This is a genomic window from Streptomyces sp. NPDC007088, assembly GCF_042869355.1.
Taxonomy (GTDB): Bacteria; Actinomycetota; Actinomycetes; order Streptomycetales; family Streptomycetaceae; genus Streptomyces.
In genome coordinates, this window is sequence record NZ_JBIAFO010000018.1 from 34,109 (window position 1) to 90,860 (window position 56,752).

Annotated in this window: 45 protein-coding genes and 1 pseudogene; 13 read left to right on the forward strand and 33 right to left on the reverse strand. The window is 74.5% G+C overall.

Features of this window, described 5'->3' with window-relative positions:
• Positions 1–107 precede the first annotated feature (107 nt).
• From pcrA to ACFYMP_RS24900, 4 genes are all read right to left on the reverse strand, one after another.
• Positions 108–2,591 carry a DNA helicase PcrA gene (pcrA, locus tag ACFYMP_RS24885; protein ID WP_388861621.1) on the reverse strand — a complete coding sequence of 828 codons (2,484 nt, stop codon included), beginning with the start codon at positions 2,589–2,591 and terminating at the stop codon, positions 108–110.
• A 366-nt stretch (positions 2,592–2,957) separates the two neighbouring features.
• Positions 2,958–3,311 carry a hypothetical protein gene (locus tag ACFYMP_RS24890; protein WP_388861623.1) on the reverse strand — a complete coding sequence of 118 codons (354 nt, stop codon included), beginning with the start codon at positions 3,309–3,311 and terminating at the stop codon, positions 2,958–2,960.
• 187 nt (positions 3,312–3,498) lie between these two features.
• Positions 3,499–4,230, reverse strand: a complete 732-nt coding sequence (locus ACFYMP_RS24895; RefSeq protein WP_388861625.1) for a LuxR C-terminal-related transcriptional regulator — start codon at positions 4,228–4,230, stop codon at positions 3,499–3,501.
• Positions 4,223–5,539: a PspC domain-containing protein gene (locus ACFYMP_RS24900; protein WP_388861627.1), complete on the reverse strand. Its 1,317-nt coding sequence runs from the start codon at positions 5,537–5,539 to the stop codon at positions 4,223–4,225. The genes ACFYMP_RS24895 and ACFYMP_RS24900 overlap by 8 nt, the downstream gene beginning before the upstream one ends.
• Before the next feature lie 311 nt (positions 5,540–5,850).
• Here ACFYMP_RS24900 and ACFYMP_RS24905 point away from each other — a divergent pair, with 311 nt between their 5' ends.
• Together ACFYMP_RS24905 and ACFYMP_RS24910 are read left to right on the forward strand one after the other, a co-directional pair.
• Positions 5,851–7,191, forward strand: a complete 1,341-nt coding sequence (locus ACFYMP_RS24905) for a PspC domain-containing protein (RefSeq protein WP_388861629.1) — start codon at positions 5,851–5,853, stop codon at positions 7,189–7,191.
• Positions 7,181–7,465 carry a hypothetical protein gene (locus ACFYMP_RS24910; protein WP_388861631.1) on the forward strand — a complete coding sequence of 95 codons (285 nt, stop codon included), beginning with the start codon at positions 7,181–7,183 and terminating at the stop codon, positions 7,463–7,465. The genes ACFYMP_RS24905 and ACFYMP_RS24910 overlap by 11 nt, the downstream gene beginning before the upstream one ends.
• A 21-nt stretch (positions 7,466–7,486) precedes the next feature.
• On the opposite strand, the gene ACFYMP_RS24915 is transcribed toward ACFYMP_RS24910, so the two are convergent.
• Both ACFYMP_RS24915 and ACFYMP_RS24920 read right to left on the reverse strand, forming a co-directional pair.
• Positions 7,487–8,044 (reverse strand): DoxX family protein, encoded by a 558-nt coding sequence (locus ACFYMP_RS24915; RefSeq protein ID WP_388861633.1) that lies wholly within the window; start codon positions 8,042–8,044, stop codon positions 7,487–7,489.
• Between the two features lie 165 nt (positions 8,045–8,209).
• Positions 8,210–9,538: a hypothetical protein gene (locus ACFYMP_RS24920; protein ID WP_388861635.1), complete on the reverse strand. Its 1,329-nt coding sequence runs from the start codon at positions 9,536–9,538 to the stop codon at positions 8,210–8,212.
• Between the two features lie 206 nt (positions 9,539–9,744).
• Between ACFYMP_RS24920 and ACFYMP_RS24925 the strand changes: the two genes are divergently transcribed.
• Positions 9,745–10,302, forward strand: coding sequence for a pyridoxamine 5'-phosphate oxidase family protein (locus ACFYMP_RS24925; RefSeq protein ID WP_388861637.1), 558 nt, complete (start codon positions 9,745–9,747; stop codon positions 10,300–10,302).
• A gap of 381 nt (positions 10,303–10,683) precedes the next feature.
• Here the strand turns inward: ACFYMP_RS24925 and guaA are convergent, their stop codons facing one another.
• Positions 10,684–12,276, reverse strand: coding sequence for a glutamine-hydrolyzing GMP synthase (gene guaA / locus ACFYMP_RS24930; protein ID WP_388861639.1), 1,593 nt, complete (start codon positions 12,274–12,276; stop codon positions 10,684–10,686).
• Positions 12,277–12,772: 496 nt separating this feature from the next.
• Between guaA and ACFYMP_RS24935 the strand changes: the two genes are divergently transcribed.
• Both ACFYMP_RS24935 and ACFYMP_RS24940 read left to right on the forward strand, forming a co-directional pair.
• On the forward strand, positions 12,773–13,117 hold the full coding sequence (locus tag ACFYMP_RS24935) for a chorismate mutase (RefSeq protein ID WP_388861641.1): 345 nt from the start codon (positions 12,773–12,775) through the stop codon (positions 13,115–13,117).
• An 839-nt stretch (positions 13,118–13,956) separates the two neighbouring features.
• Positions 13,957–14,997, forward strand: coding sequence for a hypothetical protein (locus ACFYMP_RS24940; RefSeq protein ID WP_388861643.1), 1,041 nt, complete (start codon positions 13,957–13,959; stop codon positions 14,995–14,997).
• A gap of 135 nt (positions 14,998–15,132) precedes the next feature.
• Here the strand turns inward: ACFYMP_RS24940 and ACFYMP_RS24945 are convergent, their stop codons facing one another.
• The 6 genes from ACFYMP_RS24945 to ACFYMP_RS24970 all read right to left on the reverse strand — a co-directional run bounded on the left by ACFYMP_RS24945 (position 15,133) and on the right by ACFYMP_RS24970 (position 27,802).
• Entirely contained in the window at positions 15,133–16,980 is a 1,848-nt protein-coding gene (locus ACFYMP_RS24945) for a GMC oxidoreductase (RefSeq protein ID WP_388861645.1), read from the reverse strand.
• 52 nt (positions 16,981–17,032) lie between these two features.
• The gene (locus tag ACFYMP_RS24950) at positions 17,033–18,649 is read right to left on the reverse strand and encodes a succinic semialdehyde dehydrogenase (protein ID WP_388861647.1); all 1,617 of its coding nucleotides are present in this window, start codon (positions 18,647–18,649) and stop codon (positions 17,033–17,035) included.
• A 306-nt stretch (positions 18,650–18,955) separates the two neighbouring features.
• Positions 18,956–20,647, reverse strand: coding sequence for a serine/threonine-protein kinase (locus ACFYMP_RS24955; RefSeq protein WP_388861649.1), 1,692 nt, complete (start codon positions 20,645–20,647; stop codon positions 18,956–18,958).
• Between the two features lie 125 nt (positions 20,648–20,772).
• The gene (locus ACFYMP_RS24960) at positions 20,773–23,694 is read right to left on the reverse strand and encodes a protein kinase (RefSeq protein WP_388861651.1); all 2,922 of its coding nucleotides are present in this window, start codon (positions 23,692–23,694) and stop codon (positions 20,773–20,775) included.
• A 202-nt stretch (positions 23,695–23,896) separates the two neighbouring features.
• Positions 23,897–25,828, reverse strand: a complete 1,932-nt coding sequence (locus ACFYMP_RS24965; RefSeq protein WP_388861653.1) for a serine/threonine-protein kinase — start codon at positions 25,826–25,828, stop codon at positions 23,897–23,899.
• A 264-nt stretch (positions 25,829–26,092) separates the two neighbouring features.
• Complete coding sequence (locus ACFYMP_RS24970; protein ID WP_388861655.1) at positions 26,093–27,802, reverse strand: glycerol-3-phosphate dehydrogenase/oxidase; 1,710 nt, start codon at positions 27,800–27,802, stop codon at positions 26,093–26,095.
• A 288-nt stretch (positions 27,803–28,090) separates the two neighbouring features.
• On the opposite strand from ACFYMP_RS24970, the gene ACFYMP_RS24975 reads away from it, so the two are divergent.
• Together ACFYMP_RS24975 and ACFYMP_RS24980 are read left to right on the forward strand one after the other, a co-directional pair.
• Positions 28,091–29,359, forward strand: a complete 1,269-nt coding sequence (locus ACFYMP_RS24975) for a nucleotide sugar dehydrogenase (protein ID WP_388861657.1) — start codon at positions 28,091–28,093, stop codon at positions 29,357–29,359.
• Between the two features lie 153 nt (positions 29,360–29,512).
• Positions 29,513–30,169, forward strand: coding sequence for a hypothetical protein (locus ACFYMP_RS24980; RefSeq protein WP_388861659.1), 657 nt, complete (start codon positions 29,513–29,515; stop codon positions 30,167–30,169).
• Positions 30,170–30,252: 83 nt separating this feature from the next.
• Here the strand turns inward: ACFYMP_RS24980 and ACFYMP_RS24985 are convergent, their stop codons facing one another.
• From ACFYMP_RS24985 to ACFYMP_RS25000, 4 genes are all read right to left on the reverse strand, one after another.
• Positions 30,253–31,380, reverse strand: coding sequence for a GuaB3 family IMP dehydrogenase-related protein (locus ACFYMP_RS24985; protein WP_388861661.1), 1,128 nt, complete (start codon positions 31,378–31,380; stop codon positions 30,253–30,255).
• A 118-nt stretch (positions 31,381–31,498) separates the two neighbouring features.
• Positions 31,499–33,001 carry an IMP dehydrogenase gene (gene guaB / locus ACFYMP_RS24990; protein WP_388861663.1) on the reverse strand — a complete coding sequence of 501 codons (1,503 nt, stop codon included), beginning with the start codon at positions 32,999–33,001 and terminating at the stop codon, positions 31,499–31,501.
• A gap of 137 nt (positions 33,002–33,138) precedes the next feature.
• The gene (locus tag ACFYMP_RS24995) at positions 33,139–33,714 is read right to left on the reverse strand and encodes a sigma-70 family RNA polymerase sigma factor (protein WP_388861665.1); all 576 of its coding nucleotides are present in this window, start codon (positions 33,712–33,714) and stop codon (positions 33,139–33,141) included.
• A 392-nt stretch (positions 33,715–34,106) separates the two neighbouring features.
• The gene (locus ACFYMP_RS25000) at positions 34,107–34,718 is read right to left on the reverse strand and encodes a response regulator transcription factor (RefSeq protein WP_003948568.1); all 612 of its coding nucleotides are present in this window, start codon (positions 34,716–34,718) and stop codon (positions 34,107–34,109) included.
• Positions 34,719–35,161: 443 nt separating this feature from the next.
• Between ACFYMP_RS25000 and ACFYMP_RS25005 the strand changes: the two are divergent.
• A pseudogene (locus tag ACFYMP_RS25005) lies at positions 35,162–35,482 on the forward strand (WhiB family transcriptional regulator); the annotation flags it as partial.
• Between the two features lie 397 nt (positions 35,483–35,879).
• Here ACFYMP_RS25005 and ACFYMP_RS25010 read toward each other — a convergent pair.
• A complete protein-coding gene (locus tag ACFYMP_RS25010) occupies positions 35,880–36,785 on the reverse strand; it encodes a LysR family transcriptional regulator (RefSeq protein ID WP_388861667.1) in 906 nt (301 codons plus the stop codon).
• A 112-nt stretch (positions 36,786–36,897) separates the two neighbouring features.
• On the opposite strand from ACFYMP_RS25010, the gene ACFYMP_RS25015 reads away from it, so the two are divergent.
• Together ACFYMP_RS25015 and ACFYMP_RS25020 are read left to right on the forward strand one after the other, a co-directional pair.
• Positions 36,898–37,587, forward strand: a complete 690-nt coding sequence (locus ACFYMP_RS25015) for an MOSC domain-containing protein (RefSeq protein ID WP_388861669.1) — start codon at positions 36,898–36,900, stop codon at positions 37,585–37,587.
• 28 nt (positions 37,588–37,615) lie between these two features.
• The gene (locus tag ACFYMP_RS25020; protein ID WP_388861671.1) at positions 37,616–38,389 is read left to right on the forward strand and encodes an SDR family NAD(P)-dependent oxidoreductase; all 774 of its coding nucleotides are present in this window, start codon (positions 37,616–37,618) and stop codon (positions 38,387–38,389) included.
• A gap of 379 nt (positions 38,390–38,768) precedes the next feature.
• Here the strand turns inward: ACFYMP_RS25020 and groL are convergent, their stop codons facing one another.
• From groL to ACFYMP_RS25035, 3 genes are all read right to left on the reverse strand, one after another.
• Complete coding sequence (gene groL, locus ACFYMP_RS25025; RefSeq protein WP_388861673.1) at positions 38,769–40,394, reverse strand: chaperonin GroEL; 1,626 nt, start codon at positions 40,392–40,394, stop codon at positions 38,769–38,771.
• Positions 40,395–40,516: 122 nt separating this feature from the next.
• Positions 40,517–40,825: a co-chaperone GroES gene (gene groES, locus ACFYMP_RS25030; protein ID WP_003948573.1), complete on the reverse strand. Its 309-nt coding sequence runs from the start codon at positions 40,823–40,825 to the stop codon at positions 40,517–40,519.
• A 327-nt stretch (positions 40,826–41,152) separates the two neighbouring features.
• Complete coding sequence (locus ACFYMP_RS25035; protein WP_388861675.1) at positions 41,153–42,160, reverse strand: polysaccharide deacetylase family protein; 1,008 nt, start codon at positions 42,158–42,160, stop codon at positions 41,153–41,155.
• Positions 42,161–42,266: 106 nt separating this feature from the next.
• Between ACFYMP_RS25035 and ACFYMP_RS25040 the strand changes: the two genes are divergently transcribed.
• Together ACFYMP_RS25040 and ACFYMP_RS25045 are read left to right on the forward strand one after the other, a co-directional pair.
• Positions 42,267–42,692, forward strand: coding sequence for a DUF6234 family protein (locus ACFYMP_RS25040; protein ID WP_388861677.1), 426 nt, complete (start codon positions 42,267–42,269; stop codon positions 42,690–42,692).
• Between the two features lie 73 nt (positions 42,693–42,765).
• Positions 42,766–43,959, forward strand: coding sequence for an SAM-dependent methyltransferase (locus ACFYMP_RS25045; protein ID WP_388861679.1), 1,194 nt, complete (start codon positions 42,766–42,768; stop codon positions 43,957–43,959).
• 199 nt (positions 43,960–44,158) lie between these two features.
• On the opposite strand, the gene ACFYMP_RS25050 is transcribed toward ACFYMP_RS25045, so the two are convergent.
• The 4 genes from ACFYMP_RS25050 to tsaB all read right to left on the reverse strand — a co-directional run bounded on the left by ACFYMP_RS25050 (position 44,159) and on the right by tsaB (position 46,920).
• A complete protein-coding gene (locus tag ACFYMP_RS25050; RefSeq protein WP_388861816.1) occupies positions 44,159–44,431 on the reverse strand; it encodes a hypothetical protein in 273 nt (90 codons plus the stop codon).
• Between the two features lie 17 nt (positions 44,432–44,448).
• Entirely contained in the window at positions 44,449–45,621 is a 1,173-nt protein-coding gene (tsaD, locus tag ACFYMP_RS25055) for a tRNA (adenosine(37)-N6)-threonylcarbamoyltransferase complex transferase subunit TsaD (protein ID WP_388861681.1), read from the reverse strand.
• Complete coding sequence (rimI, locus tag ACFYMP_RS25060) at positions 45,614–46,189, reverse strand: ribosomal protein S18-alanine N-acetyltransferase (RefSeq protein WP_388861818.1); 576 nt, start codon at positions 46,187–46,189, stop codon at positions 45,614–45,616. The genes tsaD and rimI overlap by 8 nt, the downstream gene beginning before the upstream one ends.
• A gap of 62 nt (positions 46,190–46,251) precedes the next feature.
• A complete protein-coding gene (gene tsaB, locus ACFYMP_RS25065; RefSeq protein WP_388861683.1) occupies positions 46,252–46,920 on the reverse strand; it encodes a tRNA (adenosine(37)-N6)-threonylcarbamoyltransferase complex dimerization subunit type 1 TsaB in 669 nt (222 codons plus the stop codon).
• 190 nt (positions 46,921–47,110) lie between these two features.
• Here tsaB and ACFYMP_RS25070 point away from each other — a divergent pair, with 190 nt between their 5' ends.
• On the forward strand, positions 47,111–47,692 hold the full coding sequence (locus tag ACFYMP_RS25070) for a L,D-transpeptidase (RefSeq protein ID WP_388861685.1): 582 nt from the start codon (positions 47,111–47,113) through the stop codon (positions 47,690–47,692).
• A 232-nt stretch (positions 47,693–47,924) separates the two neighbouring features.
• On the opposite strand, the gene ACFYMP_RS25075 is transcribed toward ACFYMP_RS25070, so the two are convergent.
• The 8 genes from ACFYMP_RS25075 to ACFYMP_RS25110 form a co-directional block, all read right to left on the reverse strand.
• Complete coding sequence (locus ACFYMP_RS25075; RefSeq protein ID WP_388861687.1) at positions 47,925–48,137, reverse strand: hypothetical protein; 213 nt, start codon at positions 48,135–48,137, stop codon at positions 47,925–47,927.
• A 186-nt stretch (positions 48,138–48,323) separates the two neighbouring features.
• Positions 48,324–48,956: a tRNA (adenosine(37)-N6)-threonylcarbamoyltransferase complex ATPase subunit type 1 TsaE gene (gene tsaE / locus ACFYMP_RS25080; RefSeq protein ID WP_388861689.1), complete on the reverse strand. Its 633-nt coding sequence runs from the start codon at positions 48,954–48,956 to the stop codon at positions 48,324–48,326.
• A complete protein-coding gene (locus tag ACFYMP_RS25085) occupies positions 48,928–50,133 on the reverse strand; it encodes an alpha/beta fold hydrolase (RefSeq protein ID WP_388861820.1) in 1,206 nt (401 codons plus the stop codon). Before ACFYMP_RS25085 ends, tsaE begins: the two co-directional genes overlap by 29 nt.
• A 214-nt stretch (positions 50,134–50,347) precedes the next feature.
• Positions 50,348–51,484 carry an alanine racemase gene (gene alr / locus ACFYMP_RS25090; RefSeq protein WP_388861691.1) on the reverse strand — a complete coding sequence of 379 codons (1,137 nt, stop codon included), beginning with the start codon at positions 51,482–51,484 and terminating at the stop codon, positions 50,348–50,350.
• Between the two features lie 68 nt (positions 51,485–51,552).
• Positions 51,553–52,014, reverse strand: coding sequence for an NUDIX domain-containing protein (locus ACFYMP_RS25095; RefSeq protein WP_388861693.1), 462 nt, complete (start codon positions 52,012–52,014; stop codon positions 51,553–51,555).
• Positions 52,015–52,111: 97 nt separating this feature from the next.
• Positions 52,112–53,608 (reverse strand): NAD(P)H-hydrate dehydratase, encoded by a 1,497-nt coding sequence (locus tag ACFYMP_RS25100; protein WP_388861695.1) that lies wholly within the window; start codon positions 53,606–53,608, stop codon positions 52,112–52,114.
• A gap of 238 nt (positions 53,609–53,846) precedes the next feature.
• Positions 53,847–55,679, reverse strand: coding sequence for an asparagine synthase (glutamine-hydrolyzing) (asnB, locus tag ACFYMP_RS25105; protein WP_388861697.1), 1,833 nt, complete (start codon positions 55,677–55,679; stop codon positions 53,847–53,849).
• A 221-nt stretch (positions 55,680–55,900) separates the two neighbouring features.
• Entirely contained in the window at positions 55,901–56,602 is a 702-nt protein-coding gene (locus ACFYMP_RS25110) for a type III effector protein (protein WP_388861699.1), read from the reverse strand.
• Positions 56,603–56,752 lie beyond the last annotated feature (150 nt).

A 56,752-nucleotide genomic window follows, 5' to 3' on the forward strand; every position in this document is an offset into this window, starting at 1 on the left:
GGGGCGGCGGGGGGGGGGGGGGGGGGGGCGGCCCCCCCCCCGCCGCCCCGCCCCCGCCCCCCCGGGGGGGCGCCCCCCCGGGACCGGACCCGCGGGACCGCTCGCCCCTAGAGCTTCTCGACCGGCGCGTACCGCAGCAGCAGCCGCTTCGGCTTGGGCTCGCCGAAGTCGACGGTGGCCTCCGCGTTGGACCCGGTGCCCTTGACCCCGACGACCGTGCCGAGGCCGAACTGGTCGTGGGTGACGCGGTCACCGATCGCGAGCGCCACGACCGGCTTCTCCTCCGCGCGCCGCGTAGCGAAGGCCGGCGCCCCCCGCTTGGCGCGCGAGGAGGACAGGGAGGCCGCGATCCCGGAGGCCGGGCCGGTGGCGGCGGGCGCGCCCGCCGATCCCGTGCGCTTCCACTCCAGGTGCTCGGCGGGGATCTCCTCCAGGAACCGCGAGGGCGGGTTGTACTGCGGCTGGCCCCAGGCGCTGCGCAGCGCGGACCGCGTCAGGTAGAGCCGCTCGCGGGCCCGGGTGATGCCGACGTAGGCGAGCCGCCGCTCCTCCTCCAGCTCCTTCGGCTGGCCGAGCGCCCGCATGTGGGGGAAGACGCCGTCCTCCATGCCGGTCAGGAAGACGACGGGGAACTCCAGGCCCTTCGCCGTGTGCAGGGTCATCAGCGTGATGACGCCCGATCCGTCCTCGTCCTCGTCGGGGATCTGGTCGGAGTCGGCGACCAGCGCGACCTGCTCCAGGAACTCGGCGAGCGTGCCGGGCCCCTCCTCCTCGGTCCGGTCCTGCTCGAACTCCAGGGCCACGGCGGCGAGTTCCTGAAGGTTCTCGATGCGGGGCTCGTCCTGGACGTCGGTGGACGCCTGGAGTTCCGCCAGGTAGCCCGTACGCTCCAGGACCGCTTCGAGCACGACGGCCGGGCCCGCGCCGGACTCGACGACGGTGCGCAGCTCCTCCATCAGCGTGTTGAACCGCTTCACGGCGTTCGCCGAGCGGGCCGCCATCCCGTACGCCTCGTCCACGCGGCGCAGCGCCTGCGGGAAGGTGATCTTCTCGCGCTGCGCGAGGGCGTCGATCATCGCCTCGGAGCGGTCGCCGATCCCGCGCTTGGGCACGTTGAGGATGCGGCGCAGCGGGACGCTGTCCTCGGGGTTGGCGAGCACCCGCAGGTAGGCGAGGACGTCGCGGACCTCGCGACGCTCGTAGAAGCGGACCCCGCCCACGATCTTGTAGGGCAGGCCGACGCGGATGAAGATGTCCTCCAGGACACGGGACTGGGCGTTGGTCCGGTAGAAGACGGCGACGTCCCCGGCCCTCGCCTGCCCCTCGTCGGTGAGGCGGTCGATCTCGTCGGCGACGAACTGCGCCTCGTCGTGCTCGGTGTCGGCGACGTACCCGAGGATCTTCGTGCCGGTGCCCGCCTCGGTCCACAGGTTCTTCGGGCGGCGGTTCTCGTTGCGTTCGATGACCGCGTTGGCGGCGGACAGGATGGTCTGCGTGGAGCGGTAGTTCTGCTCCAGCAGGATGGTGCGCGCCTGCGGGTAGTCCTCCTCGAACTGGAGGATGTTGCGGATCGTGGCGCCGCGGAAGGCGTAGATCGACTGGTCGGCGTCGCCCACGACGCACAGCTCGGCCGGGTCGTCGCCCTCCCCGCCGGAGGGGCCGACCAGCTCCTTGACCAGGGTGTACTGGGCGTGGTTGGTGTCCTGGTACTCGTCGACGAGGACGTGCCGGAAGCGGCGGCGGTAGTGCTCGGCGACGTCGGGGAACGCCTGGAGCAGGTGGACGGTCGTCATGATGATGTCGTCGAAGTCCAGCGCGTTGGCCTCGCGCAGCCGCGCCTGGTACATCGTGTACGCCTCGGCGAGCGTCTTCTCGAAGCCTCCCCCGGACTCCGTCCGGGAGGCGCCCCCGGCCACCCTCCCCGCGAACTCCTCGGCGTCGACCAGTTCGTTCTTCAGGTTCGAGATCTGCGCGGTGAAGGACTTCGGCGGGTACCGCTTCGGGTCGAGGTCGAGGTCGCGGCAGACGAGCGCCATGAGCCGCTTGGAGTCGGTCGCGTCGTAGATCGAGAAAGACGAGGTGAACCCGAGCTTCTTCGACTCGCGGCGCAGGATGCGCACGCAGGCGCTGTGGAAGGTGGAGACCCACATCGCGTTGGCGCGGGGCCCGACGAGCTGCTCGACGCGCTCCTTCATCTCCCCGGCGGCCTTGTTGGTGAAGGTGATCGCGAGGATCTGCCCGGGGTGGACCCCGCGCCTGCCGAGCAGGTACGCGATGCGGTGGGTGAGCACGCGGGTCTTGCCCGAGCCGGCGCCGGCCACGATGAGCAGCGGGGAGCCGCTGTGCTCGACGGCGGCGCTCTGCTGCGGGTTCAGCCCCTCCAGCAGCGCCGCGGGGTCGATGACCGGGCGCGGCGCGCCGTCCCGGTAGTACGCGTCCCTGGGCGGCGGCGCGTCGAACCTCCCGTCGAACAGGTCGGCCGGGGCGCTGTCGTCCGGGCCGCTGTCCTCGGGCGGGGGCGGGGGCTCCTCCTCCGCGTGCGCCGTGGAGGCCATGTCCGCCAGGAAACTGTCGTCAAAGAGGCTGCTCATCGCCGTCCGAGTCTAGGCGGCCGCACCGACAACCGGGCCCCGGCCGGGAACTTCGTGCCCCCGCGAGGGCCGGGCCGGGGGGTGCGCGCCCCTTTCCGCCCTGGTCACGGCCGCGCGCCGGGCGGATCGAAGGCGGTCCCGCCCACCGGCCCGCCCCGTCCGCCGACCTGCCCGGCGGGCTTCCCGGCCCCAGCGGCGCACCCCGTACGGGCGCCCCGCCGCGGCCGCCTTCGCGTCAGCGCACCGGTCGACCGCGTGGACGAGCCACGCGTGTACGAGCCACCACGTGGCCGAGCCGGCCCGCCGCGTGGTGGGCCCGGCCCGGCCGGGCGGCACGGCCCCGGCCCCGGCCCCGGCCCCGGCGGATCAGGTCCACAGCACCGCGATGAAGATGTTCACCACGGTGAGCGCGCCCACGGCCGCGAACAGCGGCTTCTCCGCCTTCTCCTCGTCCCGCTTCACGTAGACGAGCCCGAGGACCACGATCAGCACGGCCAGCTTGACGCCGATCTTGAAGGTGTTGACGTGCTGGTCGTCGGCCTGGTTGAGGCCCACCAGGACGACGCCGGTGACGAGCATCGTGAGCGCGCCGTGCAGCATCGCCGGGGTGAAACGCGCCGTGCCCGCGCCCATCGCCTTCATCTGGGTGAGGAAGCCGCCGAGCAGCGCGGCGATCCCGATGATGTGCAGGCCGACGAAGGCATTGATGAGGACATCCATGGGCAGTGAGACTATTCCGGCCCCTCGCCCCCGCCGGAGGCCGCCCCCACCCCCTCGCGCCCCTCCTCAGGAGCCCCCGTCGCCCCGCGCCCTCCCTCAGAAGGCCCCCCCGCCCTCCCGCCGGAGGTCCCGTCCCCTCGCGCCTCCCGCCGTACCCGGCCCGGGAGATCGCCGGGGGCCGCCTCCCTCAGACCAGCCGGCGTGCCGTGGCCCAGCGGGTCAGCTCGTGCCGGTTGGAGAGCTGGAGCTTGCGCAGGACGGCCGAGACGTGCGATTCCACCGTCTTCACCGAGATGAACAGCTCCTTGGCGATCTCCTTGTAGGAGTAGCCCCGGGCGATGAGCCGCAGCACCTCGCGCTCGCGCTGGGTGAGCCGGTCGAGGTCCTCGTCCAGCGGCACCGCCTCGGAGGAGGAGAACGCGTCGAGCACGAATCCGGCGAGCCGCGGGGAGAAGACCGCGTCCCCCTCCTGCACCCGGAAGACCGAGTCGACCAGATCGGTACCGGTGATCGTCTTGGTCACGTAGCCGCGGGCGCCGCCCCGGATCACCCCTATGACGTCCTCGGCCGCGTCGGACACCGACAGGGCCAGGAAGCGGACCGGGTTCACCGGGTCCGAGACGAGGGCCGCACAGCGCTTCAGCACCGTCACGCCCCCGCCGCCCGGCAGGTGCACGTCCAGCAGGACCACCTCCGGCCGGGTCTCCTGGATCACGGCGACCGCCTGGTCCACGTCCGCGGCCTCTCCCACGACCTCGACGCCGGTGCTCTCGGTCCTGCCGATCTCCGCCCGCACCCCGGTACGGAACATCCGGTGGTCGTCCACCAGCACGATCCGCACCCTGCGTCCCGCACCGGCCCCGCCGTCCGCCGCCTCGCCCGTGGGGCCGTCCGTCGCCGTGCCCGTCGGCTCACTCATCGTGTGTCCTCTCCATCTCCAGCTCGACCACGGTCCCGCCGCCCGGGGCGGAACGCAGCACGGCCTTGCCCCCGTTGCGTCTCATCCGGCCGATGATCGACTCCCTGACCCCCATGCGGTCCCCGGGCACCGCCTCCGGGTCGAAACCCGGACCGCGGTCCCGGACGGAGACGAACACATGGCCGTCCTCGACCTCGGCGAACACCTGCACCGCCCCGCCCCCACCACCGTACTTGGCGGCGTTCACCATGGCTTCCCGCGCGGCCTGCATCATCGCCGTCAGCGGCTCGTCCAGCGGGCAGTCCCCCACGACGACCACTTCGAGCGGCACCCCGTGCTTGTCCTCGATCTCCGCCGCCGCCTCGCGCACCGCCTCCGCCAGCTCGGCCGGCTCCTCGTCGGCGTCCTTCCCCGTGCCCTCCGGTCTGTACAGCCACTGCCGCAGATCGCGTTCCTGCGCGCGGGCCAGTCGCCGCACCTCCCCGGGCCGGTCCGCGTTGCGCTGGATCAGCGTCAGCGTGTGCAGCACCGAGTCGTGGACGTGCGCGGCGACCTCGGCCCGCTCCTGCGCCCTGATCCGCATGAGCCGCTCCTCGGAGAGGTCCTGCGTCATGCGGATCAGGTACGGGCCGGCCAGCAGCACGATGCCGACGAACACGGCCAGCGCCGCCTGGAGCACCGAGCCCAGGTGCTGGGCCGAGCCCTGGAGTACGAAGATGACGCAGGCGCCCGTCCCGACGAGCAGGACCCCGGCCGCGGCCCGCAGGACGTCGAGCGTGCGCCGTCTGCCGCCGACCTCGACCCAGCGGGCGCGCCGCGCGTTGTCGGCCTGCCGCCAGACCAGCGCCACCCCCGCGCCCACGAGCAGCGCGGGGATGAGGTAGCCGCGCGCGGTGCCGCCCATGTCGACGCTGTCCACGAACACGACGGCGAGGATCACCAGCGCGAACAGGGCGACGATCTGCCCGCGCCGGTCCTCCTTCCTGGAGAAGCGTCCGCCCCACGACCGGAAGGGGTGACGCGGTGACCAGCCGGCCCGGTACGGTCCCGCCCCGGGCCGCGGCGCGGCCGTCGAGCCGACCCCGCCCACGCCGATCGGGACGAAGAACCAGAAGGCCGCGTAGAGGAGCGCGCCGAGGCCGTTCGCGAGGAACAGGCCGAGGAAGACGAGCCGCACCCAGATCACGGGCAGGGCGAGATGGCCGGCGAGGCCCCGCGCCACTCCCCCCAGCCAGCGGCCCTCGCCGCTGCGATAGAGCCTGCGCGGCGGCCGGTCCGGCGCGTTGGGTGCGGCTGCGGCTTCCGACATGGTCCGATCCTCACACGCGCGCCCGGCGCCCGGCATCAGGGTTCTCCCCGACGACGACCCTGATCTCCCGGGGCCGGTCCCCGAGCGGCCGTGGACCTCCGCCCCGGGGACGCCCGACGGCGCGACGCGCCCGTACGGCTCGGCCGCGACGCACTCGTACGGCTCGGCCGCGACGCGCTCGTACGGCTCGGCCCCCTCGCGGCCCATACGCGTCGCGAGGTGGCCGAGCCGCCCCGGCGGATCTCAATCTCAGGGTCGCGCCAGGGTCATCCCCTATTCGCACGGCGGCCGCGGACCGTCACCATGGAGGCATGACCGACCACCGGACCGGCCCCCCGTCTCCTCCGCGGGCCGGGGGCTCGGGCGATACCGAGCCACCCCTGCGCGGGTTCCGCCGCGACAAGCGGCACAAGGTGCTGGGCGGCATCTGCGCGGGCCTCGCGCGGCGCTGCGATCTCGATCCGGTGATCTTCCGCATCGTGCTGGTCGTGCTCTCGGTGACGGCCGGGGCGGGGCTCGTCTTCTACGGGCTGGTGTGGCTCCTCGTGCCGTACGAGGGCGAGGAGGAGAGCGACGGGCGCAGGCTGCTGACCGGGCGGGTGGACGGTCCCGCGCTCACGGCGGTGCTGTGCGCGCTGGTCGGCTGCGGGCTCTTCGTGTCGATGCTGAACAACGGGGACCTCCTCTTCTTCGCGGGCGTCCTCGGTCTGCTCACGGCGGGCGCGGGGCACTGGTCGCGGCAGCGCGGCGCGGGGGTCCAGGACCCGGCGGCGGCCCAGGCCGTCGCGGACGCCCCGCCCGAGACCCGGGCGCCTCCGGTGACGGACGCGCCCTCGTGGTGGCGTGCCCCCTCTGCCAAGGGGGGCGTCCGGGACGGCGGGACCCCGGCCTACCTGTGGGGCCCGGACGCCGAAAGCGGGGAGCCCGGCACCGGCTTCCCGCCCCCCGGCCCGCACGAGCGGTTCGCCGGGCCCGCGGCGGGCCGGTCCGGGGGCGCGGACGGGGAGGGCGGGGAGCGGCGGCGGCCGCCCCGGATCGGCGGCCTCGTCCTCCTCCTGGCCCTGGTGGCGGGCGCCCTCGGCACGGGGGTGGGCTGGGCGGGCCGGCCGCTGGGCACGAGCCTCGTGGTGGGGCTCTCCCTCGCCCTCGCGGTGTTCGGCCTCGGGATCGTGGTGAGCGCCTTCCTCGGCCGGCTGAGCGCCGGCTCGATCCTGCTGGCGCTCCTGACGACGGGGCTGCTCGTCGGCGCCTCCGCCCTGCCGAAGGACATCAGTGGCGACTGGGTGCGCGGCGAGTGGCGGCCCACGACCGTGGCCGGGGTGCGTCCGGTGTACCGCATCGGCTCCGGTACGGGCCGGCTCGATCTGCGCGAGCTGCCGCTCGGCGAGGACACGGTCGTACGTACCCGGGTGGAGGCCGGGGCGGGCCGGATGGAGGTCCTGGTGCCGCCGGGCACCCGCGTCAAGCTGGACGTGGACATCGGGCTCGGCGACATCCGCCTCCCCGGGGAGCGCGCGGACCAGTTCGAGCTGACCCCCGGCGAGGAGCGCCACGTGACCCTGCCGCCCCGCCCGGGGGCCGCGCGGAGCGGCACCCTGGTCCTGCGGATGCACGTCGGCGCGGGACAGGCGGTGGTGAACCGTGCGCCATGAGGTCCAGCCGGGGCGGCTGTTCCTCGGCCTCACCTTCGTCGCCGTCGCCCTCGTCTACGCGGGGGACGCGGGCGGGGTCTGGGAGAGCCCGTGGTGGCTGGGCGCCCCCGTCCTCGCGGTGGGCGTGCTCCTCGCCGTCGGCGCGGTGTCCGTCACCTACGCGGTGCGCGGCAGGACACCGCGCCGGACGCGGGGACGGGGCCGGTTCCCGCGGGAGGGCGAAGGGACCGGCCCGGGGGCGGACGGGGCCCGCGAGCCGGCGGACGAGGGCTGACCCGCTCCGGCCCGGCGGGGCTCAGCGGCCCCAGGTGCCCAGGCCGGTGCCGGTTCCGGTGCCGCCTCGCGGCCGCCCGCCGCCCGCCCGCCACGCGTCGACCGAGAGGTACGGCGCTCCCGCCAGGATCAGGGGGAGCCAGGCCATGAGGTAGACGAGGTCGTTGCCGTAGTAGTACGGGCTCGCGGACCAGCTGACCGTGAGCCAGAGGCTCAGGGAGATGAGCGCCCCGCCGGCGGCGGCCACCCGCGCGTACACCCCGAAGAAGGTCCCGAGCCCGACAAGGAGTTCACCGATGGCGACGGCGTACCCGAAACCGGCCGGGCTCTTCAGCGCGAGGTCCACGAGCGCGGGGACGCCCGCGTTGTCCCGGACCCCCCGCATGAGGTCGCCGAGGGAGCCGGCCCCGGAGGAGGAGAGGAAGGCGCCGTCGGTCAGCTTGTCGAGTCCGGCGTAGACGAAGGTCACGCCGAGGAAGACCCGGAGCGGGAGGAGGGCGTACCGGCCGAGGGAGTCACGGCGTCGGCCGCCGCCGTACCCGCCGCCGGAGTAGGAGTCCAGGGACGCTCTGCGGTTCATCGGAGGGCCGCCGCCTTTCGGGAGAGCTGGTTGAGCCGTCAACATTCCGGCTCTCCCGACCCTACGCAGACGAGCGCCGGACGGCCCACCCCGGGCGGCCTCGGGCCACAGGAACCGCGGGGCCCGCGCACGCGGCCGTCCGCCCTGGTGTCCTGACTCAGCACGCTAGTCGGCGACGTCCATCCCGCAGCGGTTGCTCTCGACCCCGGCGGCCGTGACGACCTGGACGTCGACCCGGCCCGCCTCGACCTCGGCCGGGATGGGCACGGTGAGCACCGTGTCCGAGGGGTTGGAGAAGCCGCCGGGGACCGGCACGAGCGGTACGTGGACCTGGACGGAACCGATGCGTACGGCCATGCGGGACAGCCCCTGCGGGGTCTCGGCCCCCGGCGGGAGGAAGCCGGCGCCGCGGATCTCGATGTCGTCGCCCGTGCGGATGGGCGCGTCGAGGTCCCCGGCCTCGCGGGCCCGGAGGACGGAGTGGATGACGGGCCGGCCGCCCCCGGTGATCTTCCCGGCGAGGTACGTGGCGGCGGAGACGAGGGCGAGGACGGCGAGGCCCCAGGGCAGGTCGGGCAGTTGTCCGGGCCGCCGGGCGAGCCGCACGGCGCAGAAGACGACGGCGACCCCGTGCAGGAGGACGTACTGCGCGTCGGTGAAGCTGCCGCGGCCCGAGTCGTCGGTGAGCAGGTCGGCGGCGCGCGGCCGGTCCGCGCGCACCTTCTGGAGGTGGCGGCCGCGCACCCGCACCCCCACGACGTGGTGGACGAGGACGGCGACGGCGCAGGTGACGGCCAGGACGGTCACCAGGCCCGCCGCGCGGCCGAGTTCGAGGCCGTCGATCAGTTCCTGGCGCCGCCGGTGCCCGGAGGCCCCGGCGAGTTCCCCGGCGAGGACGAGGACGGAGTAGACGCACAGCAGGAGCCAGACGGCGGCGACGGCCCGGGAGGTGGACAGCCGCTGGTCCTCGCCGATGACCGGGGCGAGCGGTCCGCCGCGCGCGCGGTGCAGGTGGGCGGCGGCCGTCAGCAGGCCCGCGAGGAGGACGGCTGCGGCCAGCGCGGCGGTACGGGCCGTGGTCCAGCCCGCGCCCAGGGCGGTCAGGGCCTCGACGAGCAGCAGGAGGGCGACGCCTCCCCACAGGACGTACAGGGTGCGGGGCCACAGGCGGTGCAGCCAGGCGGCGCCCTCGGCGCGGCCGCGTTCGGCGAGGAGCCGCGCGGACTGGGTCAGTTCGTCGGAGACCCACTGCCGGGAGGCCCCGGCCGAGTGGGCGACGGCGGCGGGCAGCCCGCGCCCCGAGGCGAGTCGCTCCCGCAGGTCGAGGAAGGCGGCCACCGCTCGCCGGTGGCCCTCGCTCGCCCCGAGGGGGCAGTCCCCGCAGACGCACCCGCTCGCGTGGAGCTCTTGTCCCGTGTCCTCCCGCACCGCCACGACCGGATGCCGTCCTTCCACGTGTCCCCCGTGGCGCACCCACGGTCTACTCCTGCGCATACGAACTTCGTTGTGATGCAAGCGAATTGTGCCTCACCCGGACCCCGGAGCGGGAACGGGACGAAGGAGGACCAGGGAGAAGAGGGGGCCGGCGTACGGAGGTTGACGCGGGTGGCGCGGGCGGCCGTCCGGGGCGGCGTACGGGACACGCGATCCCGCCGCGAAAGGTGACAGAAGATGTCGGGTTTCCCGGAAAGACTGCGGTCATGGACATCGAGCAGGGGCCCCAGCGGGGGCGGCACGGACAGCGGAAGGACCGGGTTGACGGGGGGACGGAGGGCGGCGACGCGGCGGCGGGGGTCTCCTGGGCCGGGTTCGCGGCGGCGCGGCCGGAGCTGGCGCGGACGGTGGAGGAGCGGTTCGGGCGGTTCACGCACCACACGCTCGCGACCCTGCGCCGGGACGGTTCGCCCAGGACCAGCGGGATCGAGGTGACCTTCCGGCGCGGGCAGCTGTGGCTCGGGATGATGCCCGGCTCGCTCAAGGGGCGGGACCTGCTGCGCGACCCCCGGTTCGCGCTCCAGGCCAACAACGGACCCGGGCAGGAGATGGGCGGCGGAGACGTCCGGATCTCGGGCCGCGCGGTGCGGGTCGGGGACCCGGCGGCGCTCAGGGCCTTCGTCGAGGACGTGAAGCCGCCCGAGCCCTTCGAGCTGTACCGGGCGGAGCTGACGGAGGTGGTGCGCACCTGGGTGGAGGACCCGGAGATCGTGCTCGACGCGTGGACCCCGGACCGGCCGCTGAGGCTGTTCAGGCGCCGCTGACGAGGAGGCCGGGGCCCGGGTGCGGGAGGTGGCCGGGACACGGGAAGCCGGCCGCGCCGGGCCCGGTCGACGGACCGGGCCACCCGGCGACCGGAGAACCCGACGACCGGAGAACCCGGCGACCGGACCACCCGACGGCCGGGGAACCCGCCCGGGAGGCCAGGCCAGGCCCGGGGCGGGCGGGCGCGTGCGGGGCCTCCCGCCGGAGTGAGACGGGCCGCCCCGGCCGGGCGTCCCACCGCCCAGGACGGGGCCCGGGAGCGGCAGAGGACAGACGACGGACGCCGGTGCCGCCACCGCCCCTCACGGGGGCGGTACGGCACCGGCGTCCCTACGTCGGCGGTGTCACCGGAGGCCGGCGGGCCCGTCAGGCCCCGGTGGTCACTCCCACTCGATGGTCCCCGGCGGCTTGCTGGTGACGTCGAGGACGACGCGGTTGACGTCCTTGACCTCGTTGGTGATGCGGGTGGAGATCCGCTCCAGCGTCTCGTAGGGCAGCCGCGACCAGTCGGCGGTCATGGCGTCCTCGGAGGAGACGGGGCGCAGCACGATCGGGTGGCCGTAGGTGCGGCCGTCGCCCTGGACGCCGACGCTGCGGACGTCGGCGAGCAGCACCACCGGGCACTGCCAGATCTCGCGGTCCAGACCGGCCGCCGACAGCTCCTCGCGGGCGATGGCGTCGGCCTCGCGCAGCAGGTCGAGGCGCTCGCGGGTGACCTCGCCGACGATGCGGATGCCGAGGCCGGGGCCGGGGAAGGGCTGGCGCTGGACGATCTCGTCCGGCAGGCCCAGTTCCTGGCCGACGGCGCGCACCTCGTCCTTGAACAGCTTGCGCAGCGGCTCGATCAGCTGGAACTCGATGTCGTCGGGCAGCCCGCCGACGTTGTGGTGCGACTTGATGTTGGCGGTGCCGGTGCCGCCGCCGGACTCCACGACGTCCGGGTAGAGGGTGCCCTGCACGAGGAAGGCGACCTCCTCGCCGTCGGCGGCGCCCTCGGCGACGATCTCGGCCTGGGCCTGCTCGAAGACCCGGATGAACTCGCGTCCGATGATCTTCCGCTTCTGCTCGGGGTCGCTGACCCCGGCGAGCGCGTCGAGGAAGCGGTCGGCGGCGTCCACGACCTTGAGCTGGACGCCGGTCGCGGCGACGAAGTCCTTCTCGACCTGCTCGGTCTCGCCCTTGCGCATGAGGCCGTGGTCCACGTACACGCAGGTCAGCTGGGAGCCGATGGCCTGCTGCACGAGGGCGGCGGCCACGGCGGAGTCCACCCCGCCGGACAGTCCGCAGATGGCGCGCTTGGTGCCGACCTGGGCGCGGATCTGCTCGATCTGCTCCTCCACGACGTTGGTCGTGGTCCAGTTCGGCTCGATACCGGCGCCCCGGTACAGGAAGTGTTCGAGGACCTGCTGGCCGTGCGTGGAGTGCAGCACCTCGGGGTGGTACTGGACGCCGTACAGCTTCTTCTCGTCGTTCTCGAAGGCGGCGACCGGGACGACGGAGGTCGAGGCGGTCACGTCGAAGCCCTCGGGGGCGGCGGAGCAGGCGTCGCCGTGCGACATCCACACCTGCTGCTCGTCGGGGGTGCCCTCGAAGAGCGTCGAGGCGGACTTGGTCACGGTCAGGCCGGTGCGGCCGTACTCGCGGGCCCCGGAGTTGTCGACGGTGCCGCCGAGCGCCTGGGCCATGGCCTGGAAGCCGTAGCACATGCCGAAGACCGGGACGCCGGCCTCCAGGAGGGCGGGGTCGAGCGCGGGCGCGTTCTCCGCGTAGACCGAGGAGGGCCCACCGGAGAGGATGATCGCGGCGGGGTTCTTCGCGAGCATCTCGTCGGCCGGCATGTCGCTCGGGACGATCTCGCTGAAGACCCGCGCCTCACGGACACGGCGGGCGATGAGCTGGGCGTACTGCGCGCCGAAGTCGACGACCAGGACGGTGTCGGGGGCGGCGTCGGACGCGGGGGACACTGCTGGCACTGCGGCGGCCTTCCGGCGGTTGGAGCGGGGCGTGGTGCGAGGTGCGTACGTGCTGCGGTTGTGGTCGGCGGGGGCGCGCTGCGAGGCCCCTCACCCCGAGCCTGAGCACACACCTCGAACCGGTTTCCACGGAGCCTCGTCAACGATTCTAACGGCGTACGGGTGTCACCCATTCCGCCGCACATCGGGCCGCCCGGGTACCCCGGGTCCTCAGAGCGGGTAGGTGGGGGCATACTGGCTGCCGTGACCAAGCACCTCGGCTTTCTCTTTGTCTATGGCAACCGGCCCGCCGGCTGCCGTGGCCGCGCTGCTTGAGCACACCGAGCGCAGCGACTTCCCAGGCGCCCCGGGCCGACAAGGCCCGGGGCGCCTGCCGTTTCTCCGGACCTCGTCGCCCCGGGGCCCTTCGACCCCGCTCTGACCCCGACCGGACCGAGTACGCACCCGTGCGAGACCGCCGTACGCCACGAGCCGTACGGCACGAAGGAGCCCCGAGATGACCACCACCACCGAGCAGGACGACACCGCGCGGGCCGCCGCCGCGAGCGCGCGGGCCGCCCGCAGGACGTCCACCGCGCCGACCGGCTCCATCCCCGAGCACGGCGAGCTGATCTCCGAGGCGCGCGAGCGGATCGACGCGATCGACGACCGCATCATCGGGCTGATCCAGGAGCGCTCCGCCGTGTCCGCCGTCGTCCAGCGGGCCCGGGTGGAGGCCGGGGGCCGGCGCGTGAACCTGTCCCGCGAGATGGAGGTGCTCACCCACTACCGGGACGCGCTCGGCAGGCCGGGCACCTCGCTCGCCATGACACTGCTGGAGCTGAGCCGGGGCCGCGTCTGAGCACGGACCGCGAGGGCCGGTCCGCTGCGGTCCAGACTGTTCCGGCCGGACGGCCGGAGCGGCGTCCGTACCCGAGTTCGGGCGCCTCTCCCGCCCTCCCGGCCGTGACCGTCCCGGCGAAACGTCGTTGGTCCCGTTGTCCGCGCCGGCCAGGGGCGGGCCCGGACAGACCACGCGCGGCTCCACTGGAGCGATGAGCGTGCGGAGCGGTCCGTACGTCGTGGGACCTCGCTTCGGTGCGGTGACCGGAAGGCAGGGGACAGCGGCCCGGTCGCCCGGGAGGCGGCCGGTTCCGGGGACGCCCGGGACCGTCCGCGCCCGGCCCGCGTGGGCCGTGCCACAGGACCCGCGATCCACCCGCCCCTCCGGGGGCGGTCCAGAGACTTCACCCGGTTTCCCAGCCGGCGGCGCTACCCCCCGGCGCCGCCCACCGCGGCACCGGCACCGCCCTGACGCGGGTGCCGCGGGACGAGAGCCCCGGGGCGGCGACCGCCGCTCCGGGGCTCTCGTGCGCTCCGGGAGCGCCCGGAGGTCCCGGCCGCCCGAGAGCACCCCCGGGCCCCAGCAAGTGGCACACGTCACATAAAGATCCTGTGAGAACACCGCAACCGTGCAGTCCCTTCACAGGTCTTCCATGTGTCAAAGCGGCGCGAGCCGCGGGCGCCCGCGCGGCGGAGCGCCCCAGCCCGCCCCTGACCCCTTGTCCGCGCTGTCCTCGCCGTTCCCACCGCCTGCACCGCCTGCACTGCCTTCACTGCCTTCACTGCCTTCACTGCCTTCACTGCCTTGCGCTGTTCGCACAGTTCGTGCTCATGCTCCACCTACCTTCCGAGGTTCTGATGAAGCTTCGCCGTGCCCTTGTCACCGCCGCCGCGACCGCGGCCATAGCCCCGGTGGCTCTGCTGTCGGCCCCCTCCGCCTTCGCGGTGGCGGAGGAGTCCCCCAGCCCGTCCGTCACCGAGACCGTCACCACCTCGCCCTCCGTCAGCGCCCCGGGTGAGGGCACCCCCTCGGAGTCGGCCCCGCAGAGTTCCTCCCCCTCCCCGTCCGGCTCGGGCACGACGGCCCCCGGCGGGGAGGGCACCGACGCTCCCTCGCCGACCGCCTCCGCGCAGCCCACCGGCGGCACGCCGTCCGCCTCCCCCTCCGGCTCGCCGTCCGGCCCGACGTCCGCCTCACCCTCCGCCGAGCCGTCCGAGCCCTCGGACAAGGTGTGCGAGGACTCGAAGGTCGACGTGGTCTTCAGCGGGCTGCCGGGCAAGATCGCGAAGGGCAGCGGCTGGCACCAGTTCGACGTGACCTTCAGCAACAACTCGAAGTCGACCCTGACCGACCTGGGCTTCTTCGCGGGCGTCGCGGCGGACGAGGAGGGCGAGAAGCTCTTCTCCACGAAGCAGGTCGCGCTCCAGGCGAAGAACCCGGAGACGGGCGCCTGGGAGGCCGTCGAGCTGGAGGGCCAGTCGGTCGACTACCTCGGGTTCGCCGCCTCGCTGAAGGCCGGCTACGAGATCACCATCCCGCTGCGCCTGAACGTCACCGCCTCCGCCCCGGTGGGCGCGGGCTTCTCGCTCGGCGCCGGTGTCTACGCGGACACCGACGGCGACTGCGAGGGCGTCGGCGACAGCGCGTACGCGTTCCAGATCGTCGCCTCCGGCACCGACACGAGCGGCACGAAGCCGCAGGAGGGCGGCAGCATCCCGCTGCCCGCCGAGAAGCCGTCGGCGGGTTCCGCGCCCGAGGTCACCGGCAGCCTCGCCGAGACCGGCGCCGGTTCGGCGCTGCCGAAGATCGGCCTGTTCGGCGGGATCGCCGTCGTCGCCGGCGCCGGCGTGGTCTTCGCGGTGCGCCGCCGGACCTCCGGTGGCGGCGCCGCCGCGTAACACCGCGCGCGGGGCGGGCCGGCCGACCGGGCCGGCCGCCCTCGTGGCACACACGTGAAGGGCCCGCACTCGGAGGGGGGTGCGGGCCCTTCCCGTACGCCGTCCCCGCACGGGGCCCACCGCGCGGGGACGGCCTCAGTCCTCGCGCACCCGCGGCATCCCGAGGAACGGCAGGCGCAGCGCGCCGAAGGCCGTGTCCGGTACGGCGGGCGAGTCCGGGGCCACGGGCGCCAGCCGCTCGTACGCCGCGCCCTGCGCCGGACGCGGGTCCCGCTCCCCCTTGTTGGGCCACAGCGACATCGCGCGCTCGGCCTGCGCGGTGATGGTCAGTGAGGGGTTCACGCCGAGGTTCGCGGAGACGGCGGAGCCGTCCACGACCGAGACGCCGGGGTGCCCGTAGAGCCGGTGGTAGGGGTCGACGACGCCCTCCTCGGGGCTCGCGCCGATCGGGCAGCCGCCGAGGAAGTGGGCGGTGAGCGGGGTGCCCATGAGTTCGCCTATGTTGCTGCCCGCGAAGCCGTTGATGTCCTTCGCGATGAGGCTCGCCGCCTCGGTCGCGGCCCGGATCTGGGACGGGTTGGGGGCGCCGTGTCCCTGCCGCGCGGTGAGCAGCCCCTTTCCCGGTCCGCTCGTACGGCGGTACGTGGTCAGCGAGTTGTCGAGGGACTGCATGACGAGGCCGATGATGGTCCGCTCCGACCAGCGCCGGTTGGACAGGGAGCGCGCGGTGAGCACCGGGTGGCGCAGGCTGTGGGCGAACCAGCCGAGGGCGCGCGGCATCCGCTCGGCGTAGGGCACCTGGAGGATGGTGAGCCCGCCCATCGCGTTGGACTTCCTGCCGTAGCGCACCGGCTCGATGTGGGTGTGCTCGTCGGGGTGGACGGACGAGGTGATGGCGACGCCCCGGGTGAAGTCGGGCGATTCCCCGTGCCGGGCGCGGTAGCGGCGCTCGGTGGTCTGCGAGCCCACCAGGGCCTCGGAGTTGGTACGGGTGAGGCTGCCGAGCCGGGCGGAGACGCGGGGCAGCAGTCCGCCGTCGCGCATACGGTGCAGGAGGGTCTGGGTGCCGTAGGTCCCGGCGGCGAGGACGACGTGGCGGGCGGTGAGGACCCGGCCCCGGCCCCGGCGGCGGTCGTCGGTGGGCAGGGTGCCGACGGCGTAGCCGCCGCGGGAGTCCTCGGTGAGGGTGACGACGCTGGTCAGCGGGTGGATGACGGCCCCGCCGCGTTCGGCGAGGTACAGGTAGTTCTCGTTCAGGGTGTTCTTGGCGCCGTGCCGGCAGCCCGTCATGCACTCACCGCACTCGGTGCAGGCGCGGCGCGCGGGCCCGGCCCCGCCGAAGTACGGGTCGGGGCTCTCGGCCCCGGGCGCGGCCCGTACGGTGCCGTCCGCGTCCTGCCCGTCGCCGAAGAACACGCCCACGGGGGCGAGGTGGAAGGTGTCGCCCACGCCCATGGCCTCGGCGGCGTTCCTCAGGTGCACGTCGGAGGGCGTGACCGTCGGGTTGAGCCGTACGCCGAGCATCCGCCTGGCCTGCTCGTAGTACGGCTTCAGCTCCTCGGACCAGTCGGTGATGTCCTTCCACTGCGGGTCCTCGAAGAACGGGCGGGGCGGTACGTAGAGGGTGTTGGCGTAGTTGAGGGAGCCGCCGCCGACCCCGGCGCCCGCGAGCACCATGACCTTGCCGAGCAGGTGGATGCGCTGGATTCCGTACAGTCCGAGCGCGGGCGCCCACAGGTAGTTCCTGAGGTCCCAGGAGTTGCGCGGCAGGCTCTCCCGGGTGAAGCGGCGCCCGGCTTCGAGTACGCCGACGCGGTACCCCTTCTCGGTCAGCCGCAGGGCGCTCACCGCCCCGCCGAAGCCGGACCCGACGACGATCACGTCGTAGTCGTAGTCGTAGTCGTACGCGTGCGCGCCCTCGCCGTCCTGGCCGTGGTCCCGGTGGCCGCCGGACGGGTTCTCGGCACGGCTGTCCCCTGGCATGGGCCCTCCTCGTCGAACGCCGCTGGTCTGTCGGGGTGTCGGGGTGGTGTGCTCAGCGCAGGCGGAACGCCTTCATGAGCTTGAGGCCGCGGGTCATGAGCGCCGCGTACTGCGCGTCGTCCAGTCCGAAGGACGGCGCCATCGGCATGAGCCGTTGTTCGGCGACGGTCTGGGCCTCGGTGAACTTGTAGAGGCCCTCGGAGCCGTGGCGGCGGCCGATGCCGGACTCCTTCATGCCGCCCATGGGCGACTGGACGCTGCCGTAGGCGGGGGCGTAGCCCTCGTTGAGGTTGACGGTGCCGGTGCGCAGCCGGCCCGCGATCCGCCGCCCGCGCCGCGCGTCCTTGGTCCACACGCTCGAATTGAGGCCGTACGGCGTGGCGTTGACGCGTTCGACGACCTCGTCCTCGTCCTGGAAGCGGTAGAGGGAGACGACCGGGCCGAAGGTCTCCTCGGCGCACACGGCCATCGGCGCCTCGACGCCGCTCAGGACGGTCGGCTCGAAGAAGTAGGGGCCGATGTCGGGCCGGGCCACCCCGCCCGCGAGGAGCGTGGCGCCCTTCTCGACGGCCTCCTCGACGTGTCGGGTCACCGTCTCCAGCTGCCGCTGCCCGGCGAGGGAGCCCATGTCGGCGCCGTAGCTGAGGGAGGTGCCGAGCCGCATCGCCCTGACGCGGGCGAGGAAGCGTGCGGTGAAGGCGTCGGCGACGGACTCGTGGACGTACAACCGCTCGATGGAGACGCACAGTTGGCCGGCGGAGGAGAAGCAGGCGCGGATCGCCCCGGCGGCGGCCTTCTCGATGTCGGCGTCCTCCAGGACGAGCATCGCGTTCTTGCCGCCGAGTTCGAGCGAGGAGCCCACGAGCCGGGCCGCCGCGCGCTGGGCGACCTCGCGGCCGGTGCGGGTCGATCCGGTGAACGAGATGTAGTCGCCGTGCTCGACGACCGCGGGGCCGACCACCGCCCCCTCGCCGATCACGACCTGGAAGACCTCGGCCGGAAGTCCCGCCTCGATGAGCAGGTCACGGGCCCACAGGGCGCTCAGCGCGGTCTCCGTGTCGGGCTTCATGACGACGGCGTTGCCAGCGACGAAGGCGGGGAGGGCGTCGCCCACGGACAGTTCGAAGGGGTAGTTCCACGGGGCGATCTGCCCGATCACGCCGCGCGGCTGCCGCTGCTCGGTCACCTTGGTGAGCACCGGCACGGCCCCGGTGTGGCGCTTGGGCCGCAGGTAGGCGGGCGCCCTGCGGCCGTAGTGCCGGGCCGCGATGACGACGGCCTGGAGCTCCTCGTGGGCGTGCAGCCGGGTCTTGCCGGTCTCCAGCTGGACGAGGTCGAGGATCTCGGCCTGCCGCTGGAGCACCAGATCGTGGAAGCGCAGCAGGACGGCGGCGCGCTGCCCCACCGGGGTCGCGGCCCATACGGGCTGCGCGGCGCGGGCCCGGTCGAAGGCGGTGCGGACGTCCTCGGGCGAGGACTCGGGGAGGTCGGCGAGCTTCTCCCCGGTGAACGGGGAGTGGTTCGCCGTGCGGCCCGAGCCGACGACGCCCCGGGTGAGCTGCGCGACCACCTCGGGAGTCACCACGTCGGCCGCCGTGCGGGCGCCCTCCGGGGCGGGGGCCTTCGGGTTGGTGCGGGCGGTGGCGGCCGGTGCGTACGAGTCCGTCATGAGCGTGAGCGTACGACTTCGGGCGGAGTTTTGGGTACCCGCCGGTAACACCTTTCCGTGGCCCCGCCTCGTTGCCAGCGATCACTGGCAGCAAAGGGCCTGATCAGCGCGGGAGGGAGGCGGAAGAGGCGCGCGGAAAGTACGGAGGGCGGGGGGGGAGCCGGGCGGAGAGGGCGGGGGACGGGAGGCGCGCGGCAGGAGCCGGGAGACGGGAGGCGCGCGCCTCCCCTCCCTCCCGCGCGCCCGCCTCCCGGGCGCCCGCCTGCCGGGCGCCTCTCGCCCGCGCGCCCGCCTGCCTCCCTCCCCTCACCAGTCCTTGATACGGAAGGTGCGGACGAGGTCGTCGAAGAGCCGGTCGCCGTCCTCGCGGGCGGCGCCCTTGGCGGGCAGTTCGAGGGCGACGCTCCAGTAGACCTTGGCGTCCTTCGGGTCGTTGACGACGCGTTCGTGCCGGAGCTTCCTGATCTGGTTGTTGCCGCTGGGCGGGCCGTCGTACTCGACGAGGTTGTCGAAGACCTCCTTGGCCCCCGCGTACGCGGTCCTGGTCTGGGTGACCCGGGGCTCGTTGAGGCCGGCCCCGGTGGGGGTGTCGGTCTCGTAGAAGGTCTTCCACTCCTCCCGGGTGCGGCGCTGCGGCTTCTCGGTGTCCTCGGCGAGGTCGACGCGGGCGAAGGTGATCGTGAAGACCCCGCTCGGGTCGTAGTACTGGACGCTCTGCCCGTCGGTCCCCGCGACCCTGCGGTACTCCTCGGGCACGGCGAGGTCGGCGTGCAGCACCTCGCTCTCGGGCCGCACCTGCCAGCCCGCCGGCAGCGGGTCCTCCTTCGCGAACGGGTCGACGAGCAGCAGCACGAGGGCCACGGCGAGGACCAGCACCCCGGCGCCCAGCCCCCACTGGGCGGGCCGGTTGCGGTGCAGGACGGGCGGCACCCAGCGGTTCCCGCCCCCGTCCCCGCCGCTCCCGCTCTCGTTCCCGCCGCCGGAGGGCTCGTACAGCGGCCGGGTCGGTGCGGGCGGCAGGGCGGCGACGGCGGCCAGTCGCCGCCGTACCTCGGCGGCCGGGGGCCGCGCGGCCGGGTCCTTGCGCAGCAGTTCCACGATGACCGCCGCGAGCGGGCCCGGAGCGCGGGCGGGCGGCTGCGGGGCGGCGGACAGGACGGCCTGGAGCGTCGCGGGGGTGTGCGAGCGGCGGTACGGGGACACGCCCTCGACCGCCGCGTACAGCACGACGCCGAGCGACCACAGGTCCGAGGCCGGTCCGGGGCGCTGCCCGAGGACCCGTTCGGGCGCGATGTACTCCGGGGAGCCGATGAACGCGCCCGTCTCGGTGAGCGGCGCCTCGCCCTCGATCTGCGCGATACCGAAGTCGGTGAGGACGACGCGGCCGTCCGGGGAGAGCAGGACGTTGTCGGGTTTCACGTCGCGGTGCAGGACGCCCCGCTGGTGCGCGGCCTCCAGCGCCCCGGCCACGTCATGTCCGATGCCGGCCGCCTCGCGCGGGTCGAGGGTGCCCTCTTCCAGCCGGTCGCCGAGGGACTGCCCGCGGACGAGTTCCATCACGACCCACGGCCGGCCCTCCTCCTCGACCACGTCGTGCACCGTCACGACGGACGGGTGGTCGACCCGGGCGGCGGCCCGCGCCTCGCGCTGCATGCGCAGGTGGGCGGTGCGCCGTTCGGCCTCGCTCAGGTGCTCGGGCAGCCGGGGCTCCTTGACGGCGACCTCGCGGTCCACGACCTCGTCGTGGGCGCGCCACACCGTGCCCATCCCGCCGTGCCCGAGCCGCGACAGGAGCCGGTAGCGGCCACCGATCCGGCGCTGCGGCTCCCCGGGCCCGGTCGCGGGTGCGGCGGGCGCGGCGGGTGCGGCGGGCGGCCCCGGTACGTACGGCGCGGAGTGCTCGTACGGCGCGGAGTGCTCCTCGGCGGGCCGGGGCGGCCGGAGCTGGTAACTGGTGGGCTCGGTCGGCCCCTCGGTCGGTCCCCCGTGGTTCGTCATGGGCACATCCTGACGAACCAGCCGCCCCGTGTACCACCGCCGGGCGCGAGCGGATGCAGCACCGTGACATAGCGTCCCGCCCCGCTCGGCCCGCCCCGCTCGGCCCGCCGGGCGCGGCGGCCGGTTCAGCCGACCTTGTACGAGGCGAGCGCCTGGTCGTAGTAGCGGGTCACGTCGTCGCGGTCGGCGTCCAGGCCGCGCACCTGGACGACGTGGTACTTGCCGCCCACGATCATCACCATGTTCCGCGCGAACACGTCACCGTCGCCGCCCTGCCAGGTGAACTGCCCCTCGGCCATCTTCCGGCCGCCCTCGTCGATCTCCCGCATGCCGTTGGAGGTCGACCATGTCGAGTCGCGGAAGGGCTGCGTCTCGGGCTCCGTCTCCCGCTGGTAGCGCAGCAGGTCGGTGCCGAACTTCCCGGTGCTGTCCCGGCCGGGCACCACGATCAGCTCGAAGTCCCCGCTGGTGTACCTCACTTGACCGGCGGCGTTGCGGGCGTGGCGGGTCCAGCCCTTCGGTACGGCGATCTCGAAGCCGGTCGAGTCCTTCTGGAGCGTGTACCCGGCGGGCGCCTTCGCGCTCTTGCCGCCCTGCTCCTTCTGGTCGCCCTGGTCCGCTTCCCCGTCCTTCTTCTCGTCCTGGCCCCCGGGGGCCTTCGACTCCTGGGGCGCGGCCGGGGCGGAGCCGGTGGGCGTCGCGGAGGAATCGTTCTTCCCCGGCCCGCCGACCGAGCCGGGCGCGTGACTCATCCCGGCGCCGGCCCGGTTCGCGTCGTCCGCCTTCGGCATGAAGGCCATCGCGTAGACGACCGTGCCGCTCAGCAGCAGGAAGACCGCGAGGAGCAGGACCTTCCCGAGCGAGCGGGGGGCACGCTGCCGGGACGCACTCGGCGTCCGCCGCTGCCTGGGCGGTTTCGGCTCGCGCGGCGGCTGCGGCGGCTGTGGCGACCGCGTGGCGCCCTCCGGCCCGGGGGCGGGGCCGCGCGCGCGGCGGTGGCGCGCGTTGGCGGCGGCCTCGGCCTTCGCGCGGCGCTTGCGGCGCCGGACGAGTTCGCCCTTGCGCCGTACGATCGGCAGGCTCCCGCTGTCGTACGCGGGGGCGGGCACGACGTAGGTACCGGCCTCCGGTTCGGGCGCCGAGCGGATCAGGGAGCGCAGCCAGCCGCGCAGCTCCTCGAAGTCGGGCCGCTCGGTCGGGTCCTGGCGCAGCAGCGACTCGACGACGGGCCGCAGCGGGCCGCACTCCTCGGCGAAGGCGGGCGGCTCCGAGCACACCATCTGCACGAGTTCCGCCGTGCTGTCCTCGGGGTAGGGCGCGAAGCCCTGCACCGCGCGGAACAGCAGGACGCCGAGCGCCCACAGGTCGGTCGCGGGGCCCACGGGCGCGGCGAGCTGCCAGTTTCCGCGCACCGGCCCGGCCTGCTCGGGGGCCCAGCGTTCGGTGACCGCGCCGACGACGACCATGCGCGCCTGCCGGGCCCGTTCGGCGGCGACCGCCGTCGCGGGACCCTTGTGGAGAGGCTCGGGCTCCCGCCCCGCGGCCTCCTCCGCCCACGGGGAATCCGGCGTCGCGCCCCGCGGCCCGTACCCCTGCGGCGGTACGGGTCCGGGGACGGCGCCCGGCGGCAGCCCGGGGCCGACGGCCGGGCCCCGCTCGTAGTGCGGGGGCAGCGGCAGGGGCGGTACGGCCTGTGGCGGGACGGGCGCCGCCCCGGGCACCCCGGCCCAGGCGGAGCGCGCCGACGGGTCCTCCGCGGCCGGCCCGGGGTCCTCGGGGCCGGGGCCCCGGGAGCCGGGGTCCAGGGCGCCCGGGTCGTGGGCGCCCGGGTCCTGAGCGGGCGCCCCGCGCGGCGCCGCCCCGTGCCAACTGCCTGTGCCAGTGGGCCCGTTGCCCGGTCTGTCCTGCTGCACTCCGTACGGATCGCTTATCCGGCCGGGGACTTCGGGCTCGGGGGCGGCGGCGGGCCGCGGGTTCCCGGTGTCCGGAGCGCCCTCGGCGGCCGGTCGCTCCCGCGCGGTGTCCGGCGCCGTACGGGCCGCACCGGCCCCTTGCCCCGCCTGGGCGCGGGCGGCGGCGCGGGCCCCCGCCCGGTAGGCGGCGATCGCCCCGGCGCGGGCCGCGCGCGCGTCGTACTCGCCTCCGGCGGGCGGCAGCGCGGGCACCGACGCGCTCGCGGCGGGGCCCACCGCGGGCGGCGCGCCGTGCGAGGCCGGGGCCACCGGCGGACCGGGGGGCGTGCCCGCGGAGCGGCCGGGCGCGGCGTACCGCGGGGGCGGCGGCGAGGCGAGCGCCCACGCGGGAAGCTCCCCGCCGACCGGGCCGCCCGGACCGCCGCCGTATCCGTGGCCGGGGCTGCCCGGGGCCCCCGTACCGGAGGCGGGGATCGCGCCCCGGGGCGCGGGGCCCTCGGCGCCCGCGCCCTGTTCCACGGCGGACCGCTCGGGCACCGGGTCGTAGCCGCTCAGGGCCTCCTCGGCGGCGCCCGCCGCGAGGCCGGTCAGGACGACGCGGCCGTCCTCGCACACGAGGACGGTGCGCGCGGTGATGTTGCGGTGCACCCAGCCGTGCGCGTGCAGGGCGCGCAGCGCGGTGAGGACGTCGGCGGCGACCTCGGCGGCGCGGTACGGGTTGAGCGGGCGGTCGGCGAGGAGCGTGGCGAGCGAGCGGGCGCGCAGGCGTTCGCTGACGATCCACAGCGAGCCGCCCTCGGCGAAGACGTCGAAGACCTGATCGAGCCGGGGGTGGTCGGGAACCTGGGCGGCGGCCTGCGCGGCCTCCAGGGCGCGCCGGACCACGGGGTCGGCGGGCCTGCGGGTGGCCCGCCCGGCGGGGCGGCGGGCGGCGGGCCCGCCGGGGCGGTCGGTGTCGAGGAACTCGGCCTCGACGGTCTCGGGCAGCGGTATCTGCCGGACCAGGACCTCCTGGCCGCTGTAGGTGTCGAAGGCGGCCGACTCGCTGAACTCCGCGTATCCGTCCGGGTGCTCGGGGTCGGACAGCGGTAAACGGTAGCGGTCGGCGAGCACCCGTCCCGCGTAGTCGTCCACAACGCCTCCCCCACCGTGGTGGTCAATTCCGTTCGACTTGCGCCTCGTTTACCGCTGCGTACGGTCTGCAAGCACTCACGATACGTGCCGGAGGCGCGTTCTCAGGGGGAGATGCCCGATCTGGCGGCGGGGACACCTGCCGCGGCGCACCGGAACGGGCGCCGGGCCGGAGCGGCCGGCGCCCGGCGGCGGGGGCCTGGTGTCAGGACTTCGGCTCGAAGGTCCGGGTCAGCGTGTTCCAGGTGTCCTCGCGGCGCTCGCTGCCCCAGTCCGCGTCGCGGGCGGTGTACATCATTCCGTATCCCAGCGAGCCGTTCACGACGAAGCCGCGGTCGACGGTGTGGAAACGGGTGCCGCCGTCGGTGTAGGTGAACTCCCAGTCGGCGGTGTTCCAGCCGCGGAACTCGGCCTTCTCGATGCGCAGGCGCTGGTACTGGGAGCGGCGCATCGCGCGCTCCTGGTTCCGCCAGTCCTGGACCGGGTCGGACTTGGGGGTGCCGGTCCAGCCGATCAGCAGTTTCTGGCCGTCAGGCCCGGTGAAGCGGGCCCCCGCCGCGTCGGTCGAGCGGTACGACCAGCCCTCGGGCAGCCTGATGGAGAAGCCCTGCGAGTGGCGGAAGCCGGTGGTACCGGCGGCCGGGTCGCCGCCCTTCCCGCCGTCCGCGCCCTTCCCCTTGCCGCCGCCCTTGTCGCCCTTGCCGTCCTCGTCCCCCGCGTTCTTGCCGTCCTTGCCGTCCTTGCCGTTCTTGCCGCTCTTCCCGTTCTCGTCCTCACCGGACTTCCCGGCGGACGGGGAGGACCGCGGGCCGGAGGGCTCCTTCTCCCCGGCGGAGGAGGCGTCGGTGGCCTTCTGCCCGCCGCCCTGCCGGGCGTCCGCGCCCCCGTCGCTCGCGGCGGCGCTGCTCGCGGCGGCGGCCTTGCCGCCCTTGCCGTTCTCCTCGTCCCCGCCGCCGAGGGTCAGCGCGAGCACGGTGGCGACGATCGCGAGGACGATCACGACGGCCACGGCGATCAGGGTGCGGCGCGGTACGACATCGGTGATCGAGGCCCGCGTGGCCGCCGCTCCCCCGCCACCGCCGGCGGTCGCGGTCGTGCCGGAGCGCGGGGGCCCGCTCACGGAGGGCGTGGCGGCGGCGGGGCTCTTGGCCGCGGCGGCACCGGCACCCGCACCGGCACCCGCGGCGGCGCCCGCGCCCACACCCCAGCCGCGCCGGGCGGGCTTCGCGGCGGGCGCGGCGGGGGCCGGGGGCAGCGGGACGACCTTGGTGCGGTCCATGGGGACGGGGGCGCCCTCGGGGGCGGAGAGCACCTCGTTCAGCAGGGCGCGCGCCCCGGCGTCGTCGAGGCGCCGCGCGGGGTCCTTGACGAGCAGTCCGTAGATGACCGGTTCGAGCGGCCCCGCGTGCTTGGGCGGGTCGACGGGCTCGGTCATGACCGCGGTGAGCGTCGCGATCGCGGAGCCCTTGTCGTACGGCGGGACGCCCTCGACGGCCGCGTAGAGCAGCCCGCCGAGCGACCACAGGTCGGCGGCCGGACCCGGCTTGTGGCCGCGCGCCCGCTCGGGCGAGATGTAGGAGGGGGCGCCGACGAGCATCCCGGTGGAGGTGACGGAGGGGTCGCCCTCGACCTGGGCGATGCCGAAGTCGGTGAGGACGACGCGGCCGTCCTCGGCGATCAGGACGTTGGAGGGCTTCACGTCGCGGTGCAGGATGCCCTCGCGGTGCGCGTCGCGCAGCACGTCGAGGACGGCGAGGCCCACCTCGGCGGCGCGGCGCGGGCTGAGCAGCCCGTCCTCGCGGACGAACTCGGCGAGCGACTTGCCCTCGACCAGTTCCATGACGATCCACGGCCGGTCGTCCTCGTCGACGACGTCGAAGACGGTGACCGCGCCGTTGTTGCGAATCCGGGCGATCGCCTTCGCCTCGCGCAGCGTGCGGGTGATCAGCCGTCGCTTCTCGTCGTCGTCGATGCTGGAGGGGAAGCGCAGCTCCTTGACCGCGACCGTCCTGCCGAGGGTCTCGTCGGTCGCCCGCCACACCGTACCCATGCCACCGCGGCCCAGGACCTCCCCCAGGCGGTACCGCCCGGCGAGGAGACGACCCTTGGACTCGCGCGCCTGCTCCGACTCCGACATGCGTCCCCTCTGCAACCCGCCCTGACAGAGCCTCCATTGTCACCCACGCCGGGACCGCTTCTCGCCCAGGGTCCCGGGCGGGGCCCGGCCCCGCCGCCCAGGCCCCGGCCGCCACTCTCCCGCCGCCGCGTGCCGGGGGCAAGGGGCCGGGACAGTTCCTGACGCGCCGTGAGAGAAGGGACACGGATTCCGGTTTCCGTCCCTGTGCGCAGAAGTCGGGCACCCGCGCGGCGGCCGCCTCCCGCTTTCGCCCCGGCCTCCGTCTCAGTTGAGCGGCACGATGTCCGGGGCGCCGAGGCGGGCCGCGTCGGCGCTGAGGTCGTCGGGCTGGCGCTGCGACTCGCGTTCCGCCTCGACGCGTTTCGCGTACCGCTCGATCTCCCTCTCCGTCTGGTCCGCCTCCCAGCCGAGCACGGGGGCCATCAGCCCGGCGGCCTCGCGGGCGCAGCGGGTGCCCCGGTCGAAGGTCTCGATGGAGACGCGGGTGCGGCGGGTGAGGACGTCGTCGAGGTGCCGGGCGCCCTCGTGCGAGGCGGCGTACACGACTTCGGCGCGCAGGTAGTCGTCGGCCCCGGTCAGCGGGGCGCCGAGCCCGGGGTCCCCGGCGATCAGGCCGAGGACCTCCTCGGCCAGCGAGCCGTAGCGGTTGAGCAGGTGCTCGACGCGGACGACGTGCAGTCCGGAGCGGCTCGCGGTGAGGGCCCGCGCGTTCCACAGGGCGCGGTAGCCCTGCGCCCCGACGAGCGGCACGTCCTCGGTGACACAGTCCGCGACCCGCTGGTCGAGCCCGTGCACCGCCTCGTCCACGGCGTCCTTGGCCATGACCCGGTACGTCGTGTACTTGCCGCCCGCGACGACGACGAGTCCGGGCACGGGATGCGCCACGGTGTGCTCGCGGGAGAGTTTGCTGGTCGCCTCGGACTCCCCGGCCAGCAGCGGGCGCAGCCCCGCGTAGACGCCCTGCACGTCGTCGCGGGTCAGCGGCCGGGACAGCACCGAGTTGACGTGGTCCAGCAGGTAGTCGATGTCGGCGCTGGAGGCGGCGGGGTGCGCCTTGTCGAGGTCCCAGTCGGTGTCGGTGGTGCCGACGATCCAGTGCCTGCCCCAGGGGATGACGAACAGGACGCTCTTCTCGGTGCGCAGGACGAGGCCGCTGGTGGAGTTGATCCGGTCCTTGGGCACCACGAGGTGGATGCCCTTGGAGGCGCGCACGTGGAACTGTCCGCGCTCCCCGACCAGGGCCTGGGTGTCGTCGGTCCACACGCCGGTCGCGTTGACGATCTGCCGGGCGCGGATCTCGTACTCGCCGCCCGCCTCGACGTCCTCGACGCGCGCGCCGACGACCCGTTCGCCCTCGCGCAGGAACCCGGTCACCCGGGCCCGGTTGGCGACGTCGGCGCCGTAGGCGGCGGCGGTACGCACCAGGGTCGTGACGTACCGCGCGTCGTCCACCTGCGCGTCGTAGTACTGGAGGGCGCCGGTCAGCGCGTCCTTGCGCAGGCAGGGCGCGACGCGCAGCGCGTGGCGGCGGGTCAGGTGACGGTGGGCCGGCAGCCCGCGCCCGTGGCCCCGGGCCGTCGACATCGCGTCGTACAGGGCGACGCCCGAGCCCGCGTAGGCGCGTTCCCACAGGCGGTGGCGCAGCGGGTAGAGGAAGGGCACGGGCTTCACGAGGTGCGGGGCGATGCGTTCCAGGAGCAGTCCGCGCTCCTTCAGTGCCTCGCGGACCAGCGCGAAGTCCAGCATCTCCAGGTACCTGAGGCCGCCGTGGACGAGCTTGCTGGAGCGGCTGGAGGTGCCCGAGGCCCAGTCGGCGGCCTCGACCAGACCGGTCGTCAGGCCCCGGGTGACGGCGTCCAGGGCGGTGCCCGCGCCGACCACCCCGCCGCCCACCACCAGGACGTCCAGCTCCCGCTCGGCCATCCGGGCCAGGGCCTCGGCGCGCTGCGCCGGCCCGAGTGTCGCTGTCCTCACGGTCGCCTCCTGTGCTGTCGCTTGTGCGGACCGCGCCGCCGTGCGGGCGGGGCCCGTGGATGCCGTGCACCGGCCGGACGACGCACCGGTCGCGGGGCACCGCGTGCGTGCCGCGCCCTCTTCTCCTGCCTGCCGCGGCCCCTCCGTACACACCCGGGTGGGCGCCGCCACCCGGGACATATCAGGAAATTCCGTGCGCCATTACCACAGCACGGTCATATTTACTCCTAGTCTGACAGCGCGCTCACCCCCGGACCGCCACCACTCCTTGGGAAGGACGGCCCATCCATGCCCGCAGACCTCGCGGTGATCGGCCTCGGCCACCTCGGTCTCCCGCTCGCCCGTGCCGCCGTCGCGGCGGGGATCGCGACCGTGGGCCACGACGAGCCGGCCAGGGTCCGCGACCTCGCGCTCGGCCGGCTGCCCGGCGGCGGCACCGAGGCCGCGCTGAGCGCCGCCGAGGTACGCCGGATGCTCTCCGGCGGCTTCCGGCCCACCGCCGACCCGGCCGAACTGGGCCGGGTGCGCACCGCCGTGATCTGCGCCCCCGTCCGGCTCGCCCCGGACGGCTCGCCGGAGCTGTCCCGGGTCGCCGAGGCGGCCCGCGCCCTCGCCGCCCGGCTGCGCCCGCACACCACCGTCATCCTGGAGTCGCCCGCCTACCCCGGGGCCACCGAGGACTTCCTGCGGCCGATCCTGGAGCAGGGCTCGGGGCTGCGGGCGGGCCGCGACTTCCACCTCGCGTACTCCCCCGGGCGGCTCGACCCCGGCAACCGCGTGCACGACTACCACCGCACCCCGAAGGTCATCGGCGGCCTCACCCCGGCGTGCACCGAGTCGGCCGCCGCGTTCTACGGCCGGCTCACCGACAAGGTGGTGCGGGCGCGCGGACCGCGCGAGGCGGAGACCGTCCAGCTCCTGGAGACCAACTACCGGCACGTCAACATCGCGCTGGTCAACGAGATGGCGGTGCTCTGCCACGACCTGGGCGTCGACCTGTGGGACGTCATCCGCTGCGCCGAGACCAAGCCGTACGGCTTCCAGGCGTTCCGGCCGGGGCCCGGGGTCGGCGGGCACGGCGTCCCGCTGGACCCCGAGCACCTGCCGCACCCGGCCCGTACGCCGGGCCATCCGCTGCGCATGGTCGGCCTGGCCCGCGAGATCAACAACCGGATGCCCAGCTACGTCATCCAGCGCGCCGCGACCCTCCTCAACGAGCACGGCAAGTCGGTGCGCGGCGCCCGGGTGCTGCTCCTGGGCGTGACCTACAAGCCGGACGTCGCCGACCAGGAGGGCGCGCCGGCCGAGGAGATCGCCACGCGGCTGACCGGTATGGGCGCGACCATCAGCTACCACGACCCGCAGGTCCCGCACTGGCGCGTCCTGGGCCACCCGGTACCGCGCGCCGACGCCCTGTACGAGGCGACGGCCGCGGCCGACCTGACGATCCTGCTCCAGCACCACCGCACCTACGACCTCCAGGGCCTCACGGTGAAGGCGCAGCTCCTCCTGGACACCAGGGGGGCGACCCCGGTCGGCGCGGCCCACCGGCTGTGAGGGGAGGCGGTCGCGGGGCCGGTCCGGTGTAACGGCCCGGCAACCGGACGCCCCGGTGCCGCCACCCGCTGTTACTGTTTCGGCTCGTCTGACGTGCCCCGATCAAGCAGGACCGGGCGCGCGTCCTCAGCCGACCGTCACAGGGGGACTTCCGTGTCGCAGCAGTACCCGCCGCCCGCCGGGCAGCCAGGACCGTCGCCGCAGCCGGCCGCACCGCGGGACACGGCGGGCTTCGGCCCCGCCCCGGCGCCCGCGGCGCCCGCCGCCCCGGCCGGCTTCGGCCCCGCCCCGGCCGTGCCCCCGCGGCAGTCGCCGGACCGCCCCCTCCCGCCCGCCGCTCCGCCGGCACCCGGGCAGCCCTTCTTGGCCGCCCCGGCCGGCTTCGGCCCGGCCGCCCCCGCCGCGCGCGGCGGCAACCTGACGCTCGGCCTGCTCGCGGCGCTGGTGGCCGCGCTGGTCACCGCGGGCGTGTACGGCTGGCTGATCAGCGCCATCGAGCGCGAGGTCGGCTACGCGGCGGTCGGCGTCGGCTTCCTGGTGGGCTTCGCCGCGGGCAGGCTGGGCGGCTCGCACCCGGCGCTCGCCCCGGTCTCGGCGGTCCTGTCGCTGGGGGCCGTGGCCGCCGGCCAGCTCCTCGGGATGGCGCTGCTCGGCGCGAAGGAGTCGGCCTTCACCGTGAACCAGCTGCTGCTGGACCACTTCGGCCTGGTCCGGGAGGCGTGGCAGGAGAACCTCGACCTCCTGTCCTTCCTCTTCTTCGCGCTCGCGGCCTTCGCCGCCTTCTCGGGCGCGCGCAAGGCCGCCGCGTAGCCGGCCTCGCGCGCACGCGCGTACGGCGGGGCCCGGACCAGAAGCACTGGTCCGGGCCCCGCCGCGTGGTGTTACGAGCAGGCTCAGCTCTGGTCGTGGCGCGAGGGCGAGACGGTGACCTCGACCCGCTGGAACTCCTTCAGCTCGCTGTAGCCCGTGGTGGCCATCGCGCGGCGCAGGGCGCCGAAGATGTTCATCGAGCCGTCCGGGGTGTGCGAGGGACCGGCCAGGATCTCCTCGGTCGTGCCGACGGTCCCGAGGTCGACCTTCTTGCCGCGCGGCACGTCCTCGTGGACGGCCTCCATGCCCCAGTGGTGCCCCTTGCCGGGCGCGTCGGTGGCGCGGGCCAGCGGGGAGCCCATCATGACCGCGTCGGCCCCGCAGGCGATCGCCTTCGGCAGGTCGCCGGACCAGCCGACCCCGCCGTCCGCGATGACGTGCACGTAGCGGCCGCCGGACTCGTCCATGTAGTCGCGGCGCGCGGCGGCCACGTCGGCGACGGCGGTGGCCATCGGGACCTGGATGCCCAGGACGTTGCGCGTGGTGTGCGCGGCGCCGCCGCCGAAGCCGACGAGGACCCCGGCCGCGCCGGTGCGCATGAGGTGCAGCGCCGCCGTGTACGTCGCGCAGCCGCCGACGATGACGGGGACGTCCAGCTCGTAGATGAACTGCTTGAGGTTGAGCGGTTCGGCGGCGCCCGACACGTGCTCGGCGGAGACCGTGGTGCCGCGGATCACGAAGATGTCGACGCCCGCGTCCACGACGGCCTTGGAGAACTGGGCGGTGCGCTGCGGGGAGAGCGCGGCGGCGGTGACGACACCGGAGTCGCGCACCTCCTTGATGCGCTGCCCGATCAGCTCCTCCTTGATCGGGGCCGCGTAGATCTCCTGGAGGCGGCGGTTGGCGCTCTCCGCGTCCAGGGCGGCGATCTCGTCGAGCAGCGGCTGCGGGTCCTCGTACCGGGTCCACAGCCCTTCGAGGTTGAGCACGCCGAGGCCGCCCAGCTCACCGATGCGGATCGCGGTGGCCGGGGAGACCACGGAGTCCATGGGTGCCGCGAGGAACGGCAGGTCGAAGCGGTAGGCGTCGATCTGCCAGGCGATCGAGACCTCCTTGGGGTCACGCGTGCGGCGGCTCGGTACGACGGCGATGTCGTCGAACGCGTACGCCCTCCGGCCGCGCTTGCCGCGTCCGATCTCGATCTCAGTCACCTGCTGGCCTTTCCTACGCGGTCATGCTTTCGTCCCCCAGTATCCCCCGGCACGGACCGGGGCCCCGGGGGCGGGTGTCCGCCCCCGGGGCCCGGGGGTGTCCGTGCGTGCGGCGCGCTCAGTGGCGGCTGTAGTTCGGCGCCTCGGCCGTCATCTGGATGTCGTGCGGGTGCGACTCCTTGAGCCCCGCCGAGGTGATCCGGACGAAGCGGCCGCGCTCCTGCGTCTCGGGCACGGTGCGCCCGCCGACGTAGAACATGGACTGCCGCAGGCCGCCCACGAGCTGGTGCACGACGGCCGAGAGCGGGCCGCGGAAGGGCACCTGGCCCTCGATGCCCTCGGGCACGAGCTTGTCGTCGGAGGCCACGCCCTCCTGGAAGTAGCGGTCCTTCGAGTACGACTTGTGGTCGCCGCGGGTCTGCATCGCGCCGAGCGAGCCCATGCCGCGGTACGACTTGAACTGCTTGCCGTTGATGAACATCAGCTCACCGGGCGACTCCTCGCAGCCGGCCAGCAGCGAGCCCAGCATCACGGTGTCGGCGCCGGCCACGAGGGCCTTCGCGATGTCGCCGGAGTACTGGAGGCCGCCGTCGCCGATGACCGGGACCCCGGCCGCCTTCGCGGCGAGCGCGGCCTCGTAGATCGCGGTGACCTGCGGGACGCCGATCCCGGCGACGACCCGGGTCGTGCAGATGGAGCCGGGGCCCACGCCGACCTTGATGCCGTCGACGCCCGAGTCGATGAGCGCCTGGGCGCCGTCCCTGGTCGCGATGTTGCCGCCGATCACGTCGACCCCGGGGGCGTTCGACTTGATCTTGGCGACCATGTCGCCGACGAGGCGGGAGTGGCCGTGCGCGGTGTCCACGACGACGAAGTCGACCCCGGCCTCGACGAGCGCCTGGGCCCGCTCGAAGGCGTCGCCCGCGACGCCGACGGCGGCACCGACGATGAGCCGGCCCTCGGCGTCCTTGGCCGCGTTCGGGTACTTCTCGGCCTTCACGAAGTCCTTGACCGTGATGAGGCCCTTGAGCACACCGGCGTCGTCGACCAGCGGAAGCTTCTCGATCTTGTGGCGGCGCAGCAGCTGCATCGCGTCCACACCGGAGATCCCGACCTTGCCGGTGACCAGCGGCATCGGCGTCATGACCTCGCGCACCTGGCGGCCGCGGTCGGTCTCGAAGGCCATGTCGCGGTTGGTGACGATGCCGAGCAGCTTGCCGCCGCCGTCGACCACGGGCACCCCGCTGATGCGGAACTTCGCGCAGATCGCGTCGGCCTCGCCGAGGGTCGCGTCGGGGTGGACGGTGATCGGGTCGGTGACCATGCCCGACTCGGAGCGCTTGACGAGGTCGACCTGATTGGCCTGGTCCTCGATCGACAGGTTGCGGTGCAGGACACCGGCGCCGCCCTGCCGCGCCATGGCGATGGCCATCCGGGACTCGGTCACCTTGTCCATCGCGGCCGACAGCAGCGGGACGTTGAGCTTCACGTTCTTCGACAGGTACGAAGAGGTGTCGATCTGGTCGGGAGCCATGTCCGAGGCCCCCGGCAGCAGCAGCACATCGTCGTAGGTCAGCCCGAGTGTCGCGAATTTCTCGGGCACTCCGTCGACGTTGGTCATGACACCTTCTCCAAATGGCCTTGATCGGTGCGGATGTCCATGCTAACGGCCCGGGAAGGCGTGACATTCCACGAACAAGATCGACGGAGACCTTCGGAGGTTCCCACGGAAGCCCCCGCCGGGGGTGTCCGGGGCCGCTACGGCTGTTCGGCCAGGGCCCGCAGCCGGCTGAGCGCGCGGTGCTGGGCGACGCGGACGGCGCCCGGGGACATCCCGAGCATCTGCCCGGTCTCCTCGGCGGTGAGGCCCACCGCGATGCGCAGCAGCAGCAGTTCGCGCTGGTTCTCGGGGAGGTTGGCGAGGAGCTTCTTGGCCCACGCTGCGTCGCTGCTGAGCAGGGCGCGTTCCTCGGGCCCGAGGGAGTCGTCGGGCCGCTCGGGCATCTCGTCGGAGGGGATCGCGGTCGATCCGTGCCGCATCGCGGCGCGCTGGAGGTCGGCGACCTTGTGCGCGGCGATCGCGAAGACGAAGGCCTCGAAGGGCCTGCCGGTGTCCTTGTAGCGCGGCAGGGCGAGCAGGACGGCGACGCACACCTCCTGCGCGAGGTCCTCCACGAAGTGACGGGCGTCACCGGGCAGCCGGGACAGCCGGGTGCGGCAGTACCGCAGGGCCAGCGGGTGGACATGGGCGAGCAGATCGTGCGTGGCCTGCTGATCGCCCTCGACAGCGCTGTGGACGAGGGCCCCGATCGCGGTCGTCTCCTCGTCACGCATCGGACCATGGTGCCTTGGCGCCCGGCGATCCGCGTCGCCGCCTCCGTAGTTGTGCACTGAAGCGTTATGAGCAGGTGCGCCGGATGTCATGTCCTGCGCCCTCCCCTCCCGCTCGACCGACTCGTCCCCGAGGAACTCCACACCCCCAAGGATGCGGCATCACGCGGGGAACTGACACAGGCCGCGTGCACGGCCCCGGTCCTGGCGCTCCCGCGCCTGGTCAGGCACCCCGTCCGCCGCACGGCGGACGGGGAGGGGGAGCGCCGGGGACCCGCCGGCGCCCCTGGGGGCGGACCGCCGCGGCGGCACCCGGGGCCTCTGGGCCGGATCGGACCGGCGCGCGAGGGCCGGTCCGGGCGGACGAAGGGCGGACGGACGAGGGGCGAACGGCTCTACCGCACCAGGCCCCAGCGGAAGCCGAGGGCCACCGCGTGGGCGCGGTCCGAGGCGCCGAGCTTCTTGAACAGCCGGCGCGCGTGGGTCTTGACGGTGTCCTCGGAGAGGAAGAGCTCACGCCCGATCTCCGCGTTCGACCGGCCGTGGCTCATGCCCTCCAGCACCTGGATCTCGCGCGCGGTGAGGGTCGGGGCTGCGCCCATCTCGGCGGACCGCAGCCGGCGCGGGGCGAGCCGCCAGGTGGGGTCGGCCAGAGCCTGGGTGACGGTCGCCCGCAACTCCGCGCGGGAGGCGTCCTTGTGCAGGTAGCCGCGGGCCCCGGCGGCGACCGCGAGGGCCACTCCGTCCAGGTCCTCGGCGACGGTGAGCATGATGATCCGGGCGCCCGGGTCGGCGGAGAGCAGCCTCCGCACCGTCTCCACACCTCCGAGTCCCGGCATGCGCACGTCCATGAGAATGAGGTCCGAGCGATCGGCGCCCCAGCGGCGGAGGACTTCCTCGCCGTTGGCCGCCGTCGTCACGCGCTCGACACCGGGCACGGTCGCGACCGCGCGGCGGAGCGCCTCTCGGGCAAGCGGGGAGTCGTCGCAGACGAGGACGGAAGTCATGACTGTCCCTCGCAGCTCTCGCAGCTGTTGCGCGTCACCTTGAGCCTCCAGGCTGGTACTGAATCGTCACCTGAGCGGTGGACACCCTCGGACATCTGCCCGAGCGCTTGTTCCGTCAACCGCCTCAGCCCTCTCAACGACGGTCACCCGAAAGAGTTACGGCCGGGTCGCTCCCGCTCGGCACTCTACGTGAGGGGTCGCACACCTCACCGTGACCGGCCGCTCGCGCGCGCCGCGGGAGGACACTCCCGGCCGCGCGCGAGCGGCCGCACGAGAAGCGCGGACCGTCGTCGAACTGAACCATGCCCCATTTAGCGCCTTTTGTTCACGTTTATCGGTGTCTATAACTAGATTCCCCAAGAGTCATATTTTCATCTTCTTAGACAGTCGCTGTACCGTCATGGGCACCGTATCTGCACAGAACGGCACAAAGGGGACATGCAATGGCAGATTTCTCCCGTCTTCCCGGCCCGAACGCGGACCTGTGGGACTGGCAGCTGCTGGCCGCCTGCCGCGGGGTCGACAGCTCCCTCTTCTTCCACCCGGAGGGTGAGCGGGGAGCCGCGCGAAGCGCCCGGGAGACCTCGGCGAAGGAGGTCTGCATGCGGTGCCCGGTACGCGCCGAGTGCGCGGCCCACGCCCTGGCCGTACGCGAGCCCTACGGGGTGTGGGGCGGCCTCACCGAGGACGAGCGCGAGGAGCTGATGGGCCGCGCGAGACACCGGCTCGTACAGACCCCGGCGGGGGGTGGCGGCACCCGGAGCGAGGCGGAGGGGGAGCCCGCCCGTCAGGAGCCGGCCCGCCGGGAACCTTCCCCGCAGGAGCCTTCCCGCCAGGAAGCCGCCCGCCGCGAGCCCGCCCGCCAGGAGCCCCGCGCGGACCCGTACGCGGACGCCGACCCGTACGCGGAGGCGGGGGCGGGCTCCGACCCGTACGCGGGAGCACGCGCGGACTCCGACCCGTACGCGGAGGCGGACACGGAGCCGTACGTGGGGGCGCGCGCGGAGCCGCACCTGGAGTTCTGAGCGCGAGAGAGCGCTGCCACACCAGAGAAGGAACGTTTCAGCGGACGGCTCGGCACACGGCCGGCCGGCCCTGCGTGCTGCCCTGCCCCGCCGCGTCCCGCCGGGTGTCGCCCCGCCGGAAGCCCGTCCGCGCGCCTCAGCGCACGGCGGCCCGCGCGAGCCGGTCGAGCGTGGCGGAGACGGCCGGCACCTGGGCGAGGTCGGGCAGGGTGAGCGCGACGATCTGGCGGCGCACGGCGGGCTCCACGGCGACCGCGCGCACCCCCTTGGGCCGGATGGACTCCAGCGCGAGTTCCGGCAGGACGGCGACGCCGAGACCGGCGGCGACCAGCCCGTGCACGGCCGGGTAGTCGTCGGTGGCGAAGTCGATGCGCGGGGCGAAACCGGCGCTGCGGCACACCTCCACGAGCTGGCTGCGGCAGCGCGGGCACCCGGCGATCCAGGGGTCGTCGGCGAGTTCGCCGATCCCGGCGGTGGCGTTCTCCCGGTCCAGCCGGTGCCCCTCGGGGACGAGGCCCACGAGACGGTCGGCGAGCAGGGGCCGCACGACGAGGTCGGCCCACTCCTCCGCGTCCTCGGCCGGGCCGTCCCCGTAACGGAAGGCGAGCGCGATGTCGCAGTCCCCCTCGCGCAGCAGTTCGACCGAGCGGGGCGGTTCGGCCTCCTCCAGGGAGACGCGGGTGCCGGGGTGGTCGCGGCGCAGCGCGGCGAGGGCGGCCGGGACGAGCGCGGAGCTGCCGCTCGGGAAGGACACGAGGCGCACCCGGCCCGCCCGCAGTCCGGCGATGGCGGCGACCTCCTCCTCGGCGGCGGTGAGCCCAGCGAGGATGCCGTTGGCGTGCCGGGACAGGGCCTGGCCGGCCTGGGTGAGCCGCATCTCACGGCCGGTACGGACCAGCAGCGGGGTGCCGGCCGAGTTCTCCAGCGCCTTCATCTGCTGGCTCACGGCGGGCTGCGTACAGCCGAGTTCACGGGCGGCGGCCGAGAAGGAACCGGTCGCGGCCACGGCGCGCAGGACGCGGAGGTGTCGGGCCTCGATCATGCCACCGAGCATAAGTGATGCTTGGAGACGACCACGAATTGCCACAGCGGGCTTTGATCACCTGAGGGCACCGGGCGGCGCGCCGGGCTGCGCACCGCCTACCCTCCCGGTCATGAGGCTTCTGTCTGTGAACGTGGGCCGGCTGCGGCGGGTTCCCTACACGAACGCCCCCTCCGGCGGTACGGGCATCGACAAGCGTCCGGTCGAGGGGCCCGTGCGGGTCGCGGCGCCGGGGCCGAAGGGGGTGGGGGCGAGCGGTCTGGCCGGGGACGTGGTGAGCGACACCCGCCACCACGGCGGGAACGACCAGGCCGTGTACGCCTTCGCCCGGGAGGACCTCGACGCGTGGGAGCGGGAGCTGGGGCGCCCGCTGGCGAACGGGTGTTTCGGCGAGAACCTGACGACGCTGGGCCTGGACCTGACGCACGCGCTGATCGGCGAGCGCTGGCGGGTCGGCCGCGAGGTGGTCCTGGAGGTGACGAGCGGGCGCGTCCCGTGCCGTACCTTCGCGGGGCATCTGGGCGAGAGCGGCTGGATCAGGCGGTTCACGCGCAAGGGCGAGACGGGCGCGTACCTGCGGGTGATCACGCCGGGCGGGATACGGGCCGGGGACCCGATCGAGGTCGTCCACCGCCCGGACCACGAGGTGACGGTGGCGCTCCAGTTCCGGGCGGGTACGACGGACCGTTCGCTGCTGCCCCGGCTGCTGCCGGCCGGGGAGGCGCTGCACGGCGAGTCGCTGGCCGCCGCACGGGAGTTCGTGGCGCGCGAGGGCGGGGCGGTGGAGGCGGGCGGCGTCTAGCGGTCGTGGAGATCACTAGCCTTGCCGCATGACTACGGCTCTGATTACGGGATCGACCGCCGGTATCGGCTCGGCCTTCGCCCGGCGGCTTGCGGCGGACGGGCACGACCTGATCCTGGTCGCGCGCGACACCGACCGGCTGCGGGTGCAGGCGACAGAACTGCACGACCGGCACGGGGTGGAGGTCCGGGTGCTCGCCGCGGACCTCTCGACCGACGCGGGTATCGCCTCGGTGGAGAAGCGGCTGGCGGACGGGAAGCAGCCGGTGGACCTGCTGGTGAACAACGCGGGTTTCGGGAACCGGGGCCGCTTCCTGGAGGTTCCGGTCGCCGACGAGCTGACGATGCTCAAGGTGCACTGCGAGGCGGTGCTGCGGCTGACGGTGGCGGCGACCCGCTCGATGCGGGAGCGCGGGCGCGGCGGCGTGGTCAACGTGGCCTCGGTCGCGGCCTTCCTGCCGCGCGGTACGTACGGGGCGTCGAAGGCGTGGGTCGTGCAGTTCACGCAGGGCGCGGCGCGGGACCTGGAGGGCAGCGGGGTGCGGCTGATGGCGCTGTGCCCCGGTTTCGTACGGACGGAGTTCCACGAGCGGGCCGGGATGGGCACGGACAACATCCCGAAGTGGATGTGGCTGGACGCCGACAAGCTCGTGGCCGCGGCACTCGCCGACCTGGCGCGGGGCCGTACCGTCTCGATCCCCGATCCGCGCTACAAGGCGCTCATGAGCGTGGTGAAGTTGACACCGAGGGCCCTCCTCGGGGGCGTGACCTCGCGGACGGGCCGGAAGTACGGGCCGCGGTAGCCGGGCCGGGGACGAAGGCGCCCCCCGTCAGGCGCACCCGTCGCTTGAGGCCGCCTCCGGACCAGCCGGACGCCTTCCGGACCGGCCGGACGTCCTGTGCGTCAGCCGGACGCCTTCCGGACCAGCCGGACGTCTTCCTCACCAGCCGGACGACTCCTGAACCAGCCCGTCCGGCGTTCGAGGACGACTGCATCCAGCCCATCCGGCGCTTGAGGACAACTACTTCCAGCCCGTCCGGCGCTTGAGGACGACTACTTCCAGCCCGTCCGGCGCTTGAGGACACGGCCGAAGGCCGGACACCCCCGACGGCGGTGACAGAACGAGGTCCGGTCCTCCCCCAGAGGGGAAGGACCGGACCTCGCGACCCAAGCGGAGCGGATCAGTGGGAGTGACCGTGCGAGTGACCGCCGGCCTCCGCCTCCTCCTCCGCCGGCTTCTCGACGACCAGGGTCTCGGTCGTCAGAAGCAGGGAGGCGATGGACGCGGCGTTCTCCAGCGCGGAGCGCGTGACCTTGACCGGGTCGATGACGCCGGCCTTGACCAGATCCCCGTACTCGCCGGTCGCGGCGTTGAAGCCCTCGCCCTTGTTCAGCTCGGCGACCTTGGAGGTGATGACGTAGCCCTCCAGGCCGGCGTTCTCGGCGATCCAGCGCAGCGGCTCGACGGCGGCGCGGCGGACGACGGCGACACCGGTGGCCTCGTCGCCCTCCTTGCCGAGGGAGCCCTCCAGGACCTTGACGGCGTGGACGAGCGCGGAGCCACCACCGGAGACGATGCCCTCCTCGACCGCGGCGCGGGTCGCGGAGATGGCGTCCTCCAGACGGTGCTTCTTCTCCTTCAGCTCGACCTCGGTGGCCGCGCCGACACGGATCACGCAGACGCCGCCGGCGAGCTTCGCGAGGCGCTCCTGGAGCTTCTCGCGGTCCCAGTCGGAGTCGGTGGTCTCGATCTCGGCCTTGATCTGGGCGACGCGGCCCGAGATCTCGGACTGCTCGCCGCCACCGTCGACGATGGTGGTGTCGTCCTTGGTGACGGTGACGCGGCGGGCGGTGCCCAGCACGTCCAGACCGGCCTGGTCGAGCTTGAGGCCGACCTCCTCGGCGATGACGGTCGCACCGGTGAGGGTGGCCATGTCGCCGAGCATCGCCTTGCGGCGGTCGCCGAAGCCGGGCGCCTTGACGGCGACGGCGTTGAAGGTGCCGCGGATCTTGTTGACGACCAGGGTCGACAGGGCCTCGCCCTCGACGTCCTCGGCGATGATCAGCAGCGGCTTGGAGGCACCGGCCTGGATGACCTTCTCCAGCAGCGGCAGCAGGTCCTGGATCGAACCGATCTTGCCCTGGTGGATGAGGATGTACGGGTCGTCGAGGACGGCCTCCATACGCTCCTGGTCGGTCACCATGTACGGGGACAGGTAGCCCTTGTCGAAGGCCATGCCCTCGGTGAAGTCGAGGTCCAGGCCGAAGGTGTTGGACTCCTCGACGGTGATGACACCGTCCTTGCCGACCTTGTCCATCGCCTCGGCGATCAGCTCGCCGACCTGCTTGTCCTGGGCGGACAGCGCGGCCACGGCGGCGATGTCGGACTTCTCCTCGATCGGCCGCGCGGTGGCGAGCAGGTCCTCGGAGACGGCCTTGACGGCCGCGTCGATGCCCTTCTTGAGGAGGGCGGGGGAGGCGCCGGCGGCGACGTTGCGCAGGCCCTCGCGGACGAGCGCCTGGGCCAGGACGGTCGCGGTGGTGGTGCCGTCACCCGCGATGTCGTTGGTCTTGGTCGCCACCTCCTTGACGAGCTGGGCGCCGAGGTTCTCGTACGGGTCCTCTACCTCGACCTCGCGGGCGATGGTCACACCGTCGTTGGTGATGGTGGGGGCGCCGAACTTCTTGTCGATGACGACGTTGCGGCCCTTGGGGCCGATCGTCACCTTCACGGTGTCGGCAAGCTTGTTGACGCCACGCTCAAGGGCGCGACGGGCGTCCTCGTCGAACTTCAGGATCTTCGCCATGGGAGCGGTTCAGCCCTCTCGGAAAACTGGATCTGAAAACGAGTCGCGCCCCCGGCCCCGGCTTCATGTGCATCGGGGGCCGGGGGCGCAGCTCATAGCAAAGCTGGGTGAATCCGGGTGGATTACTTCTCGATGATCGCGAGCACGTCGCGAGCCGAGAGGACGAGGTACTCCTCGCCGTTGTACTTCACCTCGGTGCCGCCGTACTTGCTGTAGAGCACGACGTCGCCGGTCTTGACGTCGAGCGGCAGGCGCTCGCCGTTCTCGAAGCGGCCCGGACCCACAGCGAGGACGACGCCCTCCTGGGGCTTCTCCTTCGCGGTGTCCGGGATGACCAGGCCAGAGGCCGTGGTCTGCTCGGCGTCGAGCGGCTGGACCACAATGCGGTCCTCAAGCGGCTTGATGGCAACCTTGGAGCTGGCGGTCGTCACGATCCGACCTCCCCCTTCGGAGATCTCGCGGGGTCAATGGGGTGGCGACCAGGTGGTCCGTCGTCGCGGGTGCCGGACTGCCCGTCGCTGTTTGGCACTCTCCGGTGGGGAGTGCCAGGACCGAGACTATGACTGCGATTAGCACTCGGTCAAGCGGAGTGCCAGACGAGTCCCGGCGGACCAGCCCGCGAGCGGCCCCCGGCGGACCGGCGAAGGGCCCCCGGCGGACCGGCGAGGGGCCCCCGGCGGACCGGCGAGGGGCCGCCGGAAGGCCGCCTGGGGGCCGGTGGGCGGGGTCGCGGGCGGGCCGGAGGACGGCCTCAGCGCTCAGACATAGTCCTCCAGCCTGGCCACCGCGTACCCCTTCTCGGTGACGGTTCGCAGAAACGTGCGCAGGGCGTCCGGCATGGTGCCCTTCCACTGCGCGCGGCCCTGGAAGTGCGTCAGCACGATGTCGCCGGGGTGCAGGTCCTGGTCGGCCTCGCGGTACTCCCAGCGGCCGGGGAAGACCTCGGCGTTCCACAGCGGCACCGCCCGCACCCCGCAGGACTTGGCGGTGACGAGGGTGTCGCGGTTGTAGTCGCCGTACGGCGGCCGGAAGAGTTCGGGCCGCTTCCCGTACTGGCGGCCCAGGATGTCCTGCATCCCGCAGATCTCCTCGCGCTGCTCGCCGCGCGAGAGGGCGGGCAGGTAACGGTGGTGCAGGGTGTGGTTGTTGATCGCCACGCCCTTGTCCCGCGCCTTGCGGAAGTAGCCGTAGTCGTCGCTGACGAGGTAGTCGCTCAGGAACGCCGAGTACGGGATGTGCAGTTCCTCCAGCATCCGCAGCGTGTCGGGGTCCTTGTTGTCGCCGTCGTCGATGGTCAGGAACACGACGCGGTCGGTGGTCGGCACGGTCGTGAAGACCGGGGGCAGGGCCTCGTCCCGCTGGCCGCGCACCTCGAAGCCGGCCCGGGTCGGGGGGAGCACCTTGTCGGCCGGCGGGGGCGGGGCGATCATCGGCGGCTGCTTGAGGCCCCAGCGGCGGGAGGCCGCCACGAGGGCCTCGCGTTCGCGGGCGACGCGGGCCCGTTCCGCGATGGCCCGCTCGGCGGCGGCCTTCGCCGCCTCCCGGTCCAGCTCCAGCGCGCCCTTGGGGGCGGCGGCGGCCGGCCCGGGAGCGCCCTGGACCCCGGCGCCCGCCCGCGCGGAGGGGCTCGCCTCGCCCCCCGCGTCCCGCGCCCCGGTCGCGCAGCCGGAGGCGGCGAGGAGGGCGGCGAGCAGGAGGGGCAGCCGACGCCGCGCGAACCTGCCACCCCGTGAGGTCTTTCTGTCTTTTTGTCCTACTAATCTCATGAGGCCGCATCCTGCTACGGCTGTCGCGCGGCGCGGGCGCGCCACGATTGCGCAACAGCCGGGCGGAGGACGCGCTTCCGCCGCACGGCCGTACGACCCTGGTCCCATGAGCGACCTCTCGCCCCCGCACGCTCCCCGGCCGGGGCCGCCCTCCGCGTGGGCGCAGGTGGCGCTGGCCCTGGTCCTCGGCCTGGTGGAGCTGGCCGTGGTGGCCTGGGCGGTCTTCGCGGACGGCCTGAGCGGCTGGGCCGCCGCCGCCTCGCAGGGCACGCCCGACCACAGCACGCTGCGGTTCACGGTGCTGGGCGTCGGCGGCTTCGGCGCGGTGCTCACCGCGCTGTTCTGGTGGGGACGGGAGCGGGTGGCCGCCGTCCTCCAGGGCCTCCTGGCCTTCCTCCTGCTGCTGGTCACGGCGCTCAGCTGGGTACAGGGCACCGGGAAGGCACCCGCGCCGTCCCCGTCCCCCACCTACCGCGGCACGTACGGGCAGTGCTTCAGCGGCGGCGACGACGACGAGTGCCCGGGGGGCTGAGCCGGGGCGGCGGGCGGGAGCGGCGCCGCGTCCCGCGTGCGGGGCCGGGGCGGCGGCACCGGAGAATGGGCGGGTGGACCTCGAAGACTTCCGTGCCCTGCGTACCCCCGAGGGCGCCGCCCTGCTCGACGAGCTGCGCGGGCTGCGCCCCGCCGAGGAGCTGTCGGCGGCCACGCGGCTGCGCCGCGGCCACCCGGCCTCCCTCGTGTCGGCGGCGATCGGCCAGGCACGGCTGCGGGACCGGGCGGCGGCGAAGTTCGGGGCGGCGGACGCCGGACGCATGTTCTTCACCCCGGGCGGGGTGGAGCAGGCCACCCGCGCCCCGGTCGCCGCCCACCGCGCGCGCCGGTTCGCCGACCTCGGGGTGCGCCGCCTCGCCGACCTGTGCTGCGGGATCGGCGGGGACGCGCTCGCGCTGGCCCGGGAGGGCATCGCCGTCCTGGCCGTGGACCGCGATCCGCTGACCGCCGAGGTCGCGCGCGCCAACGCCGAGGCGCTGGGCCTCGCGGATCTGGTCACCGTGGAGTGCGCGGAGGTCGCCGAGGCCGGCCTGTCCGGGTTCGACGCGGTGTTCGTGGACCCGGCGCGCCGCGGCGGCCGGGGCCGGGTCTTCGACCCCGAGGCGTACTCCCCGCCCCTGTCCTGGGCGGTCGGCGCGGCGCGCGGGGCGCCGCTCGCCGCGCTCAAGGTCGCCCCGGGCGTCCCGCACGAGGCGATCCCGCCGGACGCCTCGGCGGAGTGGGTCTCGGACGGCGGCGACCTCAAGGAGGCCGTGCTCTGGTTCGGTACGGAACCGGACGCGGAACGGCTCGCGGGGGCGGCGCGGGCGACCGCGACGCTCCTGCCGGGCCCCCACCGCCTCACCGGCCGGGGCCTGCCGAACCCGCCGGTGCGGGAGGTCGGCCGCTATCTGTACGAGCCGGACGCGGCCGTGATCCGCGCGCATCTGGTCGCCGAGGTGGCCGAGGAGCTGGACGGCGCGCTGATCGACGAGACGATCGCCTTCGTCACCTCGGACCGCCTGCGCCCGACCCCGTACGCGCGCCCCTACGAGATCACCGACGTCCTGCCCTTCGGCGTGAAGCGGCTGAAGGCGCTGCTGCGCGAGCGGGAGGTGGGCACGCTCACGGTGAAGAAGCGCGGCTCCGCGATGGAGCCGGAGGAACTGCGCAAGCAGGTGAAACCGAAGGGCCCGAACGCGGCGACCGTCTTCCTGACCAGGGCGGCGGGGGCACCGGCGATGCTGGTGGGGAGGCCGGCGGGATGAGGGGGCGGACGGAACCCGTACGCGGGGCAGCGGCGAGCGCTGTCGGGCCGGTTCCCGGCCGGTCCCGAGCGGACCCCTCGGCCAGTTCTCCGGGGGGGAGGAGGACGGGAGGGCGGTGGGCGCGATAGGCGCGGCGGTCTCGCGCGCGGCGGCGTCCGGGGCCGCCGGCCGCGGGGTGGACGGCGGCCCGCGGGCGGGCTCAGGTGCCGTCCCGCTCCTCCGCCCCCACCGACTCGAACCGCCACCGGTGCACCGCCCGGGTCGTCAGCTCTTCCGGGGGCTCCGGCAGTTCGGGGAAGGCGGTGTCCGGGGTACCCGGCCACCACGTGAGGACCAGGACGCGGTCCTGCGGGGCGCGGAAGGTCTCGCGGCGCAGGGGGCGCCGGGGCAGTGGCTGGGCGCGGGCCCAGTCGAGGAGTTCCGGCCCGCGGCCCCCGGCCGCGCGCGCCTCCCACATGCAGGTCGTCACCATGGCGGGCTCGGCGGGCGTCACCGGTACAGGTTCTCCTTCGCCAGCTCGTGCACGTGGTCGTGGGAGTGGCCTCCGTGGCCCCCGTGGCCGTGCCCGTGCCCGTGGCCGTGCTCCTGCGGCCCCTCCGTGTCGGACTCGCCCCGGTCGTGACCGGGCACGTGGGGTTCGGTCACCGGCAGGGAGGAGTCGGCGGACAGCTCCCAGTCCGAGGCGGCGCGGTTGCGGGCGACCATCTCGGCGCCGAGCGCGGCGACCATCGCGCCGTTGTCGGTGCACAGCTTGGGGCGCGGTACGCGCAGCCGGATACCGGCCCGTTCGCAGCGTTCCTCGGCGAGCGCGCGCAGCCGGGAGTTGGCCGCGACGCCGCCGCCGATCATGAGGTGGTCGACGCCCTCGTCCTTGCAGGCACGCACCGCCTTGCGGGTCAGGACGTCCACGACGGCCTCCTGGAAGGACGCCGAGACGTCGCGCACCGGCACGTCCTCGCCCGCGTTGCGCTTCGCCTCGATCCAGCGCGCCACGGCCGTCTTGAGCCCGGAGAAGGAGAAGTCGTACGGCGCGTCGCGCGGCCCGGTGAGCCCGCGCGGGAAGGCGATCGCCCCGGGGTCGCCCTCGCGCGCGTACCGGTCGATGACGGGGCCGCCGGGGAAGCCGAGCTGGAGCACCCGGGCGATCTTGTCGAACGCCTCGCCGGCCGCGTCGTCGATGGTCTGGCCCAGCGGCCGGACGTCGGAGGTGATGTCGGCGGACAGCAGCAGCGAGGAGTGCCCGCCGCTCACCAGCAGCGCCATCGTCGGCTCCGGCAGCGGCCCGTGTTCGAGCTGGTCGACGCAGATGTGGGAGGCGAGGTGGTTGACCCCGTAGAGCGGTTTGCCGAGCGCGTAGGCGTACGCCTTGGCCGCCGAGACGCCGACGAGCAGCGCGCCCGCGAGTCCGGGCCCGGCGGTCACGGAGATCCCGTCGAGGTCGCTCGCGGCGACCTTCGCCTCCTTGAGGGCCCGCCGGATCGTGGGGACCATGGCCTCCAGGTGCGCGCGCGAGGCGACTTCGGGCACGACGCCGCCGAAACGGGCGTGCTCCTCGACGCTGGAGGCGACGGCGTCGGCCAGCAGGGTCGTGCCGCGCACGATGCCGACGCCGGTCTCGTCGCAGGAGGTCTCGATACCGAGGACGAGTGGTTCGTCAGCCATGGCCTGGGGTGTCGCTTTCTTGTGCGGGGTCGGTCTTCGGGCCGGTCTCCCGGCCGGGTTCTTCGGTGTGTTCCGCGACGGCCGGGGCCCCGGCCTCCCCCGTTCCCCCCGGGACCCGCGCGCTGCCCGGGTCGGTGAGCCGCATGACGAGGGCGTCGACGTTGCCCGGCTGGTAGTAGCCGCGCCGGAAGCCGATCGCCTCGAAGCCGAAGCGCTCGTACAGCTTCTGGGCCCGTTCGTTGTCGACGCGGACCTCCAGCATGACCTCGGCGCACTCGAAGGCGGTGGCGCTGCGCAGCAGGTCGGTCAGCAGCCGGGAGCCGAGTCCGGCGCCCCAGGCGGCGCGGGCCACCGCGATCGTCTGGACGTCGGCGAGGTCCCCGGAGGCGGCGAGCCCGCCGTAGCCGAGGAGCTGCCCCTCGGGGCCGGTCGCGACGACGTAGTGCCGGGTCGCGCCGGTGCCCCGGGCGTGCGCGAGTTCGGACCAGAACATGCCGCGCGACCACGCGTCGTCGGGGAAGAGTTCGCGTTCGAGGGCGAGGACGGCGTCGATGTCCCACCAGCGCATCTCGCGCAGTTCCGCCTCGGGGACGGGGGCGGGCGGGGTGGCGGGGCCGGTCGGTGCGGGTGTCACTGCGGGGTGACCACCTTGTAGTTCTTGGGGACCTGCGCGTCGGGCCGGCGCAGGTACAGCGGCCGGGGCGCGGGCAAGTCCTCGCCCGCGGCGATCCGTTCGGCGGCGAGCGCGGCGAGCGCGGCGGCCGAGGCGTGCTCGGGGGCGCGCGCGTCGGGGAAGGTGTCCGGGTAGAGCAGCGCGCCCGCCCCGGCCGCCGGGAGCCCCGCGACCTCCTCGGCGATGTCGGCGGGCCGGTCCACGGCCGGTTCGGTCACGGGCGTGCGGGGGTCCGCGTAGCGCCGCCAGTACACCTCCTTGCGGCGGGCGTCGGTGGCCACGACGAAGGGCCCCTCGACGGGTTCGGCGCCGAGGCCGGCGGCGTACGCGAGGCCGTCGAGGGTGCACAGGCCGTGCACCGGGACGCCGCGCGCGAAGCCGAGGACCTCGGCGGTCGCGAGGCCGACCCGCAGCCCCGTGTAGGGCCCGGGGCCGGTGCCGACGACGAGGCCGGTCAGGTCGGTGAGGGTGACCCCGGCGTCCTTCAGGACCCGGTCGACGGCGGGCAGCAGCAGCTCCCCGTGGCGGCGGGCGTCGACCTGGGCGTCCGAGGCGAGGGTCCGCTCCCCGTCGTGCAGGGCGACGGTGACGGCGGGTGTGGCGGTATCCAGAGCGAGCAAGAGCACGCAAACAGCCTACGGCGCTCATGCCCCCGGCACGCCCTGACCGCCCGTACGCGCCCACCGGGAGGAGGGGTGTGCGCGCTGCTGCTAACGTCACCAGTCGACTCGACGCCCCCGTCGGGCCTCCCCGGGACCGGACCCGGGGACCCGGACTCCGGGCGGGGCGCGCGGACCACGCACAGGAGGCGGCACAGTGGCAGGCAGAAGCTCCGCGGCGGTGGCCGGGCTCACCGTGGCCGCGCTGGCCGGGATCGGCTTCCTGGCCTTCCAGGCGTCCGCGAGCGCCCCCGACCACCTCACCCCCGCGCACCACAGCGGCGCCTCCCCCTCCCCGTCGTCCTCGGCGCCGCCGAAGGGCAAGGGCGGGCCGGGCAAGCCCGGCGCGCAGGCGGCGCCCGCCGTGCCGGCCGACTCCGGGACGGGCCGCCGCGTGGTCTACGCGCTCGACGCGCGCCGCGTGTGGCTGGTCGGCGAGGACGGCAAGGCGCGGCGCAGCTACGAGGTCACGCCGAGTACGGTCAGCCCCTCCCCCGGCAGCTACGCGGTGACGACGCGGACGGAGACGACGCCCGGTTCGGACGGCATCGCGGTCGTGCACGTCGTCCGGTTCGCCCTGGTCGAAGGGGTCACGATCGGTTTCAGCGCGGCCCAGGACGGCTCGACGCCCGCGCCGGACCCGCAGTCGCGTACGGGCGGGGTCCGCGAGTCCCTCAAGGACGCCGAGGCGATGTGGCGGTTCGCCCCCACCGGCACGAAGGTCGTCGTCGTCCCGTAGGTCCTCGTCCCGTAGGTCCCCGGTCCTCGTCCCGTAGGTCTTCGTCCCGTAGTGGGAGTCAGTCACCCGAAGGAGGGGCCGGCCTCCCGGAGCGGGCGCCGGCCTCCAGAAGCGACAGGTCCCGCGGCGGAAGCGAGACGTGCCCCGGCGGGGGCGTGTCGTCCCGCGGCGGCGGTGCGCGACACGAACGGGCGGGGCCGCGCGTCCCCGCCCGGGGGCCGCCGTGCGGGCCCTACGCCGCTTCGGAGCGCCGTTCCCGCCGGTCCCCCGGGCCCTCGCCCGTGCCCGGTCCGCGTGTGTCCCGCTCCTCCGCGCGGCGGGGCGCCGGTGGTGGCGTGGAGACCGCGTTCGCGGCGGCGCAGGAGGCCAGGAGGGTGCTCATCGAGGGGGCCGCGTGCGGCTGGGGGGCGTGCGGGCCTCGGTCGGGGCGTTCGGCCACGGGCATGACTGCCTCCTGTGCTCCAGGCGTGGTTAGGCAGACCTAACCATGTCTCGTGCTCCATGTGACCACGCCACGGGGGCGCGACGCAACATCATGCCGACACCTTGTCGGAAAACCCGCGCCCGCCACTCGCCGCCCCGCCGCCGGACCCGGCCGGACCCGGCCGGACCCGCGGAAGCCGCCGGGGGCTCAGACGGGCTCCTCGCCTCCGGCCGGTGCCTCGTCCAGCCCCTCGCCCAGCGCGGAGAGCGCCGCGACGGTGGCCGGGTCCTGCCAGCGCGGCCCGTACGCGGTGACGGCGACGGTGCGCGTCTCGTCCTGCTCCCCGGGCCCCCCGGCCCCGGTGGCCTCGCCCGCCTGTCCGACGGCGCGGTCGATACGGATCTGGAGGCGTTTCTCCGTCAGCTCCTCGACCACCCCCTCGCCCCATTCGACGACGACGACCGAGTCGGCGAGGGACACGTCGAGATCGAGGTCCTCCATGTCGTCGAGGCCGCCGCCGAGCCGGTAGGCGTCGACGTGCACGAGGGCGGGTCCCGCGCCGAGCGGGGGGTGGACGCGGGCGATGACGAAGGTGGGCGAGGTCACCGCCCCGCGCACGCCGAGCGCCTCCCCGAGGCCCCGGGTCAGCGTGGTCTTGCCCGCGCCCAGCTCGCCGCTGAGCATGACGAGGTCCCCGGGGCGCAGGACGGCGGCGAGGCGGCTGCCGAGGAGGGCCGTCGCCGCCGGCCCGGCCACCGCGAAGGGCGGGACGGCGAGCGCGGTGGGCGGCTCGGCGGGCGGGGCGGTGGGCTCAGGAGTCTGGTGGTGCGCTGCTTCCATGGGAGTTCACGGTAGCGGCTGCGCGGGTCCCGCTCCCCGCGCGTACCAGCAGGTCCGCGAGGTGTTCGTCCACCAGCTCCGGGTGTTCCAGCATGACGAGGTGCCCGCCGTCGCGGACGAGCACGAGGGCGGCGTCCGGCAGGCGCGCGGCGATGGCCTCGCTGTGCGCGACGGGCGTCAGCAGGTCCTTCGTCCCGGCGAGCACGAGCACGGGCAGGTCCGCGAAGTGGTCGAGGGCGCTGACCTTGTCGTGCGCGGCGAAGGCCGGGTAGAACTCGGCGACGACGTCGATGGGGGTGGCCTCGATGAGGCGTTCGGCGAAGCGGGCGACGGCCGGGTCGACGTCCGGAGAGCCGAAGGAGTACCGCTTGACGAGGCCCGCGAAGAGGTCGGCGGTGGCCCTGCGCCCGCGTTCCACGAGCGCCGCCTGGCTGCCGAGCGCCTTGAGCACGCCGGGGACGAAGCGGCGTACGGCGTTGACGCCGACGGCGGGCAGTCCGTAGCTGACCTCGCCGAGCCGCCCGCTGGAGGTGCCGACGAGGGCGACGCCCGCGACCCGCCGCGCGATCAGCTCCGGGTACCGCTCGGCCAGCGCCATGACGGTCATCCCGCCCATCGAGTGGCCGACGAGGACGAGCGGGCCCTCGGGGGCGGCGGCGTCGAGGACGGCCTTCAGGTCGCGGCCGAGCTGTTCGATCGTGACGGGATCGCCCCCGGGTCCCGACTGGGCCTTCCCGCGTCCGGACCGGCCGTGGCTGCGCTGGTCCCAGTAGACGGCGCGGACGGTGCCGCGCAGCGCGGCGCGCTGGAAGTGCCAGGAGTCCTGGCTCAGGCAGTAGCCGTGGCTGAACACGACGGTCGGGAGCGCGGCCCCCGTCCCCGGCGCCCGGTGTCCGGGTTCGTCCACCTCGTAGTACAGCTCGGTGCCGTCCTCGGCGAGGGCCGTGCCGGGGGTGCCGCGCAGGGCGCCGAAGGGGGCCGTCGAGTCGAGGGCGAGCCGGGCCTTCCTGCGCATCCCGCGCCCCACGGTGAGGCGTTCCACGGCGACCCCGGCGGCGGCGCCCGCCGCGAGCACGCCGACGGCCGCGCCCGCGAAACCGGCCCGGCGCCAGGCCCGCGCGGCCGAGTTCGCGTCGGTGACGGCCCCCGCGACGACCTCGCCGAGGGACTCGGACAGCGCGGACACCTGCCCGATGCCGGTACCCGCACCCCCGGCGCCCGCCGCGTGGGCGGCACCGGCTCCGGCGGCTCCGCGCGCGACCGCCCGCGCCCCGCTCTCACCCACGCGCGCCTCCTCGTCCTGAGGACCCCCGGGGTCCCGGAGCAGTCCCGTCTGCCGTACTCGTCCCCCGGCCCGCCGCCGCTTACGCCCGTGGCCTGAATCCGGTGGCTCAGGCGTGCAGGTGGACGCGCGGTACGCGGGCGCCGATCCGCGTGACGATCTCGTAGACGATCGTCCCGGCCGCGCGCGCCCAGTCCTCGGCGCCGGGCTCGCCCTGGTCGCCGGGGCCGAACAGGACGGCCTCGGTCCCGGCGGGGGGCTCCTCGCCGCCGAGGTCGACCACGAACTGGTCCATCGCGACGCGCCCGGCGACGGTGCGCCACTTCCCGGCGACCAGGACGGGCCCGGTGCCGGAGGCGTGCCGGGGGACGCCGTCGCCGTAGCCGAGGGGGACGAGCCCGAGCGTCGTGTCGCCGGGCGTCGTGTACGCGTGCCCGTAGCTGACCCCGTGTCCGCCCGGTACGTGCTTGACGAGGGCGAGCGGCGCCTTCAGCGTCATGACGGGGCGCAGCCCGAAATCGGCCGCGGTGCCCATCTGCGGGCTCGGCGAGAGCCCGTACATCGCGACCCCGGGCCGTACGAGGTCGAAGTGCGCCTCCGGCAGGGTCAGCGTGGCCGGGGAGTTGGCGAGGTGGCGTACCTCGGGGCGCAGCCCGGCGCGCTCCGCGTGGCCGGTCATCTCGTGGAAGAGCGTGATCTGCGCGGCGATCGAGGGGTGGCCGGGTTCGTCGGCGCACGCGAAGTGGGACCACAGGCCGGTCACCCTGATCGCGCCCTCGGCCTCGGCGCGCAGGGCGGCACCGACCAGTTCCGGCCAGTCGGCGGGCTGGCAGCCGGAGCGGCCGAGGCCGGTGTCGGCCTTGAGCTGGACGCGGGCGGCGCGGCCGGCGGCGCGCGCGGCGGCGGTGACCTCGTCGAGGGCCCACATCCCGCTCACGGACACGTCGACGTCGGCCTCGATCGCCTCGCGCCAGGGGCCGCCGGGGGTCCACAGCCAGCACATGAGGCGGCCGTCGAGCCCGGCGGCGCGCAGCGCGAGCGCCTCGGCGGGGGTCGCCGTGCCGAGCCAGTCCGCCCCGGCCTCCCGCGCGGCGCGCGCGCAGGCCACGGCGCCGTGGCCGTAGCCGTCGGCCTTGACGACGGCCATGTACGCGGCACCGGGAGCCCGTTCGCGCAACGTGCGTACGTTGGCGCGCAGTGCGGCCAGATCGATCTCGGCCCTGGGGCCAGGCGCTGACGTGTTCATCGGCCTCAGTGTCTCAGAGGCCCTTCATGTCCCGGTCCCAGGAGGCCCTGACGGGGCGCCGGGCGGGCTCAGGGCCGCGTCGCCGCGGGGCGCGCCCACAGGGGGTCGGCGGCGGAGAGCCAGGCGTCCTGGCGGTCGGCGAGCGGGGCGGACAGCGGCAGCGGCTCGAAGCGGCAGGCGGCCACTGGGCCCGCGTCCGCACGGTCCCCGGCGACGTGGTGTTCCCAGGCGGTGGCGCCCTCCCGGGGCGCCCACAGCAGGAAGTACGTGGTGCGGCAGGGTTCCCCGGTGTCCGGGTGCGGGGCGCTGTCGACGGCGAGGGCGCGGGCGAGGCGCAGTCCGTCGAGACCGGTCTTCTCGCGGACCTCGCGCACGACGGCCTCGGCCGCGCTCTCGCCGTCCCGCACTCCGCCCGCCGGGACCCGCGTCCCCGCCCCGGCCGCGCCGGCGTGGCCGGACACGAGGAGTTCGGGGCCGGCCGCCCCGTAGCGCACGACGTAGGCGGCGACACGCGTTCTCGCAAGGGTCATGGGGACATTGTGCGGCCGTACCGGGACATCCGGCTGGAATCCGCCCCAACGCCGGGTGACGGACGGATGACGCGTCCCGTCCGTCGCCCGGCGCCCCTCACCGCTCCCGGACGTCGCGCCACGCCGCCGGGAGCGCGGCGGCGATGTCGTGGGCGGCGAGGGGCGCCCCGTCCGCCGCGTGGCGTCCGGCGAGTCCGTGCAGGTAGGCGCCTGCCGAGGCGGCGTCGAGCGGGTCGAGCCCGGTGGCGAGCAGGGAGCCGATCAGCCCGGACAGGACGTCCCCGGCCCCGGCGGTCGCGAGCCAGGACGTGCCGGTCGCGTTGACCCGTACGGCGCGGGGCCCCTCGCCCCCGGGGGCGGCGACGAGGGTCGTGGAACCCTTGAGCAGCACGGTGGCGGAGAACCGGCTCGCGAGTTCCCGCACGGAGGCGAGCCGTTGCCGTTCGACCTCGGCACGGTCGGCGCCGAGCAGCCGGGCGGCCTCCCCGGCGTGCGGGGTGAGCAGGGTCGGGGCGGTGCGGGAGCGGATGCGCTCCGGGTCGGCGAGGCTGAGCGCGTCGGCGTCCATGAGCAGCGGGACCCCGGCTTCGAGCACGTCGCGCAGCGCGGCCTCGGCGTCCTCGCCGTCGCCGAGTCCGGGCCCGACGACCCAGGCCTGGACGCGGCCCGCCTCGGAGGGCGGACCGGAGGAGACGAGCGCCTCGGGGAAGCGGGCGGTGACGGCCTCGGCGGCCGGTCCCGCGTAGCGGACCGCGCCCGCGCCCGCGCGCAGCGCCCCGGCGACGGCGAGCACGGGCGCGCCCGGGTAGCGCACGGAGCCTGCGGCGATACCGACGACGCCGCGCCGGTACTTGTCGCTCTCGGCGGCGGGCCGTGGCAGCAGGGCGGCGACGTCGGCGTACTGGAGCGCTTCCAGCTCGGGCGGGGCGCCGTCCGCGCCGGGCAGGTCGAGACCGAGGGGGACCAGGCGCAGGGCGCCCGCGTGCTCGTGCCCGGGGTCGATGAGCAGCCCCGGCTTGTACGTGCCGAAGGTGACGGTCGCGTCGGCGCGCACCGCCTCCCCGGCGACCTCCCCGGTGTCGGCGTTCACGCCGCTGGGCAGGTCCACGGCGACGGTCGTGCCGGGGCCCTCGTGGGCGATCCGGGCGAGGGCGGCGGCGACCGGGCGCAGTCCGCCCTTGCCGCCGATGCCGACGATCCCGTCGAGGACGAGGTCGGCGCGGCGTACGGCCCCGGCCGCCCCGGAGAGCGCGAGCCCGTCCGTCCCGGCGCTCTCGGGGGCCTCGACGACGCGTCCCCCGGTGGCCCGGAGCGCGGCGAGAGCCCCGGGGTGGGCGCGGTCGGGGGAGAGCAGGACGGCGGTGACCCCGGCGCCGCGCCGGGCGAGGCGGGCGCCCGCGTACAGCGCGTCACCGCCGTTGTCGCCGCTTCCGGCCAGGACGGTGACGCGGCGGCCGTAGACACGGCCGAGGATCTCGGCGCAGGCGGCGGCGAGCCCGGCCGCCGCGTGCCGCATGAGCGCCCCCTCGGGGGACTGGGCCATCAGCCGCCGCTCGGCGGCCCGTACGGTGTCGACGCTGTGGGCGGTACGCATGATCCCGAGTCTGCCCCAGATCCGGCGGTTTTCCCGGGCGGCCCCGGACCTTGTGGCCCGGGGTCGGACACGCGGTCGCAGCGGTACGGGGCGCCGCGCCCCTTGACCGCTCGGCGCTCACGGCCCGGGGCCCGTGGTCCGGGCTCCGGGCCGGGGCACGTGCGGGCGGGGCCATGCGGGTGGCGCGGGTACGGGGGGCTCGCGGGGCTCGCGGCGTGCGCCCGGGGCCGCTTCGGCGTCAGCCCAGGGCGAGCGTCGGCTTGTAGAGGTCGATCCACGTGGCGAGGTCGAGGGCGCGTTCGACGACGGCCCGCTGCCCGTCGGTGATGTGCTCCGGGGGCGCGGCGAGCGCCTCCTTCAGGACCGGGGTGCGGCACAGTTCGAGCGCCTGGTGGCGGGAGGCGAGCAGGTCCTCCGCCTGACGTTTGATCGCCGTGAGGTAGGCGGGGTCGAAGCTGCCGGGGTAGCCGCTCTTCTTGCGCTGTACGACGGACTCGGGGAGCACGTCGCGCGTGGCGGCGCGCAGGATGCTCTTCTCCCGTCCGTCGAAGGTCTTCAGCAACCAGGGCGTGTTGAAGACGTAGGAGACGAGGCGGTGGTCGCAGAACGGCACCCTGACCTCCAGGCCGACGGCCATGCTCATCCGGTCCTTGCGGTCCAGCAGCGTGTTGACCATGCGGGTCAGGTGGAGGTAGGAGACCTGCCGCATCCGCTTCTCCAGGCCCTCCTCGCCGTCCTTCGTGGGTACCTCCCGCAGGGCGGTGCGGTAGTGGTCGTCCAGGTAGGTGTCCACCTGGAGTTTCCCGGCGAGGTCCTCGGAGAGCAGTTGCCTGCTGTCGCCGAGCCGGGCGCCGCCGGCCAGCCACGGGAAGGTGCCGGCCTCGCGTCGTTCGTCGTGGAACCACGGGTAGCCGCCGAACACCTCGTCGGCCGACTCCCCGGAGAGCGCCACCGTCGACTGCTCGCGGACCGCCTTGAACAGCAGGTACAGGGAGTTGTCCCGGTCCCCCAGCCCGAGCGGCAGGTCCCGCGCCCCGATGGCGGCGCGCCTGACCGCCGGGTCGGACAGGACGGAGCCGTCGAGCATGATGTCGCGGTGCTCGCTCTTCACGTGCGCGGCGACGGCGTGCACGTAGGGCGTGTCGATGCTCGGTGACACGTCGAGCGCCCGGAAGTTGTCGGCCTGCCCGGGGAAGTCCACGGCGAAGCTGCGGACGGACTCCCCGTCCCGGGCGAGCCGGCGGGCGGCGAGCGCGGTCAGGGCCGAGGAGTCGAGCCCGCCGGAGAGGAGCGTGCAGCGCGGCACGTCGGCTATGAGCTGGCGGGCGACGATGTCCTCCAGTAACTCCCGTACGTGGGCGACCGTCGTCTCCCGATCGTCGGTGTGCTCGGCGGCCTCAAGCCGCCAGTAGGCGTGCTCGCGCAGGCCGTCGCGGCCGACGACGGCGAGGTGGCCGGGCCGCAGTTCGCGCATGCCCTCCCAGACCGCGTGGCCGGGGGTCTTGGCGAAGGAGAAGACCTCCCGCAGTCCGTCGAGGCCGACGACGGGCGCGACGAGCGGGTTGGCGAGGATCGCCTTGGGCTCGGAGCCGAAGAGGACGCCGTCGTCGGTCTCGTAGTAATAGAACGGCTTGATCCCCATGCGGTCGCGGACCATGAGGAGCGTCTCGGTGCGGGAGTCCCAGACGGCGAAGGCGTACATGCCGTTGAGCCGCTCCGGGAGGGACGTGCCCCATTCGGCGTAGCCGCGCAGGACGACCTCGGTGTCCGAGTCCGTCGTGAAGGCGTGGCCCCTGCGGCGCAGTTCGGCGCGCAGCTCGGTGAAGTTGTACGCCTCGCCGGAGTACACGATGCTCACGGGGCCGTCGGGGGTCTCGACGGTCATGGGCTGGGCCCCGCCGGGCAGGTCGATGACGGCGAGCCTGCGGTGTCCGAGCGCCGCCCGGGGGGTCGTCAGGACACCGGCGGCGTCCGGGCCCCGGCAGGACATCGTCTCCGTCATGGCGTCGAGGAGATGGCGGTGGGAGGTGAGGTCGCGGTGGTAGGAGACCCAGCCGGTGATACCGCACACAGTGATCAGCCCTTTCCCTTGCCGAGGAGTTGCCTGTAAAGACCATCTACCTCTCCGGGGCGGGGCCGCTACGGTGCGTCGCGTACCGCGCGCGGTGATGTTTCTCACCGGTAAATTCCCGTTAACGACAGGTTTCGGAGCGCCGGGGAGCACGCACGCGCGCGGGACGTGTGACACCCGCGCGGGCCGGGCCCGGACCGGGCACCGCCTCCTCCGGGCGGTCAGCCGTCCCCGCGGAGCCGGTCGGCGCGGTGGGTGACGGAGCCGATCTGGTCCGCGAGGTCGGGATGGCCCTCCTGGAGGTGGGCGCGGGTGTCGGCCAGGGGGGCGACGAGCCGGGCGGCGTCGTCCTCGGCGAGGGCCTCGGCGAGCCGGGCCACGGGGGTGCGGGCCCGGTCGGGGAGGTCGGTGAGGGCGGTGATCCGCCCCGCGAGCTGGCGCAGTTCGGCGGCGTTGCCCCGGGCCCAGGCCGTGAGGGTGCGGTCGGCGGCGCGGCGGTCGCGGGTGGCCCGCACGCGCTGTTCGCCCGTGCTTCCGGGGGCCCCGGGGCGCACCCGCAGATAGCGCCGCTCCGCCGCCTGGCGGCTGGCGACGCCCAGGGGGTGGGCGAGGTCGGCCCAGCTGGAGCCCGCGGCGCGGGCCGTCTCGATCAGCCCCGGCTCCCAGCCCGCGAGCTGTTCGCGCACCTTGCGCAGGAGGAGGAGGGCGGCCAGGGCCTGGTCCGCGCTGGCCCGCCCGCCGTCCGCTCGTCCGCCGTCCGCCCGCGCGCCGTCCCCGGCGGTGCGGACGGCCTCGTCGATCGCGTCCAGGGCCGCGGCGGCGGCGAAGAACGAGGCGGGGTCGTGGGGCCCGGAGGGCGGCGGGACGGGGGCGCCGGGCCCGGTGGAGGGGGCGGGGTCGCGGGGCTCACGGGCAGCGGTCATGGAAACCTCCGTACGTCACCCTCCGGACGACGAATCGCTTCGTCATCCTCCGGATGACCCTCTCACTTGTCATCGTTTGGATGACATGTTACAACGGTGTCAGACGAAGCGCATTGGCAGTTCCTGCCAGACCTGTGGAGGTGTTTTCGC

Excerpts from the sequence above, each read along its gene's own strand:
- ACFYMP_RS25075 (WP_388861687.1), bottom strand. The coding sequence starts at position 48,137 with ATGCCCGTGGCCGAACGCCCCGACCGAGGCCCGCACGCCCCCCAGCCG.
- ACFYMP_RS24975 (WP_388861657.1), top strand. The coding sequence starts at position 28,091 with ATGCCCGCAGACCTCGCGGTGATCGGCCTCGGCCACCTCGGTCTCCCG.
- tsaD (WP_388861681.1), bottom strand. The coding sequence starts at position 45,621 with ATGGCTGACGAACCACTCGTCCTCGGTATCGAGACCTCCTGCGACGAG.
- guaB (WP_388861663.1), bottom strand. The coding sequence starts at position 33,001 with ATGACCAACGTCGACGGAGTGCCCGAGAAATTCGCGACACTCGGGCTG.
- ACFYMP_RS24955 (WP_388861649.1), bottom strand. The coding sequence starts at position 20,647 with ATGACGAACCACGGGGGACCGACCGAGGGGCCGACCGAGCCCACCAGT.
- ACFYMP_RS25015 (WP_388861669.1), top strand. The coding sequence starts at position 36,898 with ATGAGGCTTCTGTCTGTGAACGTGGGCCGGCTGCGGCGGGTTCCCTAC.
- ACFYMP_RS24940 (WP_388861643.1), top strand. The coding sequence starts at position 13,957 with ATGAAGCTTCGCCGTGCCCTTGTCACCGCCGCCGCGACCGCGGCCATA.
- ACFYMP_RS24935 (WP_388861641.1), top strand. The coding sequence starts at position 12,773 with ATGACCACCACCACCGAGCAGGACGACACCGCGCGGGCCGCCGCCGCG.
- ACFYMP_RS24890 (WP_388861623.1), bottom strand. The coding sequence starts at position 3,311 with ATGGATGTCCTCATCAATGCCTTCGTCGGCCTGCACATCATCGGGATC.
- ACFYMP_RS24920 (WP_388861635.1), bottom strand. The coding sequence starts at position 9,538 with ATGCGCAGGAGTAGACCGTGGGTGCGCCACGGGGGACACGTGGAAGGA.
- pcrA (WP_388861621.1), bottom strand. The coding sequence starts at position 2,591 with ATGAGCAGCCTCTTTGACGACAGTTTCCTGGCGGACATGGCCTCCACG.
- groL (WP_388861673.1), bottom strand. The coding sequence starts at position 40,394 with ATGGCGAAGATCCTGAAGTTCGACGAGGACGCCCGTCGCGCCCTTGAG.
- ACFYMP_RS25110 (WP_388861699.1), bottom strand. The coding sequence starts at position 56,602 with ATGACCGCTGCCCGTGAGCCCCGCGACCCCGCCCCCTCCACCGGGCCC.
- ACFYMP_RS24895 (WP_388861625.1), bottom strand. The coding sequence starts at position 4,230 with ATGAGTGAGCCGACGGGCACGGCGACGGACGGCCCCACGGGCGAGGCG.
- ACFYMP_RS24905 (WP_388861629.1), top strand. The coding sequence starts at position 5,851 with ATGACCGACCACCGGACCGGCCCCCCGTCTCCTCCGCGGGCCGGGGGC.
- ACFYMP_RS25095 (WP_388861693.1), bottom strand. The coding sequence starts at position 52,014 with ATGACCCTTGCGAGAACGCGTGTCGCCGCCTACGTCGTGCGCTACGGG.
- rimI (WP_388861818.1), bottom strand. The coding sequence starts at position 46,189 with ATGCGCTGGTGGGACATCGACGCCGTCCTCGCCCTCGAACGCGAACTC.
- ACFYMP_RS25100 (WP_388861695.1), bottom strand. The coding sequence starts at position 53,608 with ATGCGTACCGCCCACAGCGTCGACACCGTACGGGCCGCCGAGCGGCGG.
- ACFYMP_RS24925 (WP_388861637.1), top strand. The coding sequence starts at position 9,745 with ATGGACATCGAGCAGGGGCCCCAGCGGGGGCGGCACGGACAGCGGAAG.
- ACFYMP_RS25050 (WP_388861816.1), bottom strand. The coding sequence starts at position 44,431 with ATGGTGACGACCTGCATGTGGGAGGCGCGCGCGGCCGGGGGCCGCGGG.
- ACFYMP_RS24950 (WP_388861647.1), bottom strand. The coding sequence starts at position 18,649 with ATGACGGACTCGTACGCACCGGCCGCCACCGCCCGCACCAACCCGAAG.
- ACFYMP_RS25040 (WP_388861677.1), top strand. The coding sequence starts at position 42,267 with ATGAGCGACCTCTCGCCCCCGCACGCTCCCCGGCCGGGGCCGCCCTCC.
- tsaE (WP_388861689.1), bottom strand. The coding sequence starts at position 48,956 with ATGGAAGCAGCGCACCACCAGACTCCTGAGCCCACCGCCCCGCCCGCC.
- ACFYMP_RS24945 (WP_388861645.1), bottom strand. The coding sequence starts at position 16,980 with ATGCCAGGGGACAGCCGTGCCGAGAACCCGTCCGGCGGCCACCGGGAC.
- alr (WP_388861691.1), bottom strand. The coding sequence starts at position 51,484 with ATGAACACGTCAGCGCCTGGCCCCAGGGCCGAGATCGATCTGGCCGCA.
- ACFYMP_RS25035 (WP_388861675.1), bottom strand. The coding sequence starts at position 42,160 with ATGAGATTAGTAGGACAAAAAGACAGAAAGACCTCACGGGGTGGCAGG.
- ACFYMP_RS24965 (WP_388861653.1), bottom strand. The coding sequence starts at position 25,828 with ATGTCGGAGTCGGAGCAGGCGCGCGAGTCCAAGGGTCGTCTCCTCGCC.
- ACFYMP_RS25000 (WP_003948568.1), bottom strand. The coding sequence starts at position 34,718 with ATGACTTCCGTCCTCGTCTGCGACGACTCCCCGCTTGCCCGAGAGGCG.
- ACFYMP_RS24995 (WP_388861665.1), bottom strand. The coding sequence starts at position 33,714 with ATGCGTGACGAGGAGACGACCGCGATCGGGGCCCTCGTCCACAGCGCT.
- ACFYMP_RS24900 (WP_388861627.1), bottom strand. The coding sequence starts at position 5,539 with ATGTCGGAAGCCGCAGCCGCACCCAACGCGCCGGACCGGCCGCCGCGC.
- ACFYMP_RS24915 (WP_388861633.1), bottom strand. The coding sequence starts at position 8,044 with ATGAACCGCAGAGCGTCCCTGGACTCCTACTCCGGCGGCGGGTACGGC.
- ACFYMP_RS25020 (WP_388861671.1), top strand. The coding sequence starts at position 37,616 with ATGACTACGGCTCTGATTACGGGATCGACCGCCGGTATCGGCTCGGCC.
- ACFYMP_RS25010 (WP_388861667.1), bottom strand. The coding sequence starts at position 36,785 with ATGATCGAGGCCCGACACCTCCGCGTCCTGCGCGCCGTGGCCGCGACC.